This window comes from bacterium (Candidatus Blackallbacteria) CG13_big_fil_rev_8_21_14_2_50_49_14 (assembly GCA_002783405.1).
Taxonomy (GTDB): Bacteria; Cyanobacteriota; Sericytochromatia; order UBA7694; family UBA7694.
Genome location: PFGG01000065.1, coordinates 1 through 57,671, shown reverse-complemented (window position 1 = coordinate 57,671; position 57,671 = coordinate 1). Strand labels below are relative to the sequence as shown.

At 49.4% G+C, this 57,671-nt stretch carries 52 protein-coding genes and 2 pseudogenes (1 of these 54 running past the window's edge); 32 read left to right on the top strand and 22 right to left on the bottom strand.

All coding sequences use genetic code 11. From position 1 onward, the window contains the following. The 8 genes from asnB to COW20_17155 form a co-directional block, all read left to right on the top strand. On the top strand, window positions 1-439 hold the end of the coding sequence (gene asnB / locus COW20_17190) for an asparagine synthase (glutamine-hydrolyzing) (protein PIW45979.1). It extends 1,433 nt beyond the left edge of the window; the window shows 439 of its 1,872 coding nt (coding positions 1,434-1,872); its start codon lies beyond the left edge, outside the window; its stop codon occupies window positions 437-439. Beyond that, window positions 436-1,209 (top strand): hypothetical protein, encoded by a 774-nt coding sequence (locus tag COW20_17185; protein PIW45978.1) that lies wholly within the window; start codon window positions 436-438, stop codon window positions 1,207-1,209. The genes asnB and COW20_17185 overlap by 4 nt, the downstream gene beginning before the upstream one ends. Beyond that, window positions 1,209-2,030, top strand: a complete 822-nt coding sequence (locus COW20_17180; GenBank protein ID PIW45977.1) for a hypothetical protein — start codon at window positions 1,209-1,211, stop codon at window positions 2,028-2,030. The genes COW20_17185 and COW20_17180 overlap by 1 nt, the downstream gene beginning before the upstream one ends. Continuing rightward, window positions 2,027-4,960, top strand: a complete 2,934-nt coding sequence (locus COW20_17175; GenBank protein ID PIW45976.1) for a hypothetical protein — start codon at window positions 2,027-2,029, stop codon at window positions 4,958-4,960. Before COW20_17180 ends, COW20_17175 begins: the two co-directional genes overlap by 4 nt. A gap of 125 nt (window positions 4,961-5,085) precedes the next feature. After that, window positions 5,086-6,009 (top strand): MarR family transcriptional regulator, encoded by a 924-nt coding sequence (locus COW20_17170; protein PIW45975.1) that lies wholly within the window; start codon window positions 5,086-5,088, stop codon window positions 6,007-6,009. 87 nt (window positions 6,010-6,096) lie between these two features. After that, window positions 6,097-7,713, top strand: a complete 1,617-nt coding sequence (locus tag COW20_17165; protein PIW45974.1) for a peptidase U32 — start codon at window positions 6,097-6,099, stop codon at window positions 7,711-7,713. 6 nt (window positions 7,714-7,719) lie between these two features. Beyond that, a complete protein-coding gene (locus tag COW20_17160; protein PIW45973.1) occupies window positions 7,720-8,457 on the top strand; it encodes a hypothetical protein in 738 nt (245 codons plus the stop codon). Window positions 8,458-8,507: 50 nt separating this feature from the next. After that, window positions 8,508-10,232, top strand: a complete 1,725-nt coding sequence (locus COW20_17155; GenBank protein PIW45972.1) for a hypothetical protein — start codon at window positions 8,508-8,510, stop codon at window positions 10,230-10,232. Here COW20_17155 and COW20_17150 read toward each other — a convergent pair. Together COW20_17150 and COW20_17145 are read right to left on the bottom strand one after the other, a co-directional pair. Next, the gene (locus tag COW20_17150; GenBank protein PIW45971.1) at window positions 10,223-10,657 is read right to left on the bottom strand and encodes a hypothetical protein; all 435 of its coding nucleotides are present in this window, start codon (window positions 10,655-10,657) and stop codon (window positions 10,223-10,225) included. The genes COW20_17155 and COW20_17150 overlap by 10 nt on opposite strands. 132 nt (window positions 10,658-10,789) lie before the next feature. After that, window positions 10,790-11,935 carry an acyl-CoA dehydrogenase gene (locus COW20_17145; protein PIW45970.1) on the bottom strand — a complete coding sequence of 382 codons (1,146 nt, stop codon included), beginning with the start codon at window positions 11,933-11,935 and terminating at the stop codon, window positions 10,790-10,792. A gap of 261 nt (window positions 11,936-12,196) precedes the next feature. Between COW20_17145 and COW20_17140 the strand changes: the two genes are divergently transcribed. Both COW20_17140 and COW20_17135 read left to right on the top strand, forming a co-directional pair. Further along, a complete protein-coding gene (locus COW20_17140) occupies window positions 12,197-12,910 on the top strand; it encodes a hypothetical protein (GenBank protein ID PIW45969.1) in 714 nt (237 codons plus the stop codon). Between the two features lie 105 nt (window positions 12,911-13,015). Continuing rightward, complete coding sequence (locus COW20_17135) at window positions 13,016-13,567, top strand: DUF420 domain-containing protein (GenBank protein PIW45968.1); 552 nt, start codon at window positions 13,016-13,018, stop codon at window positions 13,565-13,567. A 289-nt stretch (window positions 13,568-13,856) separates the two neighbouring features. Here the strand turns inward: COW20_17135 and COW20_17130 are convergent. After that, a pseudogene (locus COW20_17130) lies at window positions 13,857-13,970 on the bottom strand (AraC family transcriptional regulator). Window positions 13,971-14,222: 252 nt separating this feature from the next. Between COW20_17130 and lysS the strand changes: the two are divergent. The 9 genes from lysS (at window position 14,223) to COW20_17085 (ending at window position 24,476) form a co-directional block, all read left to right on the top strand. Further along, window positions 14,223-15,695 (top strand): lysine--tRNA ligase, encoded by a 1,473-nt coding sequence (gene lysS / locus COW20_17125; GenBank protein ID PIW45967.1) that lies wholly within the window; start codon window positions 14,223-14,225, stop codon window positions 15,693-15,695. An 11-nt stretch (window positions 15,696-15,706) separates the two neighbouring features. Then, on the top strand, window positions 15,707-17,413 hold the full coding sequence (locus tag COW20_17120; protein PIW45966.1) for a hypothetical protein: 1,707 nt from the start codon (window positions 15,707-15,709) through the stop codon (window positions 17,411-17,413). Continuing rightward, window positions 17,410-18,243: a hypothetical protein gene (locus tag COW20_17115; protein ID PIW45965.1), complete on the top strand. Its 834-nt coding sequence runs from the start codon at window positions 17,410-17,412 to the stop codon at window positions 18,241-18,243. The genes COW20_17120 and COW20_17115 overlap by 4 nt, the downstream gene beginning before the upstream one ends. Continuing rightward, window positions 18,243-19,442 (top strand): hypothetical protein, encoded by a 1,200-nt coding sequence (locus COW20_17110; GenBank protein ID PIW45964.1) that lies wholly within the window; start codon window positions 18,243-18,245, stop codon window positions 19,440-19,442. Before COW20_17115 ends, COW20_17110 begins: the two co-directional genes overlap by 1 nt. After that, window positions 19,439-20,317 carry a hypothetical protein gene (locus COW20_17105; GenBank protein PIW45963.1) on the top strand — a complete coding sequence of 293 codons (879 nt, stop codon included), beginning with the start codon at window positions 19,439-19,441 and terminating at the stop codon, window positions 20,315-20,317. Before COW20_17110 ends, COW20_17105 begins: the two co-directional genes overlap by 4 nt. A gap of 4 nt (window positions 20,318-20,321) precedes the next feature. Then, window positions 20,322-20,795: a Cys-tRNA(Pro) deacylase gene (locus tag COW20_17100; protein PIW45962.1), complete on the top strand. Its 474-nt coding sequence runs from the start codon at window positions 20,322-20,324 to the stop codon at window positions 20,793-20,795. A 1,089-nt stretch (window positions 20,796-21,884) separates the two neighbouring features. Beyond that, the gene (locus COW20_17095; protein ID PIW45961.1) at window positions 21,885-23,018 is read left to right on the top strand and encodes an acyl-CoA dehydrogenase; all 1,134 of its coding nucleotides are present in this window, start codon (window positions 21,885-21,887) and stop codon (window positions 23,016-23,018) included. A gap of 145 nt (window positions 23,019-23,163) precedes the next feature. Beyond that, the gene (locus tag COW20_17090) at window positions 23,164-23,853 is read left to right on the top strand and encodes a hypothetical protein (protein ID PIW45960.1); all 690 of its coding nucleotides are present in this window, start codon (window positions 23,164-23,166) and stop codon (window positions 23,851-23,853) included. Between the two features lie 89 nt (window positions 23,854-23,942). Next, window positions 23,943-24,476 carry a hypothetical protein gene (locus COW20_17085; protein PIW45959.1) on the top strand — a complete coding sequence of 178 codons (534 nt, stop codon included), beginning with the start codon at window positions 23,943-23,945 and terminating at the stop codon, window positions 24,474-24,476. A 100-nt stretch (window positions 24,477-24,576) separates the two neighbouring features. Here the strand turns inward: COW20_17085 and guaB are convergent, their stop codons facing one another. From guaB to COW20_17055, 6 genes are all read right to left on the bottom strand, one after another. Further along, window positions 24,577-26,016, bottom strand: a complete 1,440-nt coding sequence (gene guaB, locus COW20_17080) for an IMP dehydrogenase (protein ID PIW45958.1) — start codon at window positions 26,014-26,016, stop codon at window positions 24,577-24,579. 60 nt (window positions 26,017-26,076) lie between these two features. Next, the gene (locus tag COW20_17075) at window positions 26,077-27,072 is read right to left on the bottom strand and encodes a hypothetical protein (protein PIW45957.1); all 996 of its coding nucleotides are present in this window, start codon (window positions 27,070-27,072) and stop codon (window positions 26,077-26,079) included. Window positions 27,073-27,117: 45 nt separating this feature from the next. Then, complete coding sequence (locus COW20_17070; GenBank protein PIW45956.1) at window positions 27,118-29,190, bottom strand: hypothetical protein; 2,073 nt, start codon at window positions 29,188-29,190, stop codon at window positions 27,118-27,120. A 185-nt stretch (window positions 29,191-29,375) separates the two neighbouring features. After that, window positions 29,376-30,122 carry a hypothetical protein gene (locus COW20_17065; GenBank protein PIW45955.1) on the bottom strand — a complete coding sequence of 249 codons (747 nt, stop codon included), beginning with the start codon at window positions 30,120-30,122 and terminating at the stop codon, window positions 29,376-29,378. A gap of 13 nt (window positions 30,123-30,135) precedes the next feature. Further along, window positions 30,136-30,495, bottom strand: a complete 360-nt coding sequence (gene csrA / locus COW20_17060; GenBank protein ID PIW45954.1) for a carbon storage regulator — start codon at window positions 30,493-30,495, stop codon at window positions 30,136-30,138. 6 nt (window positions 30,496-30,501) lie between these two features. Next, window positions 30,502-30,966, bottom strand: a complete 465-nt coding sequence (locus COW20_17055; GenBank protein PIW45953.1) for a flagellar assembly protein FliW — start codon at window positions 30,964-30,966, stop codon at window positions 30,502-30,504. A gap of 140 nt (window positions 30,967-31,106) precedes the next feature. Here COW20_17055 and COW20_17050 point away from each other — a divergent pair, with 140 nt between their 5' ends. Both COW20_17050 and COW20_17045 read left to right on the top strand, forming a co-directional pair. Further along, a complete protein-coding gene (locus COW20_17050; GenBank protein PIW45952.1) occupies window positions 31,107-32,189 on the top strand; it encodes a type IV pili twitching motility protein PilT in 1,083 nt (360 codons plus the stop codon). Window positions 32,190-32,283: 94 nt separating this feature from the next. Further along, window positions 32,284-33,024 (top strand): hypothetical protein, encoded by a 741-nt coding sequence (locus COW20_17045; protein PIW45951.1) that lies wholly within the window; start codon window positions 32,284-32,286, stop codon window positions 33,022-33,024. A gap of 58 nt (window positions 33,025-33,082) precedes the next feature. On the opposite strand, the gene COW20_17040 is transcribed toward COW20_17045, so the two are convergent. The 5 genes from COW20_17040 to COW20_17020 all read right to left on the bottom strand — a co-directional run bounded on the left by COW20_17040 (window position 33,083) and on the right by COW20_17020 (window position 37,339). Beyond that, entirely contained in the window at window positions 33,083-34,159 is a 1,077-nt protein-coding gene (locus COW20_17040; protein ID PIW45950.1) for a type IV pili twitching motility protein PilT, read from the bottom strand. A gap of 12 nt (window positions 34,160-34,171) precedes the next feature. Beyond that, window positions 34,172-34,702, bottom strand: a complete 531-nt coding sequence (locus COW20_17035) for a hypothetical protein (protein PIW45949.1) — start codon at window positions 34,700-34,702, stop codon at window positions 34,172-34,174. Then, entirely contained in the window at window positions 34,699-35,973 is a 1,275-nt protein-coding gene (locus COW20_17030; protein PIW45948.1) for a serine--tRNA ligase, read from the bottom strand. Before COW20_17030 ends, COW20_17035 begins: the two co-directional genes overlap by 4 nt. Beyond that, entirely contained in the window at window positions 35,973-36,686 is a 714-nt protein-coding gene (locus tag COW20_17025; GenBank protein PIW45947.1) for a hypothetical protein, read from the bottom strand. Before COW20_17025 ends, COW20_17030 begins: the two co-directional genes overlap by 1 nt. Window positions 36,687-37,132: 446 nt before the next feature. After that, window positions 37,133-37,339, bottom strand: coding sequence for a hypothetical protein (locus tag COW20_17020; protein ID PIW45946.1), 207 nt, complete (start codon window positions 37,337-37,339; stop codon window positions 37,133-37,135). A 179-nt stretch (window positions 37,340-37,518) separates the two neighbouring features. Here COW20_17020 and COW20_17015 point away from each other — a divergent pair, with 179 nt between their 5' ends. Continuing rightward, the gene (locus tag COW20_17015; protein ID PIW45945.1) at window positions 37,519-37,710 is read left to right on the top strand and encodes a hypothetical protein; all 192 of its coding nucleotides are present in this window, start codon (window positions 37,519-37,521) and stop codon (window positions 37,708-37,710) included. Between the two features lie 4 nt (window positions 37,711-37,714). On the opposite strand, the gene COW20_17010 is transcribed toward COW20_17015, so the two are convergent. Together COW20_17010 and COW20_17005 are read right to left on the bottom strand one after the other, a co-directional pair. Further along, on the bottom strand, window positions 37,715-38,197 hold the full coding sequence (locus tag COW20_17010) for a GyrI-like domain-containing protein (protein PIW45944.1): 483 nt from the start codon (window positions 38,195-38,197) through the stop codon (window positions 37,715-37,717). A 68-nt stretch (window positions 38,198-38,265) separates the two neighbouring features. Beyond that, complete coding sequence (locus tag COW20_17005; GenBank protein ID PIW45943.1) at window positions 38,266-39,423, bottom strand: pyridoxal phosphate-dependent aminotransferase; 1,158 nt, start codon at window positions 39,421-39,423, stop codon at window positions 38,266-38,268. Window positions 39,424-39,537: 114 nt separating this feature from the next. Between COW20_17005 and COW20_17000 the strand changes: the two genes are divergently transcribed. Both COW20_17000 and COW20_16995 read left to right on the top strand, forming a co-directional pair. Next, window positions 39,538-40,410: a hypothetical protein gene (locus tag COW20_17000; protein ID PIW45942.1), complete on the top strand. Its 873-nt coding sequence runs from the start codon at window positions 39,538-39,540 to the stop codon at window positions 40,408-40,410. A gap of 78 nt (window positions 40,411-40,488) precedes the next feature. Beyond that, window positions 40,489-41,700: a penicillin-binding protein gene (locus COW20_16995; protein PIW45941.1), complete on the top strand. Its 1,212-nt coding sequence runs from the start codon at window positions 40,489-40,491 to the stop codon at window positions 41,698-41,700. Window positions 41,701-41,711: 11 nt separating this feature from the next. Here COW20_16995 and COW20_16990 read toward each other — a convergent pair whose 3' ends face one another. Both COW20_16990 and COW20_16985 read right to left on the bottom strand, forming a co-directional pair. Next, entirely contained in the window at window positions 41,712-42,797 is a 1,086-nt protein-coding gene (locus COW20_16990) for a hypothetical protein (GenBank protein PIW45940.1), read from the bottom strand. Window positions 42,798-42,800: 3 nt separating this feature from the next. Beyond that, entirely contained in the window at window positions 42,801-44,000 is a 1,200-nt protein-coding gene (locus COW20_16985; protein PIW45939.1) for a hypothetical protein, read from the bottom strand. A gap of 28 nt (window positions 44,001-44,028) precedes the next feature. Here COW20_16985 and COW20_16980 point away from each other — a divergent pair. Next, window positions 44,029-44,256 (top strand): annotated as a pseudogene (locus tag COW20_16980) (hypothetical protein). A gap of 1,067 nt (window positions 44,257-45,323) precedes the next feature. Next, window positions 45,324-45,818: a hypothetical protein gene (locus COW20_16975; protein PIW45938.1), complete on the top strand. Its 495-nt coding sequence runs from the start codon at window positions 45,324-45,326 to the stop codon at window positions 45,816-45,818. A gap of 221 nt (window positions 45,819-46,039) precedes the next feature. On the opposite strand, the gene COW20_16970 is transcribed toward COW20_16975, so the two are convergent. From COW20_16970 to COW20_16960, 3 genes are read right to left on the bottom strand one after another with little or no spacing between them, the layout of a single operon-like run. Next, window positions 46,040-46,759 (bottom strand): hypothetical protein, encoded by a 720-nt coding sequence (locus COW20_16970; GenBank protein PIW45937.1) that lies wholly within the window; start codon window positions 46,757-46,759, stop codon window positions 46,040-46,042. Then, window positions 46,756-47,595, bottom strand: coding sequence for a hypothetical protein (locus COW20_16965; GenBank protein ID PIW45936.1), 840 nt, complete (start codon window positions 47,593-47,595; stop codon window positions 46,756-46,758). The genes COW20_16970 and COW20_16965 overlap by 4 nt, the downstream gene beginning before the upstream one ends. Next, complete coding sequence (locus COW20_16960; protein ID PIW45935.1) at window positions 47,592-48,110, bottom strand: chemotaxis protein CheW; 519 nt, start codon at window positions 48,108-48,110, stop codon at window positions 47,592-47,594. Before COW20_16960 ends, COW20_16965 begins: the two co-directional genes overlap by 4 nt. 229 nt (window positions 48,111-48,339) lie before the next feature. Here COW20_16960 and COW20_16955 point away from each other — a divergent pair, with 229 nt between their 5' ends. Beyond that, window positions 48,340-50,478, top strand: coding sequence for a Fe-S oxidoreductase (locus tag COW20_16955; protein PIW45934.1), 2,139 nt, complete (start codon window positions 48,340-48,342; stop codon window positions 50,476-50,478). A gap of 65 nt (window positions 50,479-50,543) precedes the next feature. On the opposite strand, the gene COW20_16950 is transcribed toward COW20_16955, so the two are convergent. After that, on the bottom strand, window positions 50,544-51,533 hold the full coding sequence (locus COW20_16950) for a hypothetical protein (protein ID PIW45933.1): 990 nt from the start codon (window positions 51,531-51,533) through the stop codon (window positions 50,544-50,546). Between the two features lie 297 nt (window positions 51,534-51,830). Between COW20_16950 and COW20_16945 the strand changes: the two genes are divergently transcribed. The 5 genes from COW20_16945 to COW20_16925 form a co-directional block, all read left to right on the top strand. After that, a complete protein-coding gene (locus tag COW20_16945; GenBank protein PIW45932.1) occupies window positions 51,831-52,073 on the top strand; it encodes a ferredoxin in 243 nt (80 codons plus the stop codon). A 335-nt stretch (window positions 52,074-52,408) separates the two neighbouring features. Further along, window positions 52,409-52,942, top strand: a complete 534-nt coding sequence (amrA, locus tag COW20_16940) for an AmmeMemoRadiSam system protein A (protein PIW45931.1) — start codon at window positions 52,409-52,411, stop codon at window positions 52,940-52,942. A 240-nt stretch (window positions 52,943-53,182) separates the two neighbouring features. Further along, on the top strand, window positions 53,183-54,931 hold the full coding sequence (locus COW20_16935) for a hypothetical protein (protein ID PIW45930.1): 1,749 nt from the start codon (window positions 53,183-53,185) through the stop codon (window positions 54,929-54,931). A 2-nt stretch (window positions 54,932-54,933) separates the two neighbouring features. Beyond that, the gene (locus COW20_16930) at window positions 54,934-56,316 is read left to right on the top strand and encodes an EscN/YscN/HrcN family type III secretion system ATPase (GenBank protein ID PIW45929.1); all 1,383 of its coding nucleotides are present in this window, start codon (window positions 54,934-54,936) and stop codon (window positions 56,314-56,316) included. Beyond that, a partial coding sequence (locus tag COW20_16925) for a hypothetical protein (protein PIW45928.1) occupies window positions 56,298-57,671 on the top strand: 1,374 nt, incomplete at its 3' end. The genes COW20_16930 and COW20_16925, both read left to right, overlap by 19 nt.

The window sequence follows — 57,671 nt, the reverse complement described above, 5'->3', positions numbered from 1 at the left end:
CGTGGGGGATGGCGCTGAAATGGCGGCGGGAATTGAGAGCCGTTTGCCCTTTTTGGATACCCGTCTGTTTGAACGGGTGCGCACTGTGGCCCCTGAGCAATTGGTTCAGCCGGGGCGTGACAAAGCACTCCTGCGTGAGGTGGCCCGCCCCTTTCTGCCTGAAATGGTTTTGAAGCGCTCCAAGGCGCCATTTTTAGCCCCTTCTTTGCTCAGTGAAAATCTGCAAAAAACGCCCCAAAGCTGGTATGAACTGCTTGAGGTTTTTTTTCCAGACCCCCTGCCAGCTTTTATTGATCGTGCAGCCCTGCATCAGCGATTACAGGTATTGGCCCTGGCTGACCCCTCGGCGCATCAGGCCTGGGAGCCTCCTTTGATGCTGCTGGCTTCAGTCTGTGCCCTGGAGCGGCAGCTGATCGGCCCAAGTGAGGGGATGAAATGACGCAGAAGAATTGGTGGAAAACGTTTTATACCCAGCATTTTGCTGAAATCATGCTGGCCTCTGAGCCGTCTTATCTGGAATCTGCCCGTAGCTTTATGTTTCGACATCTGCGGCTGCAGCCGGGGCAACGGGTTTTTGATCAGTGCTGTGGAATTGGCAACCTCAGTTTAACCCTGGCAGAAGCTGGCTTGCAGGTCTACGGCATTGATCAGAGTGAGGCCTATATCCTTGAAGCCCGCAAACGCGCTCAAGCGGCAGGCCTTGCCTGTGAATTTGAAGTGGCAGATGCCTTTGAATTTATTCTTTCCCCAACCTGCGATGCGGCGATCAATTGGCACACCAGTTTTGGTTATACCCCAGATGATCGTCAAAACCGGCGCATGCTGGACGCTGTCTTCGCATCTCTGCGTCCGGGGGGATATTTTCTGCTGGATTTTATCAATCTGCCCTATGTTCTTCAAGATTTCCGCGCTACCATGATCTCCTATCATCCGTCGCGGGAAGGAGAGGTGCAGGTGCAGCGTGATTCTGAACTGGATCTGAAACAGGGACTGATGACCCAAACCTGGCGTTTTCGGTATCCCCACCCCGAAAAAAATATTGAAATTCAAGGGGCCACCCGGCTTTATCTGCCCTATCAACTGGGGGATCTCTTGCAAGAGGCGGGCTTTGAGGTGCTTGATTATTTGGGGGGCTTGGACGATCAACCCCTTTCCCTGGCGACTCCCCGCTGTATCTGTCTGGCACGCAAACCAGAGGATACCCACTGATGCAACTGCTTGCACCAGGTTTGCACCCCTCTCAGCTTTCAGACTATTATGCCGGTGCGCTGACCCTCTTGCATCCTTCTCCCCGTTCGCTCAAGCTGGTTGCACTTTTGCAGAACTATCTGCAGCAGGCTTTTTTTCCTGCCCCTGATCCACAAAGGGCCCATTGTTTTCTGGGCCCCGACTACCTGCGTTGGCGCGTGCATAATCTGCGCCAGAAAATTCAGCAGGATCGTGCTGTTTTGCGGGTTTTAGCAGAAGTTATAGCGGAATTGGAACTGGCTTCAGATCTGTGGGTCGATTTGCCGCGCCTGCGCGCGGTTGCCCCCCAGATGCATCAGATTCCGGCTGCGGCTCCTGCTTTCAGTGCGCATCGGGATACCTGGTATGCCAATCCGGCAGCCCAGATCAATCTTTGGATTCCGCTGGGGAATTACGCTGCAGATCAGTGTTTTGTTTTTTACCCTGACTATTTTGAAAAGCCTGTAGCCAATGATTCTGAGTTTTTTGATTATCAGGATTGGCTTGAACAAGTCGGTTGGCAAGGCCTTCAGGCCCCGCCTGAAACGGTCTATCCCCAGGCTTTGCAAAAGCCAGAAGGCCCGCAGTTTGGGTTTGCCTGTCAGGCTGGACAGCGCCTGCTTTTTTCAGGCACCCATTTGCATCAGCCCCAACCCAATCAGCGTGACGAGATCCGTTTTAGCTTGGATCTGAGAATGGTTTCTTTTGCCGCTCAAGCAGCCGGAAGCGGGGCACCCCAGGTAGACAATGCCAGCCGTGGCTCGACCTGGCCTGATTTTGTGCCTTTGGAGAATTGGCGATGAGTGAAGTTTTTCAATCCTTTATTGAGGTCTTGGCTGAACGGGTTCAGAACCAGGGAACCCTGCCTGCTGTGTGTACCCCAGAGCAGACTTTGAGTTACGAGCTGCTTTGGCAGGAAGCGGGCAAAATTGCAGGTTTTTTGGCTGAAGCGGGACTGGAACCCGGAGAACGGATTGGACTCTGCCTGCCCAAATCTTCGGCCTGGGTAATTGCGCTGATAGGGATATGGCGCGCGGGCATGGTGATGGTTCCCCTCGACCCCCTGGCTCCCGCTGATCGTCTGGAATGGCTCTTGAATCATTCCACTTTGGCGACGGTTTTGGGTTTGGGGGCTCCACCTGCGGGAATTCCTCTGGGGCGTTGGCTGGATCTGGCCTTGGCTGCCGATGCCACACCCCGGTTAGATTCAGTCTCTCTTCAGGAAGGCGATCCTGCCTATTTGATCTATACCTCGGGCTCTACAGGCACCCCCAAGGGCGTCTTGCTTCCCCATCGGGGTTTGGTGCCTGTTTTACAGGCTCAGATTGAAGCCTTTGAACTGCAAGCGGGGGATCGCTTTCTGTGGCTGCTTTCGCCGCTTTTTGACGCTTCGCTGTCTGATGTGGGAACGACCTTACTTTCAGGGGCCACCCTCTGTCTTGAAGCGGGTCTTGAAAAAGATTTGGGACGCCTGTATCAAAGGCTCAAGGGCTGGCAGATTACCCATACGGATTTGCCGCCTTCGCTTTTGCCTTTGCTTCAGATGGCAGAATTTCCGACCCGTTTTAAAACCTTGATTTTGGGGGGGGAGCCCAGTTCTCCTCCGCTTCTCAAAACCTGGGCGCGTAAATTTCGCTTGATCAATGTCTATGGGCCGACTGAAACCACGATTTGCGCCTCACTTTGCCAGATTGATGCCGAAACATGGGAGCATCCACTTTTGGGTAGACCTTTGCCGGGCTTTGGTTTTGCGGTATTGAATCCTGAGCTTGAACCTGTGGCTGAGGGCGAGACCGGCGAGCTTTGGATCTCAGGGCCTGGACTGGCCTTGGGGTATATCAGTGCCTCGCGTCTGACACGAGAGTGTTTTCGTGAATTGAATGGTCTGCGCAGTTACCGCACAGGCGATCGGGTCAAACTTTTGCCTGGCCCAGACTATGTTTTTCTGGGAAGAGTGGATCGCCAGTTGAAATGGCATGGGCAACGATTGGAGCCTGAAGAAATTGAAATCTGTCTTTTGCAGTTTCCGGGAATGCGCCGGGCAACTGTTTTTCTACAGCAGCAAGGCAGCCAAGATGCAGTTCTCACTGCCGCACTTCAATTTCAGCCAGGCGTTGATACAGCCCTTGAACCGGTTCGGGCCTGGGCACAGGAACGCCTGCCGGCCTGGATGCAACCCGTGCGTTGGCAGGTACTCAGTGACTGGCCGCAAACCTCCAGTGGCAAAACAGATTTTGAGGCTTTGCAAAATTTGCAGTTTGTTGCTGAGGGACTTTCAATCCCTGTCAATTCTGCTCAGGAGGCTTTGATTCTGGCTTTGTGGCGGGAAATTTTGCAAAATCCTGACTTAAGCGCAGAGCAGTCTTTAGACGCCCATTCTCTGCAAAAATTAGAATTTTTGGCCCGCTGTAGTTTAGAGGGGCTGCATCTGGACCCTGAGCGTTTGGCTCAATCTCAGAATGTGCGCGGCCTTTCGCAATGGTTGAATCAAAGCCAGAGCCAAGGCATGTCAGTCGAAACCTTGCAGGAAGATGTGGTTTTGAGTGCTTCCTGGCGGCGAACGCTGGAACAGGCTCAGACCCGGCATGGAAGCGTACAAGCCAAAGGAGACAGCCTGATTACAGGAGCTACTGGATTTGTCGGGCGCTGGCTTTTGCGTCAGTTGCTTGAAGAGAGCAAAGGGCCCGTTCACTGTTTGGTGCGGGCCAGTTCTGTTGAAGAGGGAAAAAAACGTATTCTGAAAGCGTTGGAGACAACCGGCCCGCTAAAAAAAGACTGGGAAAAACGCCTGATCCCCTGGTGTGGTGAATTGGAAGCTGAGCAATGGGGCTTGCCCAATCCCTCCTGGAAGCGCCTGGCGCTGGCGGTAGATAAAATTTTTCATGGGGCTGCGCGGGTTCATTTGAGTGAACCCTATGATCGCCTGCGGGATGCCAATCTGGGGGGAACCCAGACCGCCTTGAAACTTCAGGCCACGGGGCGCAAAAAAATCCTACACTATCTGTCGACTCTCTCGGTTTTTGTGGGCACTGATCGCAATCAGGGAGAAGCTTTTGAGGCCGATGATTTGAGCCAGACCCGCTATCTTTTGGGGGGCTATGCGCAAAGTAAATGGGCAGCAGAAGCCTGGCTGCGGCATACTGCAGCCCAGGCCGGTCCCCTGCAGATCTACCGTTTGGGGCTGATCACCGGAGATACCCGCACAGGAACCTTTCCCGAGCAGGATTGGTTTCAGTTGATGACCCGTGGCCTGGTGCATTTGGGCTGTCTGCCTGAAGATTTGGACGCTGCCTGGGCTTTGGACCTGACCCCTGTGGATTATGCCGCCCGAGCGATTTTTCAATTGGCGAAAAAAGCAGAAAAAACCCCTGATTTACAGACCTTTCATATTGCCAACCCACAACCTCTGCGCTTGGGGGATTGGTTGAAAGCGATGCTGAGCGCTGGAATTCGGCTTGAAATTCTCCCGCGTGCTGAATGGCGACTGCGCTTACAGGCTGCTTTGCAGAGTTGTACCGGCCCTCAGACTGCGGCTGCGCTGATGGCGCTCTGCCGCTTGCTGGGTGAAGAACATTATCAGCCCCTGCGCAGCATGGATCTGTTTCAAACCACAGGTATTCGCTTTGATACCCAGGCTGCTGACCGGATTCTGCATCCGGCGGGGGTTTTCTGCCCGTCTCCCAGCCCTGACTTGTTGCGCCTGTATATTTCGCGCATGCTGCCAGAAAGCTAGCCGTCTTCAGCTCTTTCGTTATACGCTGGACAAGTTCTTTGACTTTTTGTTATTATTAGTTGCATATAGCAACCAATTGGTTGTTGGTTAAAACTAATGAGCCACACTCAATTTTGGAGTCTTTGATGTCTACTTCAGAACTCGCCTTGCTGCGCCAGGCTTCTCGGGAAGTGGTAAGGGAACTTGGTTTTTTACAAAACCACGATTCTCCCACTAAACTTCCGCATTCCCATTGTCATGCTCTGCTGGAACTTGAACGCTGGGGGGCACTCAGCCAACAGGAGCTGAGCCAAAAACTGCTGCTTGACAAATCCACAGTGAGCCGACTGGTTCAGAAACTGCGACAAGCACAATTTGTTGAAGTTCAAGTCGATCCCGAAGACAAGCGCAGTCACTGCGTTTTACTTAGTGAAGCAGGTAAAATTGTTTTGCAGGCTGTACATGAAACTGCCAATCAACGGGTTGTGGCGGCACTTGAAACCCTGAGTCCAGAACAGCGTGAAACAGTGCTCGCTGGTTTTCAGTTCTATGCAAAAGCCTTGAAGGCGTCCCGCCTACTTGCAGAAATTGAATTGCGAGAGATTGCCCCTGAGCACAATCTGGGTCTGGCCCGGCTGATTCGCCAAGTCATGCCCGAATTTGGGGCTGGGGGGCCAGGTTTTGCCATTCACGATCCCGAAGTGGATGCCATGTATGAGAGCTATACCCAGCCCCGTTGTGCCTATTTTGTCATTCTGCGGAAGCATGATGGGGCTTTGCTGGGCGGGGGCGGGATCGCTCCTTTGGCGGGAGGAGATCCCGAGATCTGTGAGTTACGTAAAATGTATTTCCTACCAGAATTGCGCGGGCTGGGAATGGGCCAGCAGTTGATTGCGCGTTGTCTGAACGCTGCACGAGAGCAAGGTTTTCACTCTTGTTATCTTGAAACCCTGGAAACCATGCAACAGGCCCGAGCCCTTTATCTTAAAAACGGTTTTGAGCCGCTTTCTGCACCGCTGGGACAAACAGGCCATTTTGGCTGTGACCGTTGGATGTTAAAGAAGCTCTGAACCCGCGAACTTTCAGGCTAAAACATGGCAAGTCTGAGCGAAGCAAGCGATAATAGAGCTAATTCCTATTTGAAAGAGCCTTGCCCGATGACTGCCAAACCTGAACTGCTGATGCCTGCTGGATCACTTGAAAAACTGAAAACTGCCCTGCTCTACGGGGCCGATGCTGTCTATCTGGGAACCCCGGATATGTCCCTGCGAACCCAATCCAGTATTACCCTCGAAGAACTGCAGGAAGGCGTGGCCTATGCCCATGCGCTGGGCAAAAAAGTCTATCTGACCCTCAACCTCTTTTCTCATAATCGGGATATTGAAAAACTGCCGCGTTTTATCGAGACCATCCGCCAGGTTGGCCCCGATGGGGTGATTGTCGCCGATCCCGGAGTTTTTCAATATGTCAAAGAACAGGCCCCAGAACTTGAATTGCATGTCTCAACCCAGGCCAATGTCTGTTCCTGGCTGACGGTCGATTTCTGGCAGAAACAAGGGGCTGCGCTGGTGGTGATGGCACGGGAAGTCAGCTTTGACGAGATCAAAGAAATTCGCGAACGCTGTCCCAATATCCGCTTGGAAATTTTTGTGCATGGGGCCATGTGCATGACCTATTCAGGCCGTTGCCTGCTCTCCAACTATATGGCCGAACGGGGCAGCAACCAGGGCAATTGTGCGCATTCCTGCCGATGGGATTATAAGGTGCATTTGCGGCTCAAGGATGGCAGTATCAAAGACTTACACCTGACTGAAGAAACCAAAGAACTTTTTGAGTTTTTTCTCGAAGAAGAGTACCGACCCGGTGAGTATTTTCCGCTTGAACAGGACGGGCGCGGTGCGTATATCCTCAATTCCAAGGACCTCTGTCTTTTGCCCCGTCTGCCAGAAATTCTTGAGGCAGGAATTAATTCGCTCAAGGTCGAAGGCCGGAACAAATCAGCCTATTACGTGGCTTCTGTGACACGGGTCTACCGGCTGGCGATTGATGATTGGTTCCGTGATCCTGAAAACTGGAAAGTAGAAGATTATCTTGAAGAGCTTTATGCGATTCCCAACCGTGGCTATAGTCTGGGCTTTCATGAGGGCCGCCTGACCAATCTGGGCCATAATTACTACAATACCCACTCGCTTTCAGACTGGGAAAGCGCGGGCTTTGTCAAAGCCTGGGAAGATGATGCCCTGATTTTTGAAATCAAGAATTTTCTTGAAGCGGGAGAGTTGATTCAGTTTATCTCACCCGGCCTGCGTGTGCCGATTCGGGTGCGCATGCAAAACTTCGAAGATGCGGTGACCGGAAAGATCACCGAAAAAGTATCGGCGGGTCAGGGCAAAGCGATTCGCATCCCGCTTTCTATTTTTCACACCCATACCCCTGAAGAAATCAAAGCCCTCTTGCCGGTCATGAGTGTAGCGCGCAAACAGACGGTTTTGACTGAAGAACATAAAACCCGTTTGATTGCCGATCTTGAGTCGCAATACCTCGAAATTGAAGGCCTGAAAACAGATGTCGCGACGCGTGAAAGCCGTTTGGCTGAAAACCGTGAACTGCAGGCTCTATTCAAGCAGAAAAAGGTGGTCGTAAAAGGCCCGCGTTTGGGCTTGGAGGGCTGCTGTGGCAAAGGTTGCAATGGCTGCCGTCTGTTCTGGTTTGACCCTAAATTTGAAAAAGCCCGTGAAAAACTTGAAAAGAAAACCCTGGCTGCCCGCGTTTGAAACGGCATGCTTGAAAAATTTCAGCGCCTGGCCCCCGGTTTAAATGCCTATACCCTGGCCTTTGATCCAGCTTTGTTGGCTGAAATTCAGGCGGTATTCAAAGGCTCTCTTGAAAACTATTTCAATTTGCCTGCCCAGGCCCGGCTCTTTAAAGGGGGCAAGCTTCTGCGCAAGACCCTTCGGGTGGATGCACAGCGTTGGGATCTCTTCTCCTATGACTGTGATCCCCTGTTTTGGCTTTCGAGCCATGATGAGCGAGGCTTTCAGCCCTTTCAGACTTTTTTTGAGGCCTTGGATTTGACGTCAGATTTAAAGGCCCGATTGGAAATTGCGCATCGGCCTCGGCTTTACTGTGGCTTTTGGGTGTTGGGCAACCGGGCTCCAGCCCCTGTCTGGCACTATGACTATCACACCGGGGCCCAGGCTTTTACTTTGATTACGCCTTTGTTTGAATGGAATTCCGATCACGGCCATTTGCTCTATGAACGCAATGCCGAAGAGACCGCTATCTTTCACTATCGCCTGGGCGAAGCGCTGGTCTTTGGGGCGGGTTTTTTGCACAGCACGGCCCCCTATGCCCCCACGTCTCAATTGCGGGTCTTGCTCAGTCTGACCTTTGGCTCTGATCACTGGAAAGCCTGGCCGATTGTCAAAAAGTCAGTTTTGGCCCAATCGCGTTATTACCATCTGCCCTGTGGGCATGGGCCGGGTTTTTGTCTCTGTCGCTGGAAAGACAAGTTTTGAGCTTCAGTGGCGATAAGTTAAAAAATAAACTTTGATCAAAATACAGAAAAATGTCTTTCCTTTTTAAACTGGTCTGGCTCTTAAGCCTGTGTTGCAGCTTGAATTTGGCTTTTCCCCTGTCTGTTTTTGCACAGGCAGAAGCGCCTGCTCTGCAAAATTATCAGCGCAAATATGTTTCCATCTATCAATCTCAAAACAATCCCTTGGATAGCTTTTTGAGCCGTTATTTTCAACGCGAATTGCCCCGTTTTGATTATCCCCTTCAGGCCTTTGATATGGAATTGTCTTTGCCTGAATTTTTGAGCCTGGCCCGTCAGTACCAGCAGGATCATGCGGGGGAACTGGCTGCTGGTCAGGAATTGACTGATCTGCGTGTCGGCGAGAAAGTGGTTTCCTGGAGTGAAACCCAACGTTTGATGGGGGCGGCCTATGTGATGGCCCCCGACTGGCATTTTGGCCCAATTACAATCGCAGGGCCCGAAAAACCCAAAAACTCTGAAACCTGGTATCTGTCCTTTGAGTCTCAACTGAATTTGAGTTTGCCGGTTTACCATCTGAGAGAGCAGGGCCCTGAGCTGATTGAAGACTACAAGCAGGATTGGAAAATTGTGAGGCTTTTGCCGATTCAAAATCCTGAGGGCCTGCGCCAGCGCATGTTGCGGGAATTGGGTCACGCCCCAGAACTTACAGATGCTCAGGCTTTTTTAAAACAATTGCGTCAGCTTCAACCCTTTCAGCAACTCTTTGCCCGTGTTGAACAGGACAATCCAGCCCCAGCTCTCACCCCTGTGGCGGTGCAGATCTTGGAGCGGGAATTGCAACCCATTCATCAACTCAATCAAGTTTCTGAGCAGGTTTTGAATTTAAGTCTGGGCTCTCTCAGCCTGCTCAACCCCGATGCCCTGGGCCAGGTGAATCAATTGGTGGCAGGGGTAACCTCGCTCTACCGTTTGCAGGAACTGACTGCGAAATTAAAGCGTAACCCAGATTTTGCAATCAAAGGACAGGTCATGGGCCAAGACCCAAAAACCCAGCGTGTTACGCTTTCTCTGCCAGAGGGCGAGACCACAGGCAGTTTGGGGGTGCATCTCGATCAGGGCTATAAAATTTTGGAGTATCAGGGCCCTGAAAAAGGCCAGAAAGAAATTGGTTTTCTCAAATTGAGAGCGTTGGCTGAAAAGGAAGTTTTTGCTGAGCCGATTCTGATGAGTCGTCCTTTTGAAGCTGGAGATCAGTATCAGGAATATGCCAAAACGGATTGGCAGGTGAACCTGAAGGGCGGAATTGGCAGTCTGACCCTGGACCCCCGCCTGGGTCCCCAGGATTTTCAACCCGAGGGCAGTCTCGAAATTCTCTACAGTCTGGCACGTATTTTGGGATGGTCTGAGACCTATTTTCAGCTCAATGGCAGTTTGGGTCAATTGGCCCAGGGCACGAACAGTCTCTTGGCTTTGAGTGCAGAATTGGGGCTGAGCAAACGCTTTTATTTTCAACAATGGGTGTTAGCTTTGGGGCTTCGAGTCGGTCAAATGAATGCTTCTCTCAGCCAGGGTCAGACCCAGGGCTCACTCAGTCAAAGCCTGCTGGGGGGAACAGCTTTTGCCGGACTTTATTATCAGGCCACGCCTGACTTGATTCTGGGACTGGATGCCGGATGGCGCTATTATCCTGCTGATTCTACGCAGTGGAAAGGTCCGCAGCAGGCTGTGAATCTGGGCTATGGGCTGGAAAGCAATGGCCCGGTGGCTGCTTTATTCTTAAACTATCAGTTGTGAAGGGCTTCGATGCTGAGTGCTTTACTGGGGGTGAAGCCACGGGAAAGAAAGCTGGATTTATAATCCTGACCATCGACGCTGAAGGTATAGGTATCAAATGGCCGTTCATGGGTTTCAGCCAAGATTTTGATGTTTTGGGCCTGAGGAAAAACCTGATCGATAACGGTTTCAATCGCAGGGGGCTGACCCGGTGGAAAGCCGCCGACACGAATACAGCCTTGGGCATCTGTTGAGATTTCCAAGGCTGGTAACAATTCAATTTGGGCTAAACTTTGACCCGCATTCACTGTTTTCTGAAGGGTATCACCCGTAGCGAAAAACTTCAGCTGTGAGGGTTTGGGCAAAGGGGGCGTTGGGGGGGCAGATCTGCGTCCGTCGGGAAGACCCGCTGAAAGAGAGAGTGGACGAGATTGTATCTGCACCATGAAAGCATCCTTTCTGCTCCTGGCTGGAAAGAAAGACTGCGATGGGGGAGCCGCTTGAACCTGTTGTATGCAAAGATTATAACAAAATTGTAACAGCTCTACAACCCCCCGAAGTCAAAAAACCTCAGACCCTCAGCCCATCACGATTTTGGCGATCGTCTGCAACTGCATATTGGAAGTTCCCTCATAGATTTTGCCAATTTTACAGTCGCGGAAATATTTTTCGGCGGGATATTCTTTGGTATAGCCATAGCCACCATGAATTTCAACCACCTGAGAGGCTACTTTTTCTGCAACTTGCGAAGAGAACAGTTTGGCCATGGCAGCTTCTTTCAGGAAGGGTTTGCCGGCATCTTTGAGGCGGGCTGCATTGTAAACCAGCAGACGGGCGGCTTCCAATTGGGTGGCTAAATCAGCGACCTGGAATTGAATGGCCTGAAAAGAGGCGATGGATTTGCCAAACTGCTGGCGTTCTTTGGCGTATTGAATGCCGCAATTCAGTGCACCCTGGGCCAGACCGATCATCTGAGCACCAATGCCAATACGGCCTTCATTCAGGGTTTCAATCGCTACTTTGTAACCCTTGCCCACTTCACCCAAGACATTGGCCTTGGGGACTTTGCAATTGTTCAGAATCAGTTCACAGGTACTGCTGGCGCGAATGCCCAGTTTGTCTTCTTTTTTGCCCACGGTAAAGCCTTCAAAATCGCGTTCGACCAAAAAGGCGGTAATGCCTTTGTAACCAAGGCTGCGGTCTGTGGTGGCAAAGACGATGAAAAGGCTGGCTTCACCGGCATTGGTGATCCAGAGTTTATTGCCATTGAGCACGAAATGATCGCCCATATCCTGGGCTTGGGCAGCCAGGCCAAAGGCATCAGAACCTGAGCCCGCTTCAGAAAGGGCATAGGCGCCGATCCATTCGCTCGCCATTTTGGGAAGATAACGGGATTTCTGGTCTTCATTGCCCCAACGTACCAGGGCATTGTTGACCAGGGTGTTCTGTACATCGACCATCACGCCTGCAGAGGCATCCACTTCAGACAGGGCTTCAACGGCCAGAATGGACATGAAAAAGGTGGCCTCTGCACCGCCGTAGGCTTCGGGAATTTCGATTCCCATGATGTCGAGGTCAAAGAAGGATTTGATCAGCCCTTTGTCAAAGCTGGCTTCCTGATCCATTTTCATGGAAAGGGGTTTGATCTTTTCATGGGCGAATTCACCCACCATTTGTTTAAACAGGGTTTCTTCTTCTGAGAGCAAGGTCAGGGGGGTAGTCATAAGGCCTCCGGGTTATAAGGGCTGGTTATTTTTCGGTTAATTCCGTATTCAGTATAGCTCAAGTCTAAAAAAATCGGGAGAAAGAGCGGGCCTGTGAATAGGCTGGAAATTCCTGTCTGAATTCAAGTCATTTTGAGCCTTTCATAGCAATTTAACTGCGACCGGTTATTTTTTTCTGGCCCCAGAATGAATTTACAGAAACAAAAAACAGGCAATGCTATACTGAAAAGAATCTTTCATCCGTTCAAAGGGGTTTTTTGCATGCGCCGTTCTCTGATTTTTTCCGCTCTGTTCTTTCTCAGTGCCTGTCAGGCGACGCTTGCGCCCAACCCTGTTTCCCGCAGCTCGGTGAAAACGCTTTCGGCCTCTGAAATCAAACGCTATTACCCCCTTGAAGCTGGCCGCAGTTGGACCTTTTCATTGGAGCAAAGCCAAAATGATCAGCCCAATACCAAGTTCAAAACGATGATCATGCGGGCCGAGCCTTTGGGGGTTGAGGGCGAAGCTGAAACGGCTGTACTACGCCGTTCTTACCCTGATTCGGATATCAAACCCACCCCCACCCTGGTCAAGCGCTTTGCCGATCGGGTCGAGCTTTCCCGTTACCATGAGCAGGTTTTGCGTGAGAGTTTCAAACTGCCCGAGGCCGAGGTGCGTGGCGTTAATTTTTTGACCGCCATGCAATTGCCTTTTCAAGCAGGCAAAGCCTGGGAAGGACGGGTGTTTAACGGCGGAACTGAAACGATACAGGTCATGGGTTTTGAAACGGTGACCGTTCCTGCGGGAACCTTTCAGGCTTTGAAAATTGAGCACCATCTGCGCTATGAAAATGGCAAAGAAGACTATCTGCGCTATTGGTATGCCCCTGATCTGGGCATGGTCAAACTCTACGAAGAATTGACCTTTTATTATGGGCAATGGCTCAAGTTCCGCTCGACAGGTGTTTTAACGCAATTTACACCTCCATCTCGTTGAATCTGATTCCCCCAGCCTGCGTCTTTTGTTAGCATACAGCTAGAGCAAGCCTGCTTTTTTTACGTTTTTGCGTATTTGAGGGGCTGAAAGAGAGTTCGACTTGTCATGCAAACTACTTTAGATGCGCGTTTTGATCGCAAGGTTGCGATTCCTGCCATTTTAGGCGTCAGTGCGGTCGCAATTGCCTTTTTATTTTGGCTGATTTATTTCCGTCAGGCGCAAACTTCGCAAGCGACTTGGGTCAATGGCTTGCCTGGGTTAAACGCCTTTTTCAATGGTACTTCAGCCACCTTGATTTTACTGGGCTATCAGGCGATTAAACGCAAACAACCGCTGGTGCATATGCGCTATATGCTGGGGGCCTTTACCTCCTCCAGTCTGTTTTTGGTCAGCTATATCGTTTACCACAGCCTGCATGGCGATACCAAATTTCTGGCCGAGGGCTTGATTCGCCCGATCTATTTCTTTACCCTGATCAGCCATATCGGTTTATCAATCGTGGCCCTGCCGCTGGTTTTTACGACCTTCTATTTTGCTCTGAGCCGCAAAACAGAGATTCATCGCAAACTGGCCCGCTGGACCTATCCCCTCTGGCTCTATGTCTCGGTGACCGGTGTTTTGATTGTACTTTTGCTCAAGATCTTTAATCCCGCCTAAGAGCAAAGCCCGCCAATCGGCGGGCTTTATGCTATTCTGTCGCAGGCCTTTTACGTCGTAGGTCTTTTACTGAATGCCAAAAGATCCCTTTGAACTAACGGACGCAAGCATCATATTTAAATTGCTTTAAAACAGCAATAGACTGCGTATAGGTGGTTTGAATCTGGGCATCCATGCCCCCTATTTTGAGATAATTATTGACAGCCGCCACGTTCCCATCCAGGCCTAAAATAACGCCAGCATTTGCATTCGGCAAAGCTGCGACGCATTCTTTCATTGCCTTCAATCTTGCCGGAACCTCTGCCGACGCAACGCCAGAGACTTCTGCCACAGGAGCAGGACTGGCTGAGGCAGCGGGACTTGCTGAAGCAGCAGGGCTAGCGCTCGCTGCTGGACTGGGACTTGAACCTGTAGCCGGAGTGCCAGGTGTTGAGCAGGCCGTAAAGAGGCTCAGAGCAAAGATAGAGAGCAAACTTTTCGTCATTTTAGATTCTCCATTTATTTAAGTATTGCAGTGCTATAGCTTGATCCCACAAAATTCATCCAACTGTAACCGAGTCGAATTCTAGGGGTTTTCGCAGATTCTGCACGTTCAGTGTACAATGAAGAAACTGCATTTTAAAATCACAACGTACTCTTACAACAGGAAATTACCATGGAGCATCTCAGCGAGCTTGATATGCGCCGCCACAAGCTGGATCAGCTGCGTGAAGCGGGCATTTCACCCTATCCCTACACCTTTGACCGGACCCATACCTTTGCCCAAATTCTTGAGGCCTATGCCGAGAAACTTGAAAATGGTGAAAAAGGTGAAGAAACGGTGGCTGTTGCTGGCCGGATAACAGGCTGGCGGGGCAAAGGCAAACTGACCTTCCTTGACCTGCGCGATGGCGGCCAACGCCTGCAGGGCATGCTCATGCTCAATAAATTGGGAGAAGAAGCCTACCAGCAGCTGAAAATGCTGGATATTGGCGATATGGTGGGATTAAAAGGCCTGGTGGCACGTACCAAAACAGGCGAACTCAGTATTCAGGCTGAAGAAGTTACGCTTTTGGCCAAGTCTTTGCGCCCGCTGCCAGAAAAATACCACGGCCTGACCGATGTCGATTTGCGCTACCGTCAGCGCTACCTCGATCTGATCGTCAATCCTGAGGTGCGTGAAACCTTTGTCACCCGTAGCCGAACCCTGACGATGATCCGTCAGTTTTTAACCGCGCGGGCCTTTTTAGAGGTCGAAACGCCGATGTTGCACCCCATACCGGGGGGGGCAGCAGCCCGCCCTTTTAAAACCCATCACAATGCGCTGGATATGGAACTGTATATGCGCATTGCCCCTGAGCTTTATCTGAAACGTTTGATTGTGGGCGGTTTTGATCGGGTTTTTGAACTCAACCGCAATTTTCGCAATGAGGGGATTTCTACCCGCCACAATCCTGAATTCACCATGCTTGAACTGTATCAGGCCTATGCTGATTATCAGGACATGATGAACCTGACCGAAGAACTGATCTGCCATTTGGTGCAGGAGATTCACGGCAGTCTGAAAATTACCTACCAGGACCAGGAAGTCGACTTTACCCGTCCCTGGCCCCGCCTGACCATGGTCGAAGCGATTTGTCAGTTTTTAGAACTGACGCCTGAAGATTTTGTTTCGCGCGACACAGCCGCAGCCGCAGCTGCCCGCTACAATATTGCCATTGAGCCGGGCTTTGGTCTGGGCAAAATTATCAACGAAATTTTTGAAAGTATAGATACCCGTTTGATTCAACCGACCTTTATCATCGACTACCCCAAGGAGATTTCTCCCTTGGCCAAGGAGCACCGGTTGGATTCTGAATTAACGGAGCGTTTTGAGCTTTTTATTACGGGCCGTGAAATGGCCAATGCTTTTTCAGAGTTGAATGATCCGATTGATCAGCGTTCACGCTTTGAAAACCAATTGGCGGCAAAAGACGCCGGTGATGAAGAAGCCCATGCCATGGACAACGACTATATTCTGGCGCTGGAACACGGGATGCCTCCTACCGGAGGGCTGGGAATCGGGATTGATCGTCTGGTCATGCTTTTGACCGACTCACCCTCGATTCGCGATGTCTTGCTGTTTCCACATATGCGCCCACACGCCTGAGGAGGGGAAGCATGAAGACAGGGAAAATATTGGGACTGGCACTTGCCTTGAGTTTGCTGGCACCGGCGGTACACGCCGAGCCCGCTTTTCGAACCTTTTTAAGTCAATCGGTCAGCAATTTTGACCCTTTGTATATGTCTTCACGGGACAGTCGGGAGATCAGTTCTCTGATTCACCAGGGACTGGTAGCCTATTCTCCCACCATTCTGCCTCCCCGTGCCGGGGCCTATAATCAGGTGATACCTGCTTTGGCTGAATCCTGGCAAGTGGCGCCTGATAAAAAAACCTATATCTTCAAACTGCATCCAGAGGCCCGGTTTCACAATGGCCGCGTGATCACCGCTGCCGATGTGAAATACTCCTTTGAGCGGGCCTGCAACCCCTTGATGGGGTCTTCCAATTACTGGGCGGTTGAGCGCTTGAATATCAAGGGCTTGAAACGTTACCAGGCGGCACGCCGTGCCGGTGTGCGCAACCCGCATCTCTTAGGGGTTGAGGTCATCGATCATCATATTGTGCAATTGCATCTTGAAGAGCCGATCCCCATGGCCCTTGATCTGCTGACCCTGCCCAACTTTTCGATTGTGCCAGCTGAAGATGTTGAGCGCTGGTGGAAAGATTATCGCTCCCATCCTGTCGGGGCCGGCCCCTACCAACTGGAGTCGGTCAGTGAAGACCAAACCCTTCACTTGAAACGCTTTGAAGGCTATTATGAGTCACAAGCTGCCCCGATTCAAGCCCTGCAGTTTCAAATCATGCCCGAAACCAAAGAGCGCTTTCAGGCCTTTGTCAAAAAACAGGTCGATCATGCGCCTTTGCCCACTGAATATTTTCAACGCGTGCTTGAAGACCCGGTCTGGAATCCAATGGGCGGTGAAAAAATCGTCAAAGCCAGCAGTCAGAGCAGTTTGCAACAGTCCAAGGTGCTCAAAATTCCCCGCTGGACAACGCATTATTTGAGCATGGACAACCAGTCTTTTCCTTTTAATGAGGTCAAGGTGCGCCAGGCCTTTAACTATGCGGTCGACAAACAGGCCATTACCGATCATTTACTCCAAACCTATGCCCGGCCCGTCAGTGGTGTTTTTCCGCCTTCCTTTCCGGGAGGGCGTTTAAAAGAGCCTCTTTTCCGGCAGGATATCAGCCGCGCCAAAAATCTGCTCTTTGAAGCGGGTTGGCGCGATAAAAATGGCGATGGTTTTGTTGAGCCCTGGCAAAATCCCCATCTTGATTTAACGCTCTATTACCAGAACAATGATGATTCCTATACAATCTGCCGCCGGGTTCAAGAAGATCTGGCGACCGTTGGCGTAAAAATTCACCTGGAGCCTTTGGCCTCCTTGGCTTCTTCGGGTTTCGCGGTTGCACCGATCTTTTACCATGCGGCCTGGACACCGACCCTGGCCGATGCCAGTGAGGTCTTTTATCCGACCTTTCATTCCAGTCAGGCCGGGCGTACCAATACGGCCCGCTACAGCAATCCGCGTGTGGATCAGTTGGTGCAGATGGCCGAAGATCTCTATTATGAGCCCAAACGTTATGAACTCTATGCAGAGGCTGAACGTTTGATTCTGGAAGATGCCCCCTGGCTTTTCCTCTATCATCCTGTGGACTATCTGATGGTTCAACCCAGCGTGAGCCGTTATCTTGCACACCCCATGTTGCCCTCTCCTTACCAGGTCTTTGAGTTGGGTGCTCAAACTGCCTCTTCACAATGAACCAGATTCTTGTCCGCACCTGGCAGTTATTGCGCCAGAATCGGATTCTCCTGGGGCCTGTTGCGATTGAGGCCTTGATTATTTTGTTTTTTTCAGGCGGAGTTGGACTCTTTGGTGGCAATCCGATTTCAACCATGGCGTTTTTCTTTCTGCGCCAGGCCCTCTTGGGGGGCTGGCTCTACCAGATGAAAATCGTGCTTTTGGAGCGCTCGACCCCCGCCTCTTGGGATGATTTTTTTGAAGGGGTGGCGCGCTATTTCTGGCCAATGCTGGCCGGTGCTTCGATGTTTTTTCTCTTGCTGATGTTGATCCTTTCAATTTGCAGTCTGGTGGCTGAAGCCTGGCTGGGGCCTTTGGACATGAATTTTTTGGAGAAACTGGGTACCCATTTACAGAGTGGTTTTGACCCTGTTAAACTGCAGGCCTTTTTAGAACCTCATCAGGCGGCTGTTTCCCTGGTTTATCAGTGGAGCCTGGTTTTTATGGGCGGTGCCATGATCCTGATGGTCATTGCCGCCTTAACAAGCTTTTGGCAACAATACTGTGTGATGGGCAATTCCAATTGGCTTGCGGCCTGGAAAAACAGCAAAGATCTGATCTTGAAACATCCGGGCCAGATCAGCTATTTGGGCCTGCTCTGGTTTCTACCCACCGTGATTTTACAACTCATGCTGGTGATGGGGCATCCTGTGCTGCAGGTGCTGGCCTTTGGCTTGGATTTTCTCTTGAAAGCTTATTTCACCTTGCTTTTTACCCATGCGATTCTGCTCTTGGACCCTGACAAAGTTGCACCTTTGAGCCAAGAAACAAAACCGGAGGGAACGCCCTGATGAAAGGCAGTATTGTCTTCAATGGCAATATCCAGCTTGAAACGGATTTTATAGAAGCTTTTAAAACGCAAATTCTCAGTTCTCAACATCAAGATCCGGCAGTGCGTGCTTCGCGCAAAGTTTTGCTGATCACAGCGGCCTGGCAAAAGCGTGAGTTCAAAGAAGCGCATATCAAGCGGGCTTTGTATAAAATCGGCATTGCTCCTCAGTTTGAAGGGGGCTTTGATCAGAATATTCAAAACCTTTCGATCTACCATGATTTCAATTATTTCCGTGAAAAAGAGCAAGGGCTTTACTGGCTTTATCACAGCAAGCAACAGGTGATTCAGCAGGTCAAACTTTTTTACCGTGAAAAAAACACGGGCCTGATTCGTATTCTGCAGAAGCAATTGGCGATGCTCAAAGAAAATTTTGAAGGCATGAGTCTGGCGCGGGCACTGGCCTATGATGTTGACATGGGGCAAAAACGTCTGCATTCCCTCAAACCGATTGAATTGCTCTACCACTATGCCTGTCAGGATATTCAGTCCACGATGGAGAAAATCCGCGAAAATGATGCCCAAATGCTCAAGGTCTGCCATGAAATAGATGAGTATTTCTTTAGCACTTCGCGGGTGGCCGAAGACCCACTTTATCAGGCTTTAAAACGCCAATTGGAAGAGCGTATTCTCTCGGCCAATTCGATTTTTATCTTTGGCGGCCATATTGCCGTGCTTTGGAACCGTCTTAATTTTTTCAAGCTCAAGAATGCCTTTGTCGAAGCCCTGGAGCGGGGGGCCAATTTTTATACGGTTTCAGCGGGTTCGCTCTGTCTGTGTGAATACCTGGTGGTCTTTGATGATAATTCCAATGAATGGACGGGTTCTTCCCGGATGTATGATTTTGAACTCTTTGACCATGGGTTTGGCCTGGTAACAAAAGTTCAGCTTTTCCCCCATTGCAAAGACTATATTTTTATGGAAGACCCCGATACGATCGCCTATACGGCTGCCCGTTTCAACCGCAGTGTGTGTGTGGGCTTGGATCAGAACTCTTTTCTCCTGATGGAAACCTACCGTGATGGACAAAGTGAATACGAACGTTTTTCGTCGGTAGGCAAAGACGAGGGGCTGTATGTGTTTAAACCTTCTGGGGAAGTCAAGGTCAAACACCGTGGCGATGAACTGATTTTGCCGGGCACACGGTTTTACCCCAAATGAAGACCCTTGGTTTTGTCACCTGTCGCGATTATCCTGATTTTCAAAAGGATGAGCAACTCCTGCTGCCTGCGCTTGAAGCTTTGGGGATTCAGGCCAAGCCTGTGCTCTGGGAAAATGCAGCTTCAGGCCTGACCGACCTGCAAGATATCGATCTGCTGGTTTTTCGCTCTTGCTGGAATTACCATTACCATACCGCAGCTTTTGAGGCCTGGCTCAACCAATTGGAAGCCCGTTCGATCCGGGTTTTGAATCCGGTTTCTTTGGTGCGCTGGAACCTGGATAAACGCTATCTGCGGGAGTTGGAACAGGCAGGCGTGGCCATTGTACCCACTGTTTTTACAGAAGCAGGGGATCATGATTGGATCGAGAAAGCCCTGGCGCAGGATTGGCCAGAGCTTGTGATTAAACCGATTGTCTCAGCTTGGGGGGCCAATACCTTCCGTGTAAAGCGTCATGAATTGCCTGAATATCTTGAAAAAATGGCTCCCCAGGCCCAAACCACGGGCCTGATGCTTCAACCCTTTGTGTCTGAAATCGCCCAAGGTGAAATTTCACTGGTCTTTTACCGCAGCCCGCAGGCAATAAGTTTCAGCCATGCCTTTGTCAAAACACCTGCCGAAGGTGCCTTTCTCAGCCATGAGGAATTTGGGGCCCGTTGGGGCCGTTTTGAAGCCACTCCCGCCATGCGGGCCGCCGCAGAAAAAGCCCTTCAGGCCATGCCGGGTGAATGGCTCTATGCCCGAGTCGATGGCGTGAGGGGGGCGGGTGAGTTTCAATTGATGGAACTCGAAGTTTTTGAACCCAGTCTCTATCTGGCCGTGGATCCAGATGCCCCTGAGCGTTTTGCACGGGTTTTAAACACGTATCTGGTTTAGGCCGATGTCAACTAAAAAAACCAATGCGGCCCGAATTTTAGATGCCCTTGAGATTGAGTATTCCCTGCTCAGTTACGCGGTTGATGAATCAGATTTAAGTGCCCCTGCCGTGGCTCAAAAAATTGGGCTTGAAGCGGCGCAGACTTTTAAAACCCTGGTGGCCAAAGGCGATAAAACCGGGATTGTGATGGCCTGTCTGCCGGGGGATGCTGAATTGGATCTCAAGGCCCTGGCGCTGGCCAGTGGCAATAAACGCGTGGAATTGGTGCCTTTGAAAGAGGTTTTGCCCCTGACGGGATATATTCGTGGCGGGGTCTCACCGTTGGGGGCGAAAAAACCGTATCCGGTCTTTCTCGATGAGTTGGCGCAGGTATTTGAGAAGATTGCGGTCAGTGCCGGTCAGCGCGGTTTGCAACTCTTTCTTGCGCCTGAAGATCTGCAAAGGGCTACGGGGGCGGTCTGGGCCCGTTTGAGTTAAGACTTGATGGGCCGTTTTAAAGAGCAGACGTACCCCCTGGTCAGCCCAGGTGGCTTTTTCTGGTTTTTGTTCATGGTTCAAGGCGTTGATCCAGTCGTGCGGGGTCAGAGCCCTGTGCATGCCATCCAATGAAAAAATTTGAATTTCACTGACCCCTGCCCGCCGTGCTGCCTGGCAATCAGCGCCCAGTTCATGTGGATCCTGGTAACCCCCCTCACTGAGCTTTCCCACCGTTCCCACCACCCCCAGGGCGGCTTGAACTGGCATATCAAAAGCATGGCGGGCTTCATGAAAAAGCTTTTCAATAAACTGTGCACTCACTGAAAATCCCAAAATATCCCGAAAACTGCTGCGGTAGGTCATCAGCGAGAGCGCATCCCAGGCAACCCCTGAAACAGGCAGTTGCAAAAGTTCCTGAAAAGCGCGGTTGCCAGCCAGGGCATCTTCTACCACCAGGGGATAGGTCACTGCCCAGGCCTCGGTTCCGCGTTGGTGCAGTTCAACAATCAGGCGATTGAATTCGCTTTGGGCCTGCACAAAGCGGGTCTGGCGTTCTGGCTGATGCAAATGTTTCAGCAGGGCTGGCAGATGGCGTTTGAGTAGCAATTGTTTCAGCAGCAGACTGTCGGCCAAAGCGGGTTCAAGATCGGCAATCAGCGTGGGCAGGGGCAGTTTTTCGGCCTCGATCCAGTCATAGAAGCGGTGCACTGTATCGGCAAAGCTTTTGGCGTTGTTGGCATTGGGCCAGTAGCCCTGCGAATCGGGCAATAAAAGCCAGGCGCGGATTTCAACCCCAAGACGCGCAGCTTCGCGTAAGAGAGCGTGCAGCGGTTTTGCTCCGATTTGGTGGCTGGGAATGGCGAGATTTAAGCTCAGCCCCAGCTTGTGTAGCAAAGGCAGATCCCCGGCGACCCAGTGGTAGGGCATAAATTCACACCACAGTGCAATCTTTGTCATAGGGGTATTGTAACGCGAAGCTGAAAAGAATATTCTCAACCGATTGGATGCTTGGGCTTTGCCAGGTTCTGGTTGGCCGCTGGCGCGTGTCCTTTGGTATAATCCACTCACCAAACCAGAAGGAAAAAGCGCATGTGGAAATTAACTGAAGAACAGCAAATGATCCAAAAAACCGTTCGTGAATGGGCCCAGGAGCAATTGGCACCCGTGGCTGAAAAATATGAACATGAAAAGACGTTTCCGGTTGAGCTGTATAAAGAATTTGCGGCCCTGGGTTTTCCTGGTATTCGTTACCCTGAAGAACTGGGCGGCGGGGGCGGCGGAATTTTAGATATGTGTCTCTGGGTTAAGGAATTGGCCAAGGTCTTGCCGGGATTTGCAATCTCTGCCTCGGTGGCCTGTGGACTGGGCGCCAAAATGCTGAGTTTTGGAACACCTGAACAACAAAAAGCCTATTTAATTCCCACGATTGAAGGCTCCATGATTGGCGCTTTTGGCCTGACTGAACCCAACGCGGGTTCCGATGCCACCAATTTACAGACCAAAGCGGTTCGTGAGGGAGATGAATGGGTCTTGAACGGGGCCAAAACTTTTATTACCAACGGTTGTATCGCGGATTATATCCTGGTTTCAGCCCGCACTAATATGGAAAGCAAGTTGGGCATCAGTATTTTTATTGTGCCGGGCAATGCCCCTGGCTTAATTGCCTCTCCGATTGATAAAAACTGCTGGTTTTCGTCAGATACTGCGCTTTTAACACTTGAAAACCTGCGCTTGCCCGCAGATGCGCTTTTGGGGCCCTTGGATGGGGGACTGGAGCTACTCACGAAAAACTTGAATGAGGGCCGGATCACCTTTGCTGCTTTCTGTCATGGGGTGGCTGAGGGCTGTTTTGATGGGGCTTTGGCCTATGTTCATCAGCGTACGGCCTTTGGTAAAAAGATTGCGGATTTTCAAAACACCCAGTTCAAACTGGCTGAAATGAAAATGAAACTGGATCTTTCCTGGACGTATATTATGCGGGCGGCAGCAGAGGTTCAGGAAAATCCCCAAGCTGCCATGACGGCTTCAATTTGCAAGAATTGGGCGGCTCAGATTTCAGAAGAAGTGGCCCGAGAAGCACGGCATCTTTTGGGAGGTTATGGCTGTATGAATGAATATGCCGTTGGGCGTCTGGCGCGTGATGTCTTTGTCTCTGAAGTTGGGGAAGGCAGCCGTGAAATCAACTGGCGCGTGATTTGGAAAGCGCTCAGCAGCGGTTTTTGAATCGGCTATTCCTGCCGGAGGGGTGTGGCCTGTGCTATACTGGCCGTACTTTTATGTCAGGCTGGCCCCTCTGAGCTTTTAAAATAGACTGTTGGTTTGGGGCGTTCAGGTAGATTTTATTCTCGGAGAGAGGAGATAGTTTCCAGTGGATACATTGGATGATGACGATCTTTGGCGCATAGATCTTTTCGAAGTTCTGGGCGTTTCTCAAGAAGCAGATAAAGACGAAATTCGCGCGGCTTACAAAAAATTGGCCAAACAATTTCATCCTGATCGCTTTCCTGCGGGTTCAAAAGAGCAGGAAGAAGCCAAAGAGCGCTTTTCCATGATCAATCGGGCCAATGATGTGCTGTTTAATGATGTTAAAAAGGCACAGTATTTGGATACCCGTCGTCTTTTGGCTGAGCATTTGGTCGCTGCACAAAACGCCGCTGCCGCTGCAGCTGCAGAAACTGCTCCTGCTGCTGCTGCTCCTGCTGCTGCTCCTGCTGCTGCAAAAGCTGAGCCCCACTCTCAGATTTCAGCCGAAGAATACAAGAAAAAACAGGCCGATGAAGCGTATCAAGAGGGGCAGGCCTTGATGCGGAAAAATCTTTTGGATGAGGCGATTACTGCCTTCCAACGGGCGATTTCAACCAGTCCAAATATTGCGAAGTACCATGCCGCTTTGGGGCAGGCCTATACCAACAAAGGTTGGAAAGGCATGGCTCAATCTGCTCTAAAACAGGCCTTGGTCCTGGATCCCAAAGACCCAACCGCTAGAAAATTATTTGAGCCCGAAAAACCCAAGAAAAAAGGTTTTATGGACAGCATCAAGGAACTCTTTAAAAAGTAGTTCCGTCTCATTAAAAAGGGTATCTATCCCTTCCTCTTGGGGTGTGCTATCTTGGAAAAAGTTTGATACAAAATCGATGGTAAAAAATCATGAATAAACACCTCTTCGTGCTTTCACTCTCTCTTACTACTCTTTTCAGTGCCTGTGACCTCACCAATAAGAATGCGATTGTTGTCAATGTGGGGACGCCTTCTGCGGCTCCCGCTTCGTCTTCATCTGGAACCACCCCTACTCCTGCCCCTGTGACAACCCCAACACCTGACCCCAGAGAAGTTGCCAAAAAACAGATCGAACAGGTTTTTCAAGATGCGACCAATGCCGTCAATACCGATGACCTGGATGCCTTGATGGCGGCATATCACTCTACTTCTCAGGAATTGGTCTTTTTTCAGAATTTAAAGGCCAGTGGTATTACCCAACTGGGCATTCGTATGGAAAATCAAAGTTTTGAAATCAGCGGTGTTTCTGAAGCGACTGCAACAGCCAGAATTCGTCGCAAGGTCACAAACCAAATGGGGACGTATGTTGAAGAAGTGATCGCAACCTTTAAAAAATCGGGTGAGCGCTGGGCGATCTTTTCAGTCGTCACCGTCAATGGTGATAGTGCTGGTTTTTCAAGTTAATTGTTTTAAACTTGGGGCACGAAACAAGTTTCACGTTTTGTGAGTCCCATGCAAAAGACCCGGCTTCAAGATTGAAGCCGGGTCTCGTTTTTTGAGCGCTTTATTTGTATTGGGCGTGGGGCGTGCTTTCGTGCCAGCCTGCGGGGCTGATGCGCACGAATTCAGCTTTTTCAACCATTTCTGGCAGGCTGTGTGCCCCTATATAGCTCATGCCTGAACGCAAGCCGCCCATCAATTGCCCGATGATTTCCCGCACTTCGCCCTTATAGGGAATCACGGTTTCGATGCCTTCGGGTACATAGCTGTCAAGATCTACCTGGTAGCCTTTTTCTGATTGTTGGCGGTTACGGGCCGCATCATAGGAGGCCATGCCGCGGTAAATTTTGACTTTTTGTCCGTCTTTGATACGGGTTAAGCCTGGGCTTTCTTCACATCCGCCAAGCAGTCCTCCCAGCATGACAGAGCTTGCGCCAGCCGCCAGGGCTTTGACCATATCACCGGAATAGCGAACCCCGCCATCGGCAATAATCGGAATATCTTTTTCTCGGGCGGCTTCAACACAGTCCATCACGGCTGTCAATTGAGGAACGCCTGAACCGGTGACAATCCGGGTTGAACAGGTTGAACCAGGGCCGACGCCGACTTTAATCGCATCTGCACCTGCGGCGATCAAATCACGGGTGCCTGCTGCCGTAGCCACATTGCCTGCGATAATATCCACCTGGGGAAAATCTGCTTTGATGGTTTCGAGGGTTTCAAGCAGGTATTTAAAATGCCCATGTGCAATATCAATCACGAGCACGTCTACACCGGCTTTGACCAATTCCTGGGTGCGCTCAAGATAGTCATTTTTGACACCAATGGCTGCTCCCACCAATAGGCGGCCCTGATGGTCTTTGATGGCGTGGGGAAATTCCAGGCGTTTTTGGATATCTTTGGCGGTTATCAGGCCTGTAATTTTACGGTCGGTGTCAATCAAGGGCAGTTTTTCGAGCTTATGTGCTTTTAAAAGTTGGCGGGCCTGCTCGTAGTCCATTTCTTGGGCTGAGCTGGTTTGTTTACAAATCATTTTTTCAAAGGGGGTCATGATCTGGGTTAGCAATGTCTCGGGGTTATCCTCAAACATCATATCCCGTGGGCTGACAATTCCACACAGACGGTTTTCTGCGTCAACGACCAGAAAGGAGGTGACGCCTCTTTGATACATGGCTTCACGCACATCTCCCAGGGAGGAGTTGACCTGAATGGTGTAGGGGTCCTGAATCACGAAATTATGCGAACGCTTGACCTTGGCGACCTCCCTGACCTGTTGTTCAATCGTGAGAAAGCGGTGAATTATGCCGATGCCTCCGAGTTCTGCCATTCGGGTCGCCATGGCGGATTCGGTGACGGTGTCCATATTGGAACTGACAATTGGAATATGCAGATTTAAGCGTCGGGAAAGCCGAGTATGGGTAGAGACATTGCGACGGCTTTCAATATCTGAATATTGGGGTACCAGTAAGACATCGCTATAGGTTAATGCTTCACGCATGATAATTCCCTTTCTTTTGCACTCAACGGGAGGCCGCTTGAGGCCTGAGCATTTATGCCGTTAATTTTATGAGGCTGCGAAAACCTTGATAATTTTAGAATACCCATAGGTTTTCATATCGTCTGAGGTCCAACTCAAGAGCTCTGCCATACGCCAGACCGCAAAACGCGGAGGTGTGGGGCAGAGTTGTTGGACGCCGGGTTTGTCGAGCCAGTTTAAAATGCTCTGACGGTCAAGATTTCGAGCCTGGGTGATGAAATTTTCAAGTGTATTGGTTGATTCACTTGCGTTACCCGCAATTTTCATCAACAATTGTGCAAGTTGCTCAGGGTTTTGTAGCACCAGCAGGGCAGAACGATCTGCGCTGAGATCTGCTTTGTAACGCCAGTTGAGTAAAGCATTCTGTACCGGAGGCGTAATATTTTCGAGAAAAGCCCCCATGGGATTGCGACGCAGGGGTTTGGTCAGCATGAGCTGTAAGAAGTCTGCTGCTACTTTGACGGCATGTTGATTGAGTTGAAAATGCCCCATTTCGTGCGCCAGAACGGCCAGAATTTCATGTTCTTCGAAGTTTTCCAGTAGCGTTACGGGAAGCACAATAAAGGGTTTGTCTGTGCCACCACTGAAAGTTCCCCAACCCGTGCTTGAAACCATATCTTCTGGGGAAATATACAAATGTGGGCGCAAAGTCATGCCCAAGGTTCGGCAGGCGACTTCCAATTTGGCATGTAGGTCTGCATACTGTTGTGGACTGGCCTGTATGCAATTGGCTGCAAAAAAGCTTTCAGGGAAGGCTTCCTGCGCAAAGTCCAAGAGTTTGCGAATAATATTATCCACGCCAGGCAGCGAGCGCAGATGCTGCTGACTGTCTGTATCGAGCTGGTGACGGTATACTGCTGGATCCAGATGTTGAAAGTGTGAATGCGGTGTTGAGCTCAGCATCAGTTTGCACTGAGAACAGCGAATTTCGATTTTGCTCAAGGTTTCTGGACGAATACTGTGGGTTTTTCCGCAGAAGGAGCAGTTAACGGTGTTCTGCTCTTGCACAGGGGTTGAATTCATGTCAGCAAATTCCTTCTATGGGTTTGGCGTGAGAACAGACTTGCATTATTGAGCTTCTCCCAATTTATTCAAAGCTTCAGCTGCAATGGATTGTACCCGCGTATCTTGGTCTTCACTGATAGAAATCAGCGGAGAAACAGTTTTTTGTGCCAAATTTCCAAGTGCTTTGGCCGCACGGCTGCGTACGCGATTGTCTTCGCTGTCGAGGGCATTGATCAAGGGTTGAATCGATTGATAGGCCAATTTTTCAATTGCTTCTGCTGCGGTTGAACGTACTCTGCGATCAGGATCCTGCAGGGCTGCAATCAGGGGAGAGAGTGCGCGCCCGTCTCCAACCTCACCCAAGACAAAGGCTACACTGGAGCGCATCCGGCTGTCTTCGTCCTTCAAGGCGGTCAGCAGTCTTTCCATGGCGTAATTGCCCATGCGGCCAAGAATAAAAGAGGCACTGGTACGCATCCGGCTGTCTTCATCCCGCAGGGAGTTGATCAGCATTTCAACCAATTGTTCATCTCCCAGGGCAATCAAGCTTTCAGATGCATTGGTGCGCACCTGAGAGTCTTCATCGCGTAAGAGTTCCAAAAGGCCAGGAACTGAGCGTCCGTCTGGAATATTGCCCAAGGCATAGGCTGCTTCAGCACGTACTTGGGCATCTTCGTCCTGCAGCGCCTCAATCAAGGGCTCCAAGACAATTTCTCCTTGGGACTCTGCTAAAGAGTAGACTGCTTCCAGACGTACCCGACTGTCTTCATCCCGCAGGGCATCCACCAATGAAAGCAGGGCCTGTTCTTCAAGTTGGAGCAGAGCCTGAACTGTTTCTGCCAGACGGATCCGCAATTTGCGAGTGGCTTTTGCTGCGTCCAGGCGTACGCTTTGGTCATCGTCGTTCCAAAGTGCGTCACGCAGGGGAGCAATGGCACGGTGATCCCCCAATTCGCCCAAGGACTTCGCCGCACCACAGCGCACGCGCCGAATCGGGTCTTGCAAAAGCTCCTGGATGACCTCTGTGGCATCTGAAATACCCAAATCAGTCAGGGCACGAATGGCTTCAAGTCGAACACTGCTGTCTTCATCCTTCAAAGAATGGATAAAGGCAGGAACGGCTTCAAGGTTTTTCAGTTCACGCAAGGCCCCTACGGCACGCCAACGCACCCGTTTGGCTTCATCTTCAATGGCACATTTCATCAAAGCTGAAATGGCTTCATCAGAACCCAAGCGACCCAAAGCTTGGGCCGCACGGGTACGGACACGCCGATCTTCGTCTTCAAGAGCTTTCATCAGGGGATGAAGCGTGCGAATATCGCCAATTTCACTCAAGGCCTTGGCTGCACCTGAGCGTACACTGCGCGTTTCATCTGCCAGTGCACCGACCAACGCATCGACAGCGACCGAACCAATTTTACCCAACATAAAGGCAGCAGCTGAACGCACCATTTGGGTTTCATCGGCCAAAGCTTCTACCAGCGGTTCTACAACAGTGGCATCGCCTTCGCGAATCAAGGCTTCAACGGCACGCGCACGAACACCGCTGTCTTCAAACTGCAAGGCAGCGATCAAAATCGGAATAGCGCGTTCATCATTGAGTCGGCGAAGTGCTTCTGCCAGGCGTAAGCCTACTTTGGGATTTTCTTCGTTCTCAAGGGCTTGGTAGAGAGCATCGCAAGCATCGGCATGGCCCAATTTTCCGAGTGCTTCTGCTGTTCGGCTGCGCAAACGATCATCAGGGCTGGAGAGCAAAGGTAAAAGTGCTTGAGCTGCTTCTTTTGCTCCCGTTTCACCCAAAGAAAAAACGGTTGCCAGTTGAACGTCGATATTGGCGTCCTGGCAGAGTTGAATGAGGGGCTGCACGATTTCAGATTCTTGTGCAAACTTGCGCAGGGCAAAAGCGGCGGCGGCTTTTACTTTAACATCACTGTCCTGTAAGCAGGGAATCAGAAGTTTTTCTCCCCCTGCGAAGGGAGATTTACTGATGGCATCGATGGCTGCCATTTTTTGTTTCGGATCTTCAGATGCCAAGTGTTTTTCCAAACCTTCTGTCTGTTGCATGGGGATGCCTTTCTGATTCCAAAAGTCTTCTGCTGCAGAGCGAATTTTAGGTGAAAAGTTGTTTTTTTTCACTTGTGTATCTTATCACAGAAGCCAGATGCTTCCAATAATTCAGATGTTATTTAAAGCTTAGTTTTTGGGGCTTGGTAAAGGTTTGGGAGCGGCAGACTGTTCAGGGGCCATGAGATAAATGGCCACCAGTGGGCTGCAAGCCGAGGCGAGAACCAGAATCAAGGACAATATAAGTATTTTTAGTTTCATGGTGAAATTTTTGTAAGATTTGGATCTGGCAAAGAAAAGAAATAGGCCATCAAGATATCCGTCAGACTGAGCAGGAGCAAAAGTCCTCCCCATTGTTGCCGCGTGAGCCCCCCTTCTTCCTGGGGGCTGAGGCCCAGGTAAGCCAGGCCGACATAACCGGCAAGAAAGCCTGTTCCCAATAAGATATTGGCGGGTTTTCCCTGGTAGAAATGCCCTGCTCCCGGCATAATCAGAGACAGGCTGGCGGCGAGACCGGGGCTGCGCAGAGGCGCTTCAGGTGGTTCGCCCAAAATTTGGTAGGCAAGGTCCTGACAAATGCTTTCAAGTGCTTCGGGCTTGCCGGTTTGACTGTTTGCGAAAATCAGCGTTCTTTCTTTACCCGTTTGTTGAGCGACGATCAAATTGACGGTGATCAGGTGGTTGCTGCCCTGCAGATTGCCCTGTACCAAAAGCTGAGTTTCTGGTACTTTATTTAGGATTGTTTGCCAGTCTTGAACTGCAGTGTGTGGCCCCAGGCGTTGACGTACATACCAATCAGGCCAGACATTATAGCGTTGAGAACGTATCAGAATTTTTTGAATTTGTGTGGAACATTGAGTGCCCATCGGGGCAGGAAAAAAATCCTGAACAATGACCGTTTCTCTGCTGCTTTTGGGAGCTGGTTCAGACCAAGCCAGGGTTTGCGGAAGAAAAACACCCAGCGCTAAGAGCAGCCTCAGGACTTTGTGCAAGGGGATAAACAACAGAGAGAATGCCTTATTCGTCAGAGCTTGTTTTGCCTTTCAGCTTTTTTCCCAATTGACGTAAATCTTCACTGGGCAGATCGATGGGATTTTGCCGTGCTTTGCGGGCTTCTTCACGCACAGCGCGCTCCTGTGGTTTGGAGACCGAACCTTGCATTGCTTGAGCTGCCGAAGCAAGTGTTTTGGGATCTTTGTGACTGGCGCGTGTATTCTCCTGACGAATTTCAGCATAGACTTCTTCGCGGTGAATGCTGACTTCACGTGGAGCTTTGATACCCAATTTGACGTGCCCGTCCCGCACTTCCAAGACAATGACTTCTACAGAATCGCCAATAATGATGCTCTCGTTGATTTTACGGCTTAATACCAGCATGGGTTTTTATGCATTCTCTGATTCAGAAGCTATTTCAGAAGGCACCTCAGGAAAAATCGGCAGCCTTAGCGGATATTGAGCGGCTTCCAGTACCACCTGGCGACCACGGTTACTCTGACGGTTGAAAATCAGGGGGGCAGCCAGGTTGGCGCTGATACGGGTAATATCTTCAGGAATGGTCAGCAAAACCAGAACAAAGGCTGATTCTGAAGTTTGAATTTCAAGCTCTGTGGCGATTTCATCGGGCAGGTCGAAACCGTAGTCTTCAACCAGGAAACGGGGTTCCATGACAATAAAGGCAAGTTCTGGGTCTTCTATTGAACGCAACCAATAAAAGGGGGTTTGGGGATCATAGGCAGAAAGGGAATAGCGTTTCAGGTTTTCAAAGCCCAAAAGGCCTTGGCTGGCGAATTCCAACTCTCTTTGCTGGTTTTCAATCCCCTGTGAGGTGGCTTCTATCGAGGTGGTCATATGCGTTTCCTGTGCAGAATGAAATTCATGGTCTCATCTTAGCACAGGCCAAGAAGGGGGCAAAGTTGACTATTTGTTGTGTGTTAGTATAGAAGCAGAGTTTGTATTTATTTGGGCTATCATATTGGGGGCTTAAATGTATGAGTAAAATTGATTTGCTTCTCAAGGTCATGATTGAGAACAAAGCTTCAGATCTTCATCTTTCTCCAGATAATCGTCCGATGCTTAGAATTGATGGTGAACTTCATCCTGCCAGTGAAACCTTTTTTACGCATGAAAATATCAAAACCCTAATCTATGACCTGATTGATTCTGAGCAACGCGCGGCCTTTGAAATCAGCCAAGATTTTGATTTCGCCTATGGCGTAGACTCTTTAAACAGTCGTTTTCGCGTCAATTTTTTTATGGATCGTAAGGGGGTGGGCGCTGTTTTTCGGGTCATTCCGAATCGGATCTCAAGTGCTGAAGAATTGGGCTTGCCTGATGTGCTTACCAAACAATTTTGCCACTACCATAAGGGATTGATTCTTGTAACCGGAGCAGGAGGGTCGGGAAAATCTACAACCTTGGCTGCAATGATTGATTATATTAACCATCATCGTTCGGATCATATTTTAACGATTGAGGATCCAATTGAATTTGTTCACTGGAGCCAAAAGTCTTTGGTGAATCAGCGTCAAGTGGGCAAACATACACAGTCCTTTTCACGCGCACTGAAAGCAGCTTTGCGAGAGGATCCTGATATTATTTTAGTGGGTGAAATGCGCGACCTTGAAACCATAGAACTCGCCATTACAGCCGCAGAAACAGGCCATTTGGTTTTCGGAACTTTGCACTCTACCTCAGCTCCCAAGACCATTGATCGTTTAATTGATGCTTTTCCCACTGCTGCTCAGGCGCAAATTCGAGCAATGTTGGCTGATTCTTTAAAGGGAGTGGTTGCTCAGCAATTGTTGCGCAAGAAGGAGGGAGGACGCCAAGGGGTTTATGAGGTTCTGGTCTGTAATTCGGCTGTGTCGAATCTTCTGCGTGAAGGAAAGACTTTTCAAATTCCTTCGATTATGCAGACGGGACGTAAAGTGGGGATGATTACTATGGATCAGGCCATTGAAGAAAAGTTAAAATCAGGGATCATTGATGCAGAGGAAGCTTATCTCAAAGCTTTTGACAAAAGCCGTTTTGCCCCTTTTCTCCAAGCATCAAGAGAGCTTCCCGTCACCTAAACTCAGTAAAAAAGGTTTTTCGTAAAAAATCTTATGCTCATTTCAATCGACAGTTTTATCTGCGCAATAGTTTTTAAATTGAAGCATGGGTAAGATGATTAGATTATTTCAATTGTTTTTAAGCAGTTTTTCACCGTTTGTTTTGTTTTTTGTTTTTCTGATTTTCAGTGCCTCATCCGTTTGGGCCACCACCCCACAGGAGCAGGCGCTTGAACGTAAAATCAATCAACAGTTGGATGCCATTCTAGGGCCTGGAAAGGCCCGTGTAACCGTCACAGAGAAACAAAACCGCCGCCAGATTCAAAGCCGTTCTGTTCAGCGCAGCCATCCACAGGTTCTGCATGAGCGGCTGGCCCGTGAAACACGCCAGGGCACAACACGCCAGAGCCGTGAGACGATCTATGGCTATGATCAGGCAGAGCAGCTTATTTCAAGCACTTCAGAAAGCCCGGCTCAGAAATCCGTTTCGGTGATCTATCAACCTCCCACGCAGTCAGAAGACAGTGAAAATCCAGATCCTCCTGTCGATCAGGATCTGATCTCAGGAATTGTGCGGACTCTTGCCCAAATCGATGAAACAAAAGGTGATCAGCTGAATGTGCGCGCCGTGAAAATGGATACCTCGCTTTATGAGCGCTTAAAGGCTGAAATGGAAAAAAGCCGTCAGGGAACCCCCTGGTGGGTTTGGGGGCTCTGCGCGCTTTTGGGCTTAAGCTTGGGCCTGGGGATGGGCGCGTTTATAACCCGCCGTCGTTATCGCTCACAGCCCTTGACCTATCCTGCTGTTGAAGCCTATGCTGTGAATTCTGGCGTTTCTGAGCTTCGGCAAGACTAAGGGCCCAAGCAAAAGGCCCTGGCGTTTCAACCAGGGCCTGAATCTTTTTGTAACCGAATTAACGGCCTGTGCCGTGAATGGCCCCACGTTTCCATTGTTGCAGTTCGTTGACATTGTCTGAAAGAGCAAGGGCTTCTTCAAATTCAATCGTGCCTTCTTCATAGTATTTAAACAAGGCCTGGTTCATGGTCTGCATGCCGTCCATCGCACCTTTTTGAATCAAGGTATAAATGGCGTCTAACTCATGTTTATACAAGTGATCGCGCACGGTGGGCGTTACCACCAGAATTTCATCAACAGCTACACGGCCAACTCCATCGGCTTTGACCGCGAGACGTTGGGCAATTGTTCCGCGCAGAACCGCAGCCAACTGCTTCAGAATCTGAGGCTGTTCATGCGGTGGGAAGGCGTTAATCACACGGTTGATGGTTTGAACCGCGTCATTGGTGTGAAGGGTACTTAAAACCAAGTGACCGGTTTCAGCTGCTTTCAAAGCAGATTCAATCGTGTCACGGTCACGCATTTCCCCTACCAGAATCACGTCTGGGTCTTGACGCAGAGCGTATTTGATTGCGGTTGGGAATGAGGCTGTATCATTGACCAGCTCACGCTGGGTAATGATACTTTTTTTATTGCGGTAAACAAACTCAATCGGATCCTCAATCGTGATGATATGAACATCCTGCGTGGAGTTGATATAGTCAATCATCCCTGCCAGGGTGGTGGTTTTACCCGAGCCGGTAGGACCCGTTACCAGAATCAAGCCCGTGCGTTCTTCTGTGAATTTCCGGATTTGTTCTGGCAGACCGAGGTTTTCGAGATTGGGAACATTGATGGGAATGACACGCAGAACAGCGCCGACATGCCCTTGTTCCATGAAAATATTGACACGGAAGCGGGCCAAACCACTGATCATGAAAGAAACGTCCATTTCGAAGCTTTTTTCAAAAGCTTCGCGCTGGGCATTGCTCAACATGCTGTATAGGGTGCGTTTGGTATCCGCGGGGGTCAGCGGGCGCATTTCTGTGGGTACAATTCGCCCGTCAATCCGCAACATGGGCGGGCAACCGACACGGATATGAATATCCGAAGCTCTTTTTTTGACGGCTACGCGTAGAAATTCATCGATATTCATGCTGACTCCTCTTTACCGGCACTCGGCCAGGGGTTTACCCATCATTTTACTCAAAGTTGGCAGGAGTCTGTAGAGGAATTTGATGTCCTCGGGCCGTGAGCCTTCCTGGTTCCATTCTTTGACCGTTTCACCTTGCTCATTGACAAAGACCGCTTCCAGTTGAATTTCCAGTGGATTAAAGCCACGTTCTTCTGCGCTGGTGGCATCGCCTTCGCCCTCATAGCCGGTGGCGAAACGATTGGTCAATGAAAAGGAGGCCAAACGATGAATCTCGTGACTCATGATTTGGTGATAGGTGGGAAAAAAGCCCAAGGTGAGGAAACGCTGCGAAGTGATCAGCTTGATCTCGCAAGAACCCATGACAGGTTTTTGCTGGCCAACCTCTTCACTTGATTCCAGGTGATGGTAGGCGATTAAAATCCGCTCTTCAGGCTGAATGGCAGCTTTGAAGGTGCGTTGAATCACCGTGCCCACCGGACCAAAGGGGGTGAGTTTTTCAAACAGTTCGTTTAAATTTTCAGGCAAAGAGGGGTCTGCGCTCATACAATCAGAGATTCTCCTCCCACATAGGGTTGCAATGCTTTGGGTATTCTGATTGTACCATCACTCTGTTGATAATTCTCAATCAGGGCAGCAAGTGTACGTCCAATCGGCAATCCAGACCCATTCAAGGTGTGCGGAAAGGCCGTAGAAGCTCCGACTTCGGGCCGGTAGCGCAATTGCCCCCGGCGGGCTTGAAAATCTGTGCAATTGCTGCAGGATGAGATTTCTCGGTATTTGCCCTGGCTGGGAAACCAGACCTCAATATCGTAGGTTTTGGCGGCATTGAAGCCCGTATCGCCTGAACAGAGCAGCACCACCCGATAGGGCAGTTCCAGTGCCTGCAGCAGACTTTCTGCATCCGATACCATTTTTTCAAGTTCATCAAAGGAATTTTCAGGTTCTACAATTTTGACCAGTTCAACCTTTGAAAATTGGTGCTGGCGGATAATGCCCCGCGTATCACGGCCAGCAGCTCCTGCTTCGGCACGGAAACAGGGAGTATAGGCGGTGTAATATTTCGGCAGATCTTCTTTTTCGAGAATTTCTGTGCGGTGCAAATTGGTCAAGGGGACTTCTGCTGTTGGAATCAGGAAGAAATCCTTAAAATTCAAACCGAACAAATCGTCTTCAAATTTGGGCAGATTGCCATTGGCCGTCATGGTCTCACGGTTGACCATAAAGGGCGGCAGAATTTCGGTATAGCCCCGTTTTTGGGTGTTGTGGTCGAGCATAAAGCTGATCAGGGTGCGCTCTAAACGGGAACCCCAGCCTTTCATCACCACAAAGCGGGAACCTGTGAGTTTGGCTGCCCTTTCAAAATCCATTATGCCGAGATTGACACCCAATTCGTCGTGGGCCTTGGGTTCAAAATCAAACTCAGCGGGAACACCCCAACGGCGGATTTCGAGGTTTTCGTTTTCGTCTTTGCCGGTGGGTACGCTGCTGTCTAAGGTATTGGGAATATTCAGCAGCAGTTCTTTGCGCTCATCTTCACAGACCTGCATGCGTTCTTCAACGCTTTTGGTTTCTTCGCCAATCACGCGAACTGCCTCCATTTGTGAGGAGGCATCCTGGCCTTGTTTTTTGAGAGTTCCAATTTCTTTAGAGGCCTGGTTGCGTTCCTGACGCAGCTGATCTACCCGGGTTTGGCAGCTGCGGTGTTCTTCATCCAGGCTCAAGAGCCGGTCAATAACAGCAGGATCCGCTTGTCGTCTGGCAAGCGAATCCCGAACCGGCTCAGGGTTTAGCCGAAGTGTTTTCAGATCGAGCATTAGAAAACTTTGTCAGCCAAAAACTCGCGATCGAGTACTTCAATCCGCTGGTGGCTGATGGCAATCGCGCCTTCGTTTTGCAAACGGTTCAGGGCCCGGGTCACCGTTTCACGTGAGGAACCGACCATATTGGCGAGATCCTGATGGGTCATGCGCAGCGAGGTCAGGGGGCGACCGGCATTCTGCTCTTCAATTTCGAGCAATTGGAAAAGGGTGCTGGCAACACGGCCATGCACATCTTTAAAGGCCAGGTCTTCAACCTGTTGGTTGATCTGACGAATCCGGCGGGTCAAATCCTTCATGATACGCAGTGCGATTGAAGGATTTTCGTTGATCAGACGCTCGAAATCACCTTTGCTGATGGCGAAGAGGTGGACATCGTTGTCGATCGCTTCTGCAGTTGCAGAACGGGGAAGATTGTCGAAAATGGCCATCTCACCGAAGAAATCGCCACCTTGAAGAATGGTCAGGGTTTTTTCGCGGCCGTCGATTGCGACTTTGGCGATTTTAATTCTGCCATTTTTGATGATATACAGGGTGTCGCCATGATCACCTTCATGGAAGACAATACTCTTGCGGGAGTAAATCTTTTCGGACATAATCGCAGCTACACGCTGCAGACTGTCCTGATTTAGGGCACCAAAAATAGGTACCCGGCGCAGAAATTGTATTTTCGCTTCTAAATCCGTTTTTTTACGTGAATCCATTACCATCAGCTCTGTTTCTCCTGAAAAATTATCGCTCAATTAACCCAAGATTAAAAAATGATCATGGGGGGTGCTGCTTTAATTCTAGTACATGCATCCTTGCAGGGTTGGTGATCAAAGTAACTAAAATCAAAAATTTTGTGAGGGATTAAACTCACAAACATCATTAAAAATATTAGCTTATAATTTTCTCAATTCAAATATCTTCTGGATCTATTCTTAAAAATTATTTAATCTCAAGATTTGGCTGGATATTCAGAAAATGAAGGTTGATCATGTATCTGATCTTTTTTGGATCGTGAGGATCGATTTTCTTCTGAAATTTTACAAAAATGGCTCAAAATGATCAGAACTGATCAGAGTTGATCTAAAAAGCCCAAATTTTGAGTGTGAAAAAATTTTAAAAAATCTTGTCTTTCTGGCGCATGACCAGGATTTCAGCCGATCAAAAATTAGCTTTTTGTAGGGGCTTGAAAAGCATCAATAAAATCGCTTAAACAATCCAAAGCATCGTAGAGATCATTTTCAGCAAAGACCAGCGCATCAGGCGCATCTTCTCCCAGTGTTTCGCGGTATTCATTTAAAAGGGTTTTGAGATCCGATTGGATCTTTTCGGCACTTTGTGTAAACTTTGCGCCTTGTTCGGGGGAAAGCGACATGTATTCAAATCCTTTTCTGACTGTTGGGCAGACAGAGTTTTTATACCAAATATAGCCCAGGGCACAGTATAACAGATTGGGTGAGAGATCTTGTGGGCCCGCTTTGATTTGAAATCCAGGGTCGAAACCGGTTAGAATTTTGAAAGCGTTCGCAATAATCTGGAGAGAGAAAAAGACCTATGAAAAAACGAAACCTAGTTTTGCCCCTGATTTGTATGGTCGGTGTTTCAAGTTTGAGTTCCTGTTTTGGTTTGAAAATCAAAGTCAAAGAAGAGATCAGAATTAAAAAGGACAAGGACAAACACCACGACAAAGACAAGGACAAAGACAAGCATAAAGACAAACACAATCACGGGCATGACAAGCACTGAGACTTTAGTTCCTGCGAAGGGGAATCCAAAACTCCTCTTCTGAATCCTCAGCATTGTTTTTGTATTTAGGGCCCATGACCTCAAAATGAGGGCGTGTATCCAGGCAATATCCTGATTGGGGCAGCCATTCTGTAAAAATTTTTTGCAGAAAGGGAAAGGCCTGGCGCGCATCGCCACGGTATAAAAAGACGGCGTAAAGCCCACCGGGGAGCTGCACCGCCTCCAGTCCTGAAGGCAGCACAGTGATCGCTTGCACTTCAACAGCTGCCCATTTTTCAAATTCTGCAGTGGGGTCAAAGCGGTCGAAATAAGTGGCAGGATAAATTTCGATGGAATGAAAGCCAGGATCGATGACCTGGGCAATTTCTTTTTTTCGGGGGGCAAAGGCCTGCCACAGCGCGATATTCTTAGCGGCTGCATTGACAGAAAGCTGAATGCGTTGACCTACGCAGATTTTGGGGGGACAGACTTCAATTCTGGCTTGCATGGTTTGCTTTCTGAGTTGGATTGACAAGCGCTGCAAGAATTCTGGTTCTTTCCTGCAGCGCTTTTGAATTAACCTACGAGGGCTTTTTTGATCCGTTCAAAGCCCTTGCGGATATTTTCTTCACTGGTTGAGAATGAAATCCGCAAATGGCCGGGAGCGCCAAAAGAAGAACCTGGTACGACTGCGACATGGGCTTCTTTGAGCAGATACTCAGCCAGGGCATCATCATCGGCAAAACGTTCGCCCAGGTATTTTTCTACATTGGGAAAAAGATAAAAGGCCCCTTGGGGTTTGACGCAATCAAAGATTTCGGTACAGAGTGGATAGGCAATGTCCAGACGGCGCTGGAAGGTTTCTTGCATCTGCAGCATGATCTGGGGATCCATTTCAAGCGCTGCAATGGCACCAAACTGGGCAAAGGTGCAGACATTGCCGGTTAAATGGCTGTGCAGATTGTTAATCGCTTTGACCAGGGCTTTGTCGGCCACCAAAAAACCGACCCGGAAGCCGGTCATACAATAGTCCTTTGAAAAAGACTGGGTGGTAATCACCCAAGGAGCAAAGGCGGGGTCGAGGGCGGCCAGACTGAGATGTTTGGCGCCATCATAGGTCAGGCCGGCATAGGCTTCGTCTGAAACCACATAAATTTCATGTTTGAGTGCCAGCTGGCCCACGGCCCGCAGGCTGGCTTCAGAAAAAACAGCGCCTGTGGGATTGTTGGGGCTGTTGACCAGAATGGCGCAGGTTTTGGGTGTAATTGCGGCTTCAATTTTTTCAAGATCCAGCTGATGATCTTGGGTATCCACAAAGACAGGGGTGCCCCCTGCCAATTTGACAATTTCAGGAAAAGTCACCCAATAGGGCGAGGGAATAATCACCTCATCGCCAGGATTGCAAATGGCCTGAAAGACATTGTAGAGAATTTGTTTGGAGCCATTGGCGATCAGAATATTTGCGGCTTCGGCAGCAATGCCATTTTCTTTTTGCACTTTTTCAGCGATGGCTTTGCGCAGGGCAGGCAGGCCAGGCACTGCTGAATATTTGGTTTTTCCAGCTTTTAGGGCCTCAATCGTGGCCTGAAGAATGGGTTCAGGAGAATTAAAGTCGGGTTCTCCGGCATTAAAGGAGATCACTTCGGTGCCACTGGCTTGCATCTGCTGTACCAGATCCATCAGGCCTGTGGTCTTTGATTCTTCAATATTCAAAATACGTTGGGACAGTTTCATGGGGGTTCCTCCACCGCAGATCAATGCGCTGCATCATACCACAGCCCCCCCGCGTGGTGGGAGTTGACTCAATCGCCTTTTCAAACAAGGCGCTGGCAGCGTTACAATACCCCCATGAATACCTTTCTCACCAACCCCCTTTTCATGGTTTTTAAGGCCATGCTGGCCTGTGTTTTGGCTTTGATGCTGGATCAGCTTTTGGGCAATCCGGATCATGTTTCTTCGACCTTTGTGGCTGTTTTGTGTATTACGCCGACGGTTCGTCTGGGCTTAAAAAATGCACGGGCCCAGTTAATCAGTGGTCTTTTGGGGGCCTTTTGGGGAATGCTTTTGAGTTTCTGGGGCTGGCCAATCGCGCTTGCTCTGCCCTTGGCCGTTGGGCTGGCGATTGCTTTTTCCTTTGCTCTGAAAATGGGAGAAGGCTATAGCACAGCCGCCTTTAGCGCGCTGTTTGTGGTGCTTGTGCATTTTCATTCTCCACTGGAGACCTTTGGCGTGCGCCTGCTTTCGCTTTCGATTGCCGCTTTGAGCAGTTTTTTGGTCAATGCTCTGGTTTCTTCGTTGATCTACCGCGATATTTTCAGCGAACGCCTGCAAAAAGTTGAAAACAAACTCTATGAAATCTTGCCCGAAGTCATGGCGGGCAATGGGGCTTGCGCGGATCAGGTCTTTGAACTTTTGGCTACGCTCAAGGGGCAAATGCGGGAAACCCTGAAAGAGCTTGAAATTCGCAAAGCCTGGAAAACCCATGCCCAGGTCAGTACCTTGTTTCAGCGGGCCCAATGGTTAAATTATTTATTGCATCTGTGTTGGGATTTGGCCTGGCTGCAGCGTGAAGAGGGTGTGGCGATAGAACCTGTTCAAGCCTTTATTGCCTGGGTGCGTGGAGAAAAAGCTGAATTTGTCTATTTGCCTGATGAACTCCTGGGAATCCAAAAACGGATCATCTCTGTTTTGCGCCAGTTGCATCTTAGCCATGAAGCCTGATTTTGGTTCGGATTTTCTTCTGCTAAGCTGTTAAGACCATCTCTGTCGGAGGCCATTCCCGTGAAACCAGATTCAAGATTGAGCAAAATCAAGCAAAAAATAGGGAACCTTTGTCTGCTTGCGGTTTTGGGGCTTGGTGTATGGGGCAGCACCTCAGCTCAGGCCCGGCCCTTCAGCACGTCTTCTGAAGTTCTCAATCCCCATGCACTTGTTCAGCCTTTACCGTTTCAACTGGCGCTTCAACCCGAACGCTACCGTCTGGTGGATGAGGCTGTTTTGCGGGTGATGGAAGATCAGGGGCTGGTAGGTCTGGCCTTGGGTCTGGTTGAAAATGGCAAAATCAGCTATCTCAAAGGCTATGGTTGGGCCGATCGCGAAAACCGTGAAGCGGTCACGCTCCAGTCTTCCTTTCGCTGGGCTTCGCTTTCCAAGCCGGTCACCGCTGTTTTGAGCCAGCAGTTGGTGGAACAGGGTCTGCTCGATCTGGATCAGGATATTCAAAAATACTGGAAAGCTTATCACAATGTCCAGGGCTGGCCTTTAACGCAGCGCCAGCTTTTGGCCCATCTGGCAGGGATTGGCAGCTATGACGAAGTGGCAGGCTGGCAGGCAGGCTTAAGAAGCTTCCAGGCCGGAGCTGGCGTGCAGACGCCGGCCCATATGTCAGCTGCCAGTCAGGCCGTTTTTGCCGCTGCTCCCCTATTGCAACGACCGGGTCTGGCTTATCACTATTCCACCTTTGGCTATATGCTGGCAGGGGCTGTGCTTGAACAACGAAGCGGGCAATCCTATTGGCAACAGTTTCAAGAGCGCATCGCCCAGCCCTTGGGCTTGACCAGTATCCAGCCGGATCATGCCGGCACCTTTATTCCCTACCGGGTCAGTGGCTATTACAAAGATCGGGGCAGTGTGGTGAAACGTCCCTTGGACGATGTTGCCTGGAAATTGGCTGGGGGCGGCTTTACTTCCAATATTCAGGATTTAACCCGTTTTATGCAGGCCTTGATTCAGCATGAACTGATCTCCCAGCGTGGCAGTGAAGCCCTCTGGACGGTTCAGAAAACCGTCGAAGGACAGGCCACAGCTTATGGCCTGGGTTTTGGGGTCTCCCAATTTCAGCAGATTCGCAGGATTGAGCATGGCGGTTCGCAAACCCGTACCCGTACCCTGATGAGTTTTCATCCCGATCAGAAGCGGGGACTGGTATTGATGTGCAACAGTGAATGGGCTGAGCTTGCACCCTTGCGGGATGCACTGTTTGAGATTTTACAAACTTCTGAATGGCTGTAGTACTATGCGGTCTAGATTTTGGGAGATTTTGAAATTTCATATTTCCAAATAGACAGGTTTTTAGAAGAAGAGTCAATAAAAGCAAGGGTGGGACCGAATGGATTGGGATAGACTTCAGAGTAATTGATAGGGAGTATCTCTCTTTTTTGTATCTGTTTATTATTGGGATCTATCCAAATTAACTCCAAATCATTTGGTCCCTGTATCTCTGTTGCTTTCTCGTAACAATTAAAGTAGTGCTCTTGGCCGATGGTGATCAGACTTTGGCCATCATAAGAGAAAAACATGTCTTGGATTAAAGTATGGGGATGTTTAATTATCTCATAAGACCCCCAATCTTCTCGATCAATGATCACCAGACCATTTGCCATGGAAGTAAATATTTTTTTTTGATTTACCAGCAAGGTGCTGAAGTACTCTGGCGGTGATAACATTGGTAATTCACCTATACCACTTCCTGTTTCCACATCAATAACCAAGAGTTGAAATTGAAAAAAAAATGAAGTGTCTGCCTTAACAAGTGTTAACAAGCGTTCATTGAGCCAGAAAATATCGGCATATCTATAAAAACGTTCTAAATGAAGTTCAATTTTGTCTGTGTTTGCCTGCAAAGTGGTATCATCTATTTTCCTTAATAGTTTGCCTGAAACAGTCTCAAAGATACAGACACTTCGATCACCCCGTATAGCTACCAAATGTCCATCAGGGCTGACTTGGATATCTTGCTGACTTTCTGTGGCAAACAGCTCTTGAACAGAGGAATCAAATAAAGTTTGCCGCACAGGCTCTTCAAACGGATTATCTGGGTTATAGGGCTTTACAAGCGATTCATCCAAGTGAAAATAAGAAAAACCATAATTATCGAAAGGATCTATTAAAAGAAGCAGTCTTTTTTCATTGGGCTGTTCCTCTAAGAGCAACATTTTTCCTAAATAACATAACCCATTGAGGTCACTTAATTGCTTGATTGCTGGTTGACTTTTCAAGGAATGGACATGAAAAAAATTAAAAATACTGTCACTGCATATTATTAATTCTTCTTCACCCAGCCACAATAGATTCATGGCACGGATTTCTGTTTGGTAGATCAATTCCACAGGCTAACGCATCCCGGCAGGCACAAACTGCTGTAGGTTTGTGAAGCAAGAGGTTTCCCAGGCAGTATGTTCTGCTCTAGAAAAAGAGCTATATCTTGTAAATAGGGCAATAGGGTCATTGGGATCAAATAAAGGATCACATATTTTTGTGTAATAGTGTAAGTTTTTCATTCCTTTTCTAGAATAGGGGCTTCCTAAAGGAAGATTCGTTGGAAAAGCTGTTCGAATTATTTGATCCTCATTTTGGGGTTGGCCATAATAAGCAAATGCAGACAGTGTAGTCGCTCCTCGTTTGCCCATTAGTGCAATTGATTCAATTGGGGCACCTGTTTCTTTATGGGTTAAATCTTTTCCAATTCCCCATTGATCTGCCACATCAGACATATTTGCGACTGAGCGAGCCATTTCTAAGACGTAATTTGCAGAGAATTGGTCAGGAAAACTGTCATCTTTTCTGTAAGGATTAACCTTGTCGGCGAGTCCATAGAGCCGATTGTCTGCTGTATCGACTTTAAGCCTAACCATTGTGGGTATTGTTTTTTCTCTTGCATTCGGATTCGTGGCCATACCCTCACGAACAATGATGTCTTTCATTTCTGTAAGTGTATTCACAAAGAAAGCGTGCTGTGCTTTGCTGAGATAGTCTCTTTTATGCCTTTCAAGGATATGCTGGATGCTGTCTGGCGTAAATACTTTGGGAGTCGAGTTTTTCGATGAGTAAAGAGGAAAGTCATTAATAACCATGACTTCTTTGTTTATATTGAGCACTTTTAATGTGATGAGAGTGGTTGGATTTGGCTCATTATAACGAATATCCACATTATCAATAATTCCGATCAATGAATATTTACCTGCAGGAACAAAATTTGGGCCTGCGCCAGCACCGTTTCTGCCAAACCATTTTGTACTTTCCAATTTAGCTGTTCCACGTGTACTTAAAAACTCAAAAGGTATGCGGAAGCCAGGAATTTGATTTCCTGAAGAGTCTACAAGACGTACAGTTCCTGTTGCTCTGATTGTAGCAAGAGCCTCGGCAACTGCTGCTTTTGCTTTATTTTCTTTCTTTAGATAAACTTCTCCACCAAGATCAACATAGGTTCCATATCCTATTTTAAAATGGCCTGTGCTAACTTTTGTTTGAAGAATTGAAAAGGCTTCTTCAGGATTCGAAATCTCTGGTTCAACAACCAAAGTCAAATCCAATTCTTTACTTTCATTGCCCGGTTTTTTTGTTGGCGTAGCCGTGGGTCTGGGTGTGGGCGTTTGTACAGGAGGTGTAGGTGTGGGGCAAATCCCGCCTGGACACGGCGTTGCTGTGGGTACAGGCGTTGGTGTAGGACAAGTTCCAGGGCAAGGCGTTGTTGTGGGGCCTGGAGTTGGGGTCGCGTTCGGATCGGGTGAACCACTGGCATTTGGATCGGGAGTAGGCGTTGCTGTTGGGGGTGGAGTAGGCGTAGGAAAGGTCAGATTGCTGACCTGAATGGTGGCTGAGTCTGTTTTATCACCTGCAACCAATTGCACAGAATGAGGGAAAGGGCCGACCCTGTTGCCATTGCAGGTTCCATCCCAGGTAATGCCTTCTGCATTGCCAGCTCCTGTTGAGAGGGTGCATTCTTCGCTATCTACAAAGAGTTTCCAACCGGGGCAAAGCGGAGCCTGCACAGAGAAGCTCACACTGCCGCCATAGGGCAGTTCAGTGGCACTGGGGGTGAGTTTAAGCAGACTGGAAATATTGAAGTTTGCTATTTTTGCGCTGTTGGGGTCATCGGTATAACGTGCTGTGAGAGCATATTCTCCATCAGGCAAGCCGGTACTTGAAATAGGGATGGTTTGATTGCCTGTAAAGGGGCCAAAGCTTTGTTGGTCAGCATTGCAGCCATTGGCTGGCCCTGTTCTTTGCAGCAAAAGCTCCCAGGGTCTTGAGGGGTTAGAAACCGTGACCTGTGCATCAGCAGAACTGGGAGCGCCGTTGGGCACCAGCAAGGACTGTGAGAGCGTCAAATCCAAACTGTCATTGCGCACCACAGTAAGGTTTAAAACTGCTTTATAACTGGGTAAATCGTCATAGAAAAGGGCTGCGGTATATGGGCCTGTGGGAATATTTCCGCCCAAAGTGAAGGTGTTATTGTTTCCTGTGCCCTGATAATTTTGGCTGAAGTTATTGGGGCCAGTAATATTCAGTGTCCAGGCTTTGGTTTTGTTTTCGGGGGTGATGGTGAATTGAGCTTGGTTTAGGTTGGTGTCAGTGCTGCCCAAATCGACAGTATCAATATTGCTGGCCAGGGTAATGGCTGGTACACAGGTCGACATTGAACCAGAAAAGTAGAGAGTTTTTGAGAGCTCTGCTTTGGCATAGGTAAAGGGATCTCCGGGATAATTTGAGCCTTTGAGAATAGAACCAGAGATCGTCAAACTTGCGCCAGAGGAGGTGGTATTGAAAGCAATAGAGCCCGTAGCACCGCCTAAAAAGTGATGTGAATCGTTAAATGAGAGCACCGTGCCAGAGGGCAGAGGAAAGGAATAATTTTGATTGGGTTCGAGGATTTTATCGGGGAAGACCAATTTAGGGATATCCATTCCCGTAGAATAGATGGCGGTGGTAGGTTGTCGGATCTTGACGCTCATAGTGAAATTGCTGTCAGGAGAAGAATTGGGGTAAAGAGTGCCCTCGATCATCGTGACATCGGCATTGATAGTACCTGTAATCGAAGCGAGAATACTGCCACTGGTATTGGTGGGGTCGAGGTAGAGACATTGCCGGGATTCAGTGGAGCTGGAACCTTTAATTTGAAAGCCCTGATTGCTGGCCTGAATGGGTTTAGGGGCAGGACGCAGAGCTTTGCCGATGACAGGGTGAGAGGCTTGTGGGGGGGGGAGCCAGAAAGGAGAAGCAGAGGGCAAGGGAGATGTGGCTTGTTTGACAACAGGAGGCTGGGCCGTACAGGACAAAAGAAAAACGACCAACAAGGCCCAAGTCAAAAAAGAACGCACGAAAAGAGACGATTTTCCCATCGTAAATAACTCCGTCAGCGGCTAATGATTTTCTGAATATATTGCTTTTAGGCTGAAAAATCAAAGGCCAAAATCTGCAATAATTCCTTTTTGATTGGATTGGATTGGATTGGATTGGATTGGATTGGATTGGATTGGATTGGATTGGATTGGTGTTTACCTGTGTTTTTTGGTGTATTGATATTGTTTAAAAATATTTTTTATTTGAAAGGACTCAGATTTCTCATCGTTTAGATTGATCGACGCGCCAGCTCGGCCACCCGTGAGTCGCTGTCTCTTTTGCCCCTTTCGAGCAAGCGTCTGATTTCTGGGGTGGGGTGAAAAGAGAGCAGGCCTTCAACAATGCCCAGGCGGGCGAACCAGTCGGCATCCTGGGTAAGAATGTGCTCAAAAATAGGAAGAACCTCTGGGGCCTGTAATTTGCCCAAGGCTTGTGCGGTGAGACGAATCCACCAACCCCGATTGAGTTCTGGGGGGGCCAAGAGTGTTTGCTTTAGCAAGGGCAATGCGCGCGAATCGTTTAAATCACCCAAGGCTGTGATCACGCTCCAGCGCAGACCCTGATCCGCGTGCCTTTGATAAAGGGCCAGCAGGGGCTCCAGGGCCTCGGGGGCTTGCAGGCGTCCGAGAGCCTCCGCAAAATAGCCCACCGCACTCAGATTCGGGCTGTTTAAGTTGCACAGTAGGGGCTGGATGACTTGGCTTCCGGCTGCGACCAAAGCCTCTGTGAGCGTTCGGCGCAAGCGCCAGTATTCATCGCTCAGATCGCCGGGATCGTCTTCGAGATCTGCGTCAACGAGTTGGAGCAGGGCCTGAATCAGGAATTCGATTTCTTTGGGGCCGCAGATTTGGCCCAGCTCTTGAGCGCTTTGAAGCGGCATCTGTTCAAAGGCACAAGCCCGCCTCAGGTTTTGCCAAAGGGCTTGAAAATCGGGCTGGGGCTTTTTCATGGAGGCGACTGTTTAAAAAAAATCAGTCCATCGTCACCCAGACCCTGGGCTGCCATTTGCTTGAGGGTTTCTAAGAATTCAGACTGGGCCACACGTCGGTTTTGAGAGGGAATTTCAAGTTGCGTGAAATGTGGGTAGATGAGCCCGAGAAAAGCCTCAATACTGACCCCACTGACATCCTGCAAATGATGGGGCAAAAATTCAATTTGAAGTACCCTGGCCTGAGCAAGCAGTGCCTGCATGCCTTTCAGGGCGAAGTATTCTGACCCTTCAATATCCATGACGATCAGCTCAAAATGCTGGCCGGTGAGCAGCGTATCCAGAGCGACGGCCTGAACCTCGATTTCGGCGGGTTGGTCATAGAAATAGATCTCTTTTTTATGCTGGGGCAGGCGTTTGCTTCCGCCTGTATTGGAGGGGTTGACCAAAAAAGACAGGGTTTCGCTGCGCTCACTGGCAGCCAGGCAGAAAAGCTGGCAGTTTTCAATCTGATTGATTCTCAGATTGAGTTCGAGCAATTCAAAGCTTTTGGGGTTGGCTTCTATGGCCACCAGGCTTTGGCAGCGTCGGGCCAAGGGAATGGCCAGAGAGCCAATATGGGCACCGACGACCAGCACGCTGCTTTCAGGTTTGAGCAGAGCCGCTAAGCGTTTTAGCTCGGCCTGCCCCCAATTTCCTTTTTGACGCAGGCTGCGTCCGACATCGAAATCCTGAGGGTCTACGGCAAAAAGACCTTGTTCTGTTTGGGTTAAGATTGCCAGACTGTGAGGCCCCAGCAGACGAGAGAGGCTTTGGGCCGCCCATGCTCGTAATTTGAGCTTGAGCCGAGGGATCAACCTGCAAGCGCCTCCCCCTGGCTTGTTTGGGGATTTGTTTCATCTTCATTGAGAATTTTGTCGATATCCAATAAAACCACCAGACGTTCGCGGCGGGCATTTTCATCTTTGTTTTTCAGTTTGCCCACCCCAACCATATAGCGTGCGCTCACTGCTGTGCGCAAGCGGGCGGGTGGGGGCGTGAACAGATCGGCAGAAACCCGCAAAACCTCTGATACCGCATCTACCAGAAAACCCACCATATCATGATGGGTTTCGACAATGATATAGCAGCTTTCACGGCCAGGTTCCTGGGGGTTGAGATGAAAGCGCTTGCGCAAATCCAGAATCGGAATAATCTGCCCGCGTAAATCAATAATGCCTTCAAAATATTCGGGAATATCCGGCATTTGTCGGGGCAGGCTGAGTCGGTGACAGCGTTGAATTTCCTGAACATGGCTGACAGGGATTGAATATTCTTCTGTGCCGAGGCGGAAGACCACAATATATAACTCTTGAGCAGAAGCGGCAGGCATGTGGGAAACTCCTTGGGCAATGGCTGTTCTTGAGAAAGCTGGTGGTTCACAGTGAACCTTGTTTCAGTGTAAACGTCGGGGCGCGGTGCAGCAAGCCCAAGCAGGCAGCGAATTGACATCCGCTCATGACGCAGTGTATAAATTTAGAGTGCCTTTTATGATAATTTGATATTTTCTTAAATTTTCACCGATACAGAGAAAACACAAACAAGTGAAGTAATTCTAAACCATGGAACATTCGAGTATTTTCTTTGGACCCTTGGAAATGGCCTTCTTTGCGATGGTCATGGTGTCTTTGATCGGGCTTTCGGCCTATGGCGCTTCGATTAAATACCAACTGGTCCAGATTGGCCAGGCCGAGGATCGTCAGCCTCAGCCCGATGATTTACCCAAACGTCTTTGGGAAACCGTTTATGATGTTTTTTATTGGGCCTTCCGTGGGGTACGTCCCTGGGTGGGTCTTTTGCATACCTTTATTTTTGTAGGCTTTTTCGCCTTCCTTTTGGCCACAACGCACCATGTTTTGCGTTTGTTCACCAATGATGTTGAATTTTCGGTGCTGAAATTTATCAGCCCGGTTTTGGATCAGGGTTATGCCCTGCTTGCGGATATTTTCGCAATATTGGTTCTGATTGGGATTGTTTCTTTGGCCTATCGCCGTTATGGCATGAAGCCCAAGGCGCTCTATCCACCTGCTGAAAATCAGAATATTCTCGTCAACAAAGAATCCCGTGAGAATCCCTGGCTGGAGTCTTTGATTACGATTTGCTTTATTACCCTGCTGATGGTGTCTTACCTCAGCACCGAAGGTCTGGCAATGGCGTGGGTTCAGAAAGCCAACAGCGCTTTCAATTTTGAGCTTTTCCGCCCCTTCTCCTCGGCCACCGGTTGGGTGTTTTTTCAGATGCATTTGCCTGAAATGGCCCAAGTGGTGCTCTATCACCTCTCCTGGTGGGTGCATATCCTCTGTGTTTTGGGTTTTGCGGTGTATATTCCCTTTTCCAAGCACTTGCACCTCGTCGCGGGCCCAATCAATCTTTTCTTTAAACGTCAGAAATCCTATGGCAAAGTGGACATGAAAAAAGACCTCATGGCCATGCTGGAAGATGAAGATGCGGATGAAGATGATTTCAGCATGGGCGGGATTCAATACCTTCATGATCTTTCCTGGAAAAACGTTTTGGATACCTTTGCCTGTATTGAGTGTGGCCGTTGCGATGATGTCTGCCCCGCCAATGCCACGGGCAAAGAACTCTCCCCCAAGTGGATGATTGTGAATACAAAGCATCTGCTGGCTGAAGAGAAAGAAGCTCTTTTGGCAGGCAAGCAGTCTGAAACGCCACTGGTGGGTCATGTGATGACGGAAGATGCGCTTTGGTCCTGCACCACCTGCGGCGGCTGTATGGAAATGTGCCCCATGGGCATCGAGCATATCGTCGATATTGTGGGCATGCGTCAGCACCAGTTGATGGAAGAGGAATCTTTCCCCAGCGAATTTAAGACGATGTTCCAAAATCTTGAGCGCCAGGGAAATCCTTGGGGACAGGCCCAATCGACCCGAGCCGACTGGTCCAAAGGGCTTGAAATCAAAACCCTTTCTCAAATAGAGGATATCAATCAGTTAGACGTTCTCTATTGGGTCGGTTGTGCGGGTTCCTACGATGACGGCGCCAAGAAAGTCGCTGTTGCCTTTGCACAGTTGATGCAGGCAGCAGGTCTGCGTTTTGCGATTCTCGGCAAAGAAGAAAAATGCTGCGGCGACCCGGCCCGGCGGACTGGCAATGAAATGCTGGCTCAACAGATGATTGCTGAAAATGTGGAAGTCATGAATGAATATGGCGTGAAGCATATTGTGACGGCTTGCCCACACTGCTTTCATACGATTAAAAATGAATTTCCCGATTTTGGCGGGCATTATGAAGTCAAACACCATACAGAACTGCTTCAGGAATTGATTATTCAAGGCAAATTGAAGGTCAATACTGAAACTGGCAAATGGCTGACCACCTTCCATGACCCCTGCTATTTGGGCCGTCACAATGATGTCTATGACCAGCCCCGCGCCCTTTTAGATGCCATGGGGCTGCCCCAGGCCGAAATGAAACAGAGCCGCAAGGCAAGTTTTTGCTGCGGCGCTGGCGGAGGCCAAATGTGGAAAGAAGAAAACACAGGCACCCGCGTCAATATTGCCCGTACCCAACAGGCTTTGGACACAGGAGCCACGATGGTGGCCGTTGGCTGCCCCTTCTGTAAAACCATGATTCAAGATGGAGTCAATGACCACAACAAGGGAGATGAGGTCAAGGTTCGCGATATCGCTGAAATCTTGGTTGATTCTATCCAAGCTGAGGTTCCTGCCCAGGCTTGAGTCGAAGCAATTGCTTCAAATACCGCCTTCGCAAGGGGGCGGTTTTTTCTTGCCGATTTTTGGCCTCAGTCGAGGGGTTTGAGTCTTTGTAAAAACAAGCCCAATTCGTGGGTCTCTAGGCCCGCCTGACTGAGCTGATCCAGTTGGGCTTGGGCTATTTGGCGGTGTTTTTCTAGCCACAGATTTAAATCTGTGCGAATATCTACTTTTTTCAATAAATAACGCACGAGGGTATGAGCAGCCTGATCGTAAGGGGTTCTCTGCAGCGCCAGTTCAAGCCTTTCGCGGTCTTCCCCCGTTGATTTCTGTAAACCGATCAGCACGGGCAGGGTATGGCATTGATTTTGAAGATCAGAGCTGATTTCACTGCCCCAGATATTTTGGTAGTCACCCCGGATTTGCGAAAGAATGCCAATTTGTTCGCCCAAACTGCCCAGACGCTCTTTAACCTCACTGTTTGCACCGGCCAGATGGGCCGCACTTTGAAAATAAAGTTTAACGGAGGTGCCTGTTTTGAGCGTGATGGTGCGTAGGGCATCTTCTGGCAAAAGCAAATGCCCTTGCTTTGAACTCAAATCGCGGTGCTGGCCGGCGGTTAAGAGCCAACCCGCCTGAGCGAACATTGTACGCAATTCCGCGATTCTTTCAGTTGGTATTTCAGCCTCTTGCAGGCGGTCCAAGGCCAAGAGTGAAAGAAAGAGCAAACTGGTGCCGGTATTGATTGCAATCGCTTCACTGCCAGCCGGCCAGGCCTGGCGGTCAAGATCCTGGTCTTCGACATCATCGGTCAGGTCTAAAAAGGCATAAAAAAGTGCGTGGGCGGCGCCCAGCAGAATCAAAGCCTGTTCAGAAACCCCTGTGCCTGTTGCTTGCCAGGCCAGCCAGGGCCCCATTAAAGCCGGAAAAACTTTATCCTCAAAAAAGTTCTCTCTCAGTTTATCCAGGGCGCGGTGAATTTGACGGGCATGGGCCTGGTCGCAATTCCAAATTCTTAGATTTTTTTCAAGCTCAAAAAAAACCTGTCTGAAAAGGGGATAAAAGCGTTGGTTGATCACCTCTGAAAGCCTCTGAATTTACTTTTCACTTTAGAAAGCTATTATAGCTTTTTGCGAAGTGCTTCCCCTTTGCCTGCCAAGAGAATTTCAAATTTATCTGCTAGCAGGTGTACAGCGAGACGGTTGTGTAGTAATATGTCAACCGTAGCCCAGTCAGGTAAGATTTTTACCTGTTAAAGCATTGTCTGGTGCGCACCATGGTCCCCAAAATGGCCCGAAAGCCCAGCTTAAATTGATATGAAATTTATAGCGAACGTTCAAAGCACATACCGTATTTAGAAAACGAGGAGATAAATCATGGCCTATATTATTACATCCCCCTGTGTTGACACCAAGGACGCGGCTTGTGTAGAAGTCTGTCCCGTTGATTGTATTCATTCTGATGATGATGCGCCCCAGTATTATATCAACCCAGATGAGTGCATCGATTGTGGCGCCTGTGCTCCTGTCTGCCCAGTAGAAGCAATCTTCCCTGAAGAAGATGTTCCCGAAGATCAGCAGGATTTTGTTCAGGTAAACGCTGACTATTTCAATAAATAGTCCTGACTGAACAACTCGGATTTTAAGCCCCGGTGTCCTATGTAAATAGTGCCACCGGGGTTTCTGTGTGAGCCAGCTCACACAGAAAATGGTCTGCTTAGGTACAATGGTTCTTATACTTGATCGTAAGAGGGAGTTTTGAACGGTGACGAATTTTGAACAAGTGATTCGCGAGTTTCAAAAAAAGCGTGTTGAAAAAGAAATTCATGCAGACCAAATCAAAGAAGACCGCATGCGGGAACTGATGGAGTTGGCTTCTGTGGCTGACTGTGAAATGAAACAGCGTCGCCGCCGCAGAAAAAAAGTTGTTTAGGGCGGGTTTTTAGTTTTTTAAAATGTCCTTATCCCCTCAAACTTTGCCAGAACTGGCGCGTCTGACGATTGAAAATTACGTCAGTTCAGGCGAACTTCCTCAAATGGACCTTGGCGCTTTGGCGGATTTTCAAAAATCTCAGGCCGGGGTTTTTGTGACAATTTATCACCAGCCCAGAGGACAACGCGACCTGCGCGGTTGCATTGGCACGATTGGGCCTACCCAAGCGAATATTCTTGAAGAAACGATTCAAAACGCCATTTCAGCAGCGCTTCGCGATCCCCGTTTTTCCCCTGTTTCAGTGTCTGAACTGTCGGGGCTGAGCTATGAGGTCAGTGTTTTACATGAGCCAGAACCCATTGCCAGCCTGGATTTGCTCAATGTAGATACCTATGGCGTGATTGTGGTGAACGGTTCCCGCAGGGGGCTGCTCTTGCCAGGAATTGAAAGTATCCGTACGGTTGAAGAGCAGGTTTTGCACGCCATGTACAAGGGGGGCATCCGACCTGGAGAACCCGTCTCACTTTTTCGCTTTCAAGTCGATAAATACGTCTGAAAATCCCGCTTAAGCCTTAAAAAGCTTTGTGCTATAATGTAAACCATAAAACTTTGGGTTTGTTCTGAGCTCCTGTCTTGAATTGTTTCAACAGGGTTCTAATACAGTCAGGCCCTCAAGGCAGCACTCAAGCAAGTTTTTATGATGGGTGAACTCCAGAGCAAATTTTGAATCTGTAGATTTTTTCACAGCTTTCTGATCTTTTTTATGCTTGAATTTACAAAAAAGGCGGTTGGATGAATGGGTCTCCTCAAAGCAGCAGATGTTGAATACCTCACGATGGAAGAGGATGCCGATTCCCTGGATGATTCCTGGGAAGAGGGTCAAGAAGTAGGGGATACTTCCTATTTCCGTGGAGGAAAACAATTTGAACTCGCAGCCCCGGTAGTGATCGGTGGTGAGGGGATGGATTTTGATTTCTCAACACTTGATTTACAGACCGATTCACTTGCCGATACCGTTTTCTTTGCTGCTGCTGAAACGGAAGTCATCTTTGGGGAGCCTGTGCTGGTGGGGGGAGCTGCTGCCCTGCAACGTGCAGCCGAACTGGCCTATGAAGAACCGCAGGCCTATGAAGAATATGCCGAAGAAAGCTATGAAGAGCCTGTTTATAGCGATGAGGACTTTTATGATGAAACTGGCTTAGAAGAAGCCGGTCCCCAAGCAGAACCCACCTATCTAAAAGACTTCGCCTCCATGTCTTCTGGTGTGGATTCCGATGACGATGCCGCTGCTGCCTGGGCCGCCCAGAAAAAGAACACCATGCAGACCCGCCTGGATGGCAAAATTCGCAGCATGATGGACGACCAGAAAATGGCGTTGCGGGAACAGTCCAAAGAACAGCTGTCCTTTGTCTCTGCTGAAGAAAAGCAACGTTTGGTCAGTGAAGCCCTCGACTCTCTCCGCAATGCGCCTCAGGCCGCTGAGCTGGATTTTGAAAAAATCTTTCAGGATATTGCTGACTATATTGAAAACCTGGCCTGGCACCATACCGAAAAACTGCAGCAGGATCTTGAAGACGAACGCGCGCAAATGCTTTCCAGCATTGAAGAATATGTTGAAAACTCGATTCATGAACAACGCGAAAGTATGATGCTTGAAGCTGAAGAATATATTTCTTCAACGGTTCAGGAATACAAAAAATCTCTGAATGAAGACAATGAATTCATCAAAGCGGCGAATCAGATCATTGCCCAGCGTGAATCGATTCTGAATGAAGCCTACGACAAATCCCTGATGATGGTTCAGGAATCTGAAGCCGAACATGCCCGCATTGTTCAGGATGCCTACAGCCAGCAGGAACAGGCCCAGCAGATGCTGCAGGAAGCTGAAGCCCAGGTAGAACTGATGGCGCAGGAAGCCCAGGCAGAAGCCGAACGGATTATCTCCGAAGCGAATATGGAATCGGCCCGTATTATTGAAGCGGCTGAGCAATCTCACCAGGAAATCGTTGAAGCGGCGACCCAGGATGGCTTCAATGTGGGTTACCAGGAGGGCCGTGAAGAGGCCATCAAGGAAAATGCCCAACTGCTGATGGAAACTACCAATGCCCTGAATAAACTGCATGCAGCCTTCCCAGTGGCTGTGAAACAGAATGAAGACAAACTGATTAAGCTGGCCCTTGAGATTTCACGTGAAGTGATTCAAGACGAACTCGCGATGAAGCCCGAAATTGTTCTCAAGAGCGTTGAGCGTGCGATAGGCAAGGTCAGTGACCTTGAAAAAGTGATTATCAAAGTCAATCCCCTGGATCTTGACCTTGTCTTGCCCAAGCAGGAATTCTTCAAGAAATTGCTGCCCGATGTTCAGGACTTTATTATCACCGGCCACTACTCGATTGAACGCGGCGGCTGTTTGATTGAAACCAATTCAGGCAGTATTGATGCCCAAGTGAATACCCAATTGGCGGTTGTGGAAGAAGTCTTCCAGCAAATCCGCTCCGAATACGACTTCGATGATGATGGCGAAATGGAGGAGGATGAAATCTAAGCATGGGTAATCTGACGCTGGATACAGGCATTGATTCTTCCTACGAGCATTATTTTGATTATCAAAACTACGCAGTCGCTTTAGCCAATACCAATTTGGTAAGGGCCCGTGGTTCCGTCGTTCAGGTCGTGGGTCTGGTTTTGGAAGCGCTCTTACAGGGTGTAGAAATTGGCGAACTCTGTTATATCCGTTCGGCAGACCGCAAGCGGGTATACCCTTGCGAAGTGGTTGGTTTCAGAGCCCGTCGCGTACTGCTGATGCCGCTGGTGAACCTTGAGGGGATCGGCGCAGGGGCTGAGGTTATTGCCACAGGCAAACAGGTTTCTGTAAAATGCGGCCCCGGTCTCTTGGGACGTGTACTGGATGGTCTGGGCAACCCCATTGACGGCAAAGGCCCTGTGGTTGCAGAAAAATATTATCCCCTGCGGGCCGGTGCGCCGAACCCCATGAAACGTAAACGTATTGATACCGTCCTGCCGACGGGTGTGCGCGTCATTGACGGCATGTTGACCTTCGGTACCGGGCAACGCGTGGGTCTTTTCGCCGGTTCAGGGGTCGGTAAATCCACCCTGCTGGGCATGATCGCCCGTAACGCGAAGTGCGATATCGCCGTGGTCTGTAACGTTGGGGAACGTGGCCGTGAGGTTTTGGAATTTATTGAAGACAGTTTGGGCGAAGAGGGTCTGGCCCGCTCCGTGGTGGTCTCAGCGACCTCCGATACCTCCTCCCTGGAACGTGTAAAAGCCGCCTATACCGCGACTGCGATTTGTGAATATTTTCGTGACCAGGGCAAGAACGTCTTTCTGATGATGGACTCTGTGACCCGTTTCGCCATGGCTCAGCGTGAAATTGGTCTGGCGATTGGTGAGCCGCCTGCTACCAAAGGCTATACCCCTTCGGTATTCGCTTTGCTGCCTGAATTGCTGGAACGTACCGGCATGGGGGAAACAGGTTCAATTACCGCCATTTACACGGTATTGGTTGAAGGGGGCGATATGGATGAACCGGTTGCTGACGCGGTCCGTGGTATTCTCGATGGCCACATCGTGATGGCACGTAAAATTGCCTCTGACAATATTTATCCTGCGATTGACGTACTGCCCAGTGTCAGCCGTCTGTTTAACGTGCTCACCACCCCTGAGCACCGTGCTGCAGCTTCTGAAATCCGCAATATTCTTTCGACCTATGAAAGTGCTGTGGATTTGATCAATATCGGCGCCTATGTGCGGGGTTCCAACGCAGATATTGACCACGCCATTTCAATGATTGACCAGATCAAAAGCTTCCGGCGACAAGGGGTTCATGACCCCACTCCCTTCCAGGACACGGTCAATGCCGTCAAAACCCTGGGTACAAAAACCGCCAGTTGGGCGAATTTGGCCTAAAAAATGGTCTCATCCCTATCGCCCGCGAATCTGCTCAAAGTCAGGCAGGTTCGCTGACCCCTATGTCTGGAGGACACGGTTTTGGAACAGACAGCCTGCCGCTTGCGGTGGGTGCTGTCGCGATCTGCGTGGTCATGGTCGCTGCTTTCGCCAGCTCTGAAGCATCCATTTTAGCTGCCAATAAACTGCGCATTCAGCAATTGGCTGAAAAGGGCGATAAACGCGCCCAGGCCTTCTGTGATTTGCGTGAAAATGAAGACAAAATGTTCGCGACGATTTTGGCTGTTGAGAATATGTTTATCATTTTTGGTTCTTCATTTGGGGTGTCTTCAGCCGAAAATATTTTAGGCCCCAACCATTCGCTCTGGCTGGGTTTTGCCACCATCGGCACCCTGGCACTGATTCCCTTTCTTTTAGAGTTTGTGATTGTACTCTTTGGCGAAATTACGCCCAAAACTTATGCTGCCCGCCACGCCACTCGCATGGCACTGCTGGTCTCCCGTCCGCTTCATGCGGTGATCAATTTACTCTATCCGATTATCAAATACGCGTTTGTGATTCCCTCGCGAATTTTGATTGTGCTCTTGGATCGGATCTTTGGCAGCAAAGAATCTTCCCCTTCGATCACCGAAGAAGAATTGCGCATGATCATTGATCGTTCCAGTCAGGAAGGGGTGCTCGACAGTGAAGAGCGCGATTTGATTCACAATGTATTTGAATTTGGCGATACTGTGGCTTCTGAAGTAATGACCACCCGCACCCGGATTGTGGCCTTTGAAGTAGAAACCACGGTTTGGGATGCCCTGCCCAAAATGATTGAAGAGGGCTATTCACAGTATCCGGTTTACGGCGAGAATATTGACGATATCCGCGGCATGATTTATCTCAAGGACCTGTTCAAAGCCCAGGTCAATGGGCAGTACCGTGAGGGAGATACGCTTGAGAAGTATCTGCGCCCCACCGTGTTTGTGCCTGAAACCAAGAATGTGGTGCAATTGCTTGAAATGATGCAAAAAAACCGCACCCGTGCGATTATCGTTGCAGATGAATTTGGCGGCACAGAAGGCTTGGTGACCCTCGATGATCTGGTGATGGAAATCGTGGGGGATTTTGATGACGATCAAGTGCCGGTTGAAGATTTTATTCAGCCCCTGGGCAATCATGTTTTTCAGGTGCAGGGAGCTACGCCTCTGCATGAGGTCAATGAGATTCTGGATATTGAATTGCCTGAAGGGCAGTATCAGACCATTGCAGGCTTTGTTTTGGCACAATTGGGGCATATCCCCGATGCCGGTGCCTCCTTAAATTATCAGGGCTTAGAAATTTCGGTCACCCATGTCATGGGCCCCAAAATC

What these genes read in the sequence shown, in the direction of transcription:
- COW20_17185 (PIW45978.1), top strand. Translation starts at nt 436, where the DNA reads ATGACGCAGAAGAATTGGTGGAAAACGTTTTATACCCAGCATTTTGCT.
- COW20_17180 (PIW45977.1), top strand. Translation starts at nt 1,209, where the DNA reads ATGCAACTGCTTGCACCAGGTTTGCACCCCTCTCAGCTTTCAGACTAT.
- COW20_17175 (PIW45976.1), top strand. Translation starts at nt 2,027, where the DNA reads ATGAGTGAAGTTTTTCAATCCTTTATTGAGGTCTTGGCTGAACGGGTT.
- COW20_17170 (PIW45975.1), top strand. Translation starts at nt 5,086, where the DNA reads ATGTCTACTTCAGAACTCGCCTTGCTGCGCCAGGCTTCTCGGGAAGTG.
- COW20_17165 (PIW45974.1), top strand. Translation starts at nt 6,097, where the DNA reads ATGACTGCCAAACCTGAACTGCTGATGCCTGCTGGATCACTTGAAAAA.
- COW20_17160 (PIW45973.1), top strand. Translation starts at nt 7,720, where the DNA reads ATGCTTGAAAAATTTCAGCGCCTGGCCCCCGGTTTAAATGCCTATACC.
- COW20_17155 (PIW45972.1), top strand. Translation starts at nt 8,508, where the DNA reads ATGTCTTTCCTTTTTAAACTGGTCTGGCTCTTAAGCCTGTGTTGCAGC.
- COW20_17150 (PIW45971.1), bottom strand. Translation starts at nt 10,657, where the DNA reads ATGGTGCAGATACAATCTCGTCCACTCTCTCTTTCAGCGGGTCTTCCC.
- COW20_17145 (PIW45970.1), bottom strand. Translation starts at nt 11,935, where the DNA reads ATGACTACCCCCCTGACCTTGCTCTCAGAAGAAGAAACCCTGTTTAAA.
- COW20_17140 (PIW45969.1), top strand. Translation starts at nt 12,197, where the DNA reads ATGCGCCGTTCTCTGATTTTTTCCGCTCTGTTCTTTCTCAGTGCCTGT.
- COW20_17135 (PIW45968.1), top strand. Translation starts at nt 13,016, where the DNA reads ATGCAAACTACTTTAGATGCGCGTTTTGATCGCAAGGTTGCGATTCCT.
- lysS (PIW45967.1), top strand. Translation starts at nt 14,223, where the DNA reads ATGGAGCATCTCAGCGAGCTTGATATGCGCCGCCACAAGCTGGATCAG.
- COW20_17120 (PIW45966.1), top strand. Translation starts at nt 15,707, where the DNA reads ATGAAGACAGGGAAAATATTGGGACTGGCACTTGCCTTGAGTTTGCTG.
- COW20_17115 (PIW45965.1), top strand. Translation starts at nt 17,410, where the DNA reads ATGAACCAGATTCTTGTCCGCACCTGGCAGTTATTGCGCCAGAATCGG.
- COW20_17110 (PIW45964.1), top strand. Translation starts at nt 18,243, where the DNA reads ATGAAAGGCAGTATTGTCTTCAATGGCAATATCCAGCTTGAAACGGAT.
- COW20_17105 (PIW45963.1), top strand. Translation starts at nt 19,439, where the DNA reads ATGAAGACCCTTGGTTTTGTCACCTGTCGCGATTATCCTGATTTTCAA.
- COW20_17100 (PIW45962.1), top strand. Translation starts at nt 20,322, where the DNA reads ATGTCAACTAAAAAAACCAATGCGGCCCGAATTTTAGATGCCCTTGAG.
- COW20_17095 (PIW45961.1), top strand. Translation starts at nt 21,885, where the DNA reads ATGTGGAAATTAACTGAAGAACAGCAAATGATCCAAAAAACCGTTCGT.
- COW20_17085 (PIW45959.1), top strand. Translation starts at nt 23,943, where the DNA reads ATGAATAAACACCTCTTCGTGCTTTCACTCTCTCTTACTACTCTTTTC.
- COW20_17075 (PIW45957.1), bottom strand. Translation starts at nt 27,072, where the DNA reads ATGAATTCAACCCCTGTGCAAGAGCAGAACACCGTTAACTGCTCCTTC.
- csrA (PIW45954.1), bottom strand. Translation starts at nt 30,495, where the DNA reads ATGCTGGTATTAAGCCGTAAAATCAACGAGAGCATCATTATTGGCGAT.
- COW20_17055 (PIW45953.1), bottom strand. Translation starts at nt 30,966, where the DNA reads ATGACCACCTCGATAGAAGCCACCTCACAGGGGATTGAAAACCAGCAA.
- COW20_17050 (PIW45952.1), top strand. Translation starts at nt 31,107, where the DNA reads ATGAGTAAAATTGATTTGCTTCTCAAGGTCATGATTGAGAACAAAGCT.
- COW20_17045 (PIW45951.1), top strand. Translation starts at nt 32,284, where the DNA reads ATGATTAGATTATTTCAATTGTTTTTAAGCAGTTTTTCACCGTTTGTT.
- COW20_17040 (PIW45950.1), bottom strand. Translation starts at nt 34,159, where the DNA reads ATGAATATCGATGAATTTCTACGCGTAGCCGTCAAAAAAAGAGCTTCG.
- COW20_17035 (PIW45949.1), bottom strand. Translation starts at nt 34,702, where the DNA reads ATGAGCGCAGACCCCTCTTTGCCTGAAAATTTAAACGAACTGTTTGAA.
- COW20_17030 (PIW45948.1), bottom strand. Translation starts at nt 35,973, where the DNA reads ATGCTCGATCTGAAAACACTTCGGCTAAACCCTGAGCCGGTTCGGGAT.
- COW20_17025 (PIW45947.1), bottom strand. Translation starts at nt 36,686, where the DNA reads ATGGTAATGGATTCACGTAAAAAAACGGATTTAGAAGCGAAAATACAA.
- COW20_17020 (PIW45946.1), bottom strand. Translation starts at nt 37,339, where the DNA reads ATGTCGCTTTCCCCCGAACAAGGCGCAAAGTTTACACAAAGTGCCGAA.
- COW20_17015 (PIW45945.1), top strand. Translation starts at nt 37,519, where the DNA reads ATGAAAAAACGAAACCTAGTTTTGCCCCTGATTTGTATGGTCGGTGTT.
- COW20_17010 (PIW45944.1), bottom strand. Translation starts at nt 38,197, where the DNA reads ATGCAAGCCAGAATTGAAGTCTGTCCCCCCAAAATCTGCGTAGGTCAA.
- COW20_17005 (PIW45943.1), bottom strand. Translation starts at nt 39,423, where the DNA reads ATGAAACTGTCCCAACGTATTTTGAATATTGAAGAATCAAAGACCACA.
- COW20_17000 (PIW45942.1), top strand. Translation starts at nt 39,538, where the DNA reads ATGAATACCTTTCTCACCAACCCCCTTTTCATGGTTTTTAAGGCCATG.
- COW20_16970 (PIW45937.1), bottom strand. Translation starts at nt 46,759, where the DNA reads ATGAAAAAGCCCCAGCCCGATTTTCAAGCCCTTTGGCAAAACCTGAGG.
- COW20_16960 (PIW45935.1), bottom strand. Translation starts at nt 48,110, where the DNA reads ATGCCTGCCGCTTCTGCTCAAGAGTTATATATTGTGGTCTTCCGCCTC.
- COW20_16955 (PIW45934.1), top strand. Translation starts at nt 48,340, where the DNA reads ATGGAACATTCGAGTATTTTCTTTGGACCCTTGGAAATGGCCTTCTTT.
- COW20_16945 (PIW45932.1), top strand. Translation starts at nt 51,831, where the DNA reads ATGGCCTATATTATTACATCCCCCTGTGTTGACACCAAGGACGCGGCT.
- amrA (PIW45931.1), top strand. Translation starts at nt 52,409, where the DNA reads ATGTCCTTATCCCCTCAAACTTTGCCAGAACTGGCGCGTCTGACGATT.
- COW20_16935 (PIW45930.1), top strand. Translation starts at nt 53,183, where the DNA reads ATGGGTCTCCTCAAAGCAGCAGATGTTGAATACCTCACGATGGAAGAG.
- COW20_16930 (PIW45929.1), top strand. Translation starts at nt 54,934, where the DNA reads ATGGGTAATCTGACGCTGGATACAGGCATTGATTCTTCCTACGAGCAT.